At 71.5% G+C, this 56,926-nt stretch carries 49 protein-coding genes (2 of these 49 running past the window's edge); 17 read left to right on the top strand and 32 right to left on the bottom strand.

Annotated features, from left to right (window positions below; all coding sequences use genetic code 11):
- Together ACI2L3_RS26010 and ACI2L3_RS26015 are read left to right on the top strand one after the other, a co-directional pair.
- Positions 1–1,431: the 3' portion of a cytosine permease gene (locus tag ACI2L3_RS26010; protein WP_404754794.1), read on the top strand. It extends 18 nt beyond the left edge of the window; only the last 1,431 of its 1,449 coding nucleotides appear in the window; the start codon falls outside the window, past its left edge; its stop codon occupies positions 1,429–1,431.
- A 49-nt stretch (positions 1,432–1,480) separates the two neighbouring features.
- Complete coding sequence (locus tag ACI2L3_RS26015) at positions 1,481–1,690, top strand: hypothetical protein (RefSeq protein ID WP_404754795.1); 210 nt, start codon at positions 1,481–1,483, stop codon at positions 1,688–1,690.
- A gap of 31 nt (positions 1,691–1,721) precedes the next feature.
- Here ACI2L3_RS26015 and ACI2L3_RS26020 read toward each other — a convergent pair whose 3' ends face one another.
- Entirely contained in the window at positions 1,722–2,651 is a 930-nt protein-coding gene (locus ACI2L3_RS26020) for a zinc-binding dehydrogenase (protein WP_404754796.1), read from the bottom strand.
- Between the two features lie 142 nt (positions 2,652–2,793).
- Here ACI2L3_RS26020 and ACI2L3_RS26025 point away from each other — a divergent pair, with 142 nt between their 5' ends.
- Complete coding sequence (locus tag ACI2L3_RS26025) at positions 2,794–3,453, top strand: TetR family transcriptional regulator (RefSeq protein WP_404754797.1); 660 nt, start codon at positions 2,794–2,796, stop codon at positions 3,451–3,453.
- A gap of 537 nt (positions 3,454–3,990) precedes the next feature.
- Here the strand turns inward: ACI2L3_RS26025 and ACI2L3_RS26030 are convergent.
- Both ACI2L3_RS26030 and ACI2L3_RS26035 read right to left on the bottom strand, forming a co-directional pair.
- A complete protein-coding gene (locus tag ACI2L3_RS26030) occupies positions 3,991–5,082 on the bottom strand; it encodes a branched-chain amino acid aminotransferase (RefSeq protein WP_404754798.1) in 1,092 nt (363 codons plus the stop codon).
- A 257-nt stretch (positions 5,083–5,339) separates the two neighbouring features.
- Positions 5,340–6,389, bottom strand: a complete 1,050-nt coding sequence (locus ACI2L3_RS26035; protein ID WP_404754799.1) for a 3-isopropylmalate dehydrogenase — start codon at positions 6,387–6,389, stop codon at positions 5,340–5,342.
- Positions 6,390–6,529: 140 nt separating this feature from the next.
- Here ACI2L3_RS26035 and ACI2L3_RS26040 point away from each other — a divergent pair, with 140 nt between their 5' ends.
- On the top strand, positions 6,530–8,122 hold the full coding sequence (locus ACI2L3_RS26040) for a fibronectin type III domain-containing protein (protein WP_404754800.1): 1,593 nt from the start codon (positions 6,530–6,532) through the stop codon (positions 8,120–8,122).
- A gap of 10 nt (positions 8,123–8,132) precedes the next feature.
- Here ACI2L3_RS26040 and ACI2L3_RS26045 read toward each other — a convergent pair whose 3' ends face one another.
- Positions 8,133–8,261, bottom strand: a complete 129-nt coding sequence (locus ACI2L3_RS26045) for a hypothetical protein (protein WP_362999116.1) — start codon at positions 8,259–8,261, stop codon at positions 8,133–8,135.
- 203 nt (positions 8,262–8,464) lie between these two features.
- On the bottom strand, positions 8,465–9,397 hold the full coding sequence (locus tag ACI2L3_RS26050; RefSeq protein WP_404754899.1) for a LysR family transcriptional regulator: 933 nt from the start codon (positions 9,395–9,397) through the stop codon (positions 8,465–8,467).
- A 98-nt stretch (positions 9,398–9,495) separates the two neighbouring features.
- Here ACI2L3_RS26050 and ACI2L3_RS26055 point away from each other — a divergent pair, with 98 nt between their 5' ends.
- Complete coding sequence (locus ACI2L3_RS26055) at positions 9,496–10,503, top strand: NADP-dependent oxidoreductase (RefSeq protein ID WP_404754801.1); 1,008 nt, start codon at positions 9,496–9,498, stop codon at positions 10,501–10,503.
- Here ACI2L3_RS26055 and ACI2L3_RS26060 read toward each other — a convergent pair.
- Positions 10,500–11,045: a GNAT family N-acetyltransferase gene (locus tag ACI2L3_RS26060; RefSeq protein ID WP_404754900.1), complete on the bottom strand. Its 546-nt coding sequence runs from the start codon at positions 11,043–11,045 to the stop codon at positions 10,500–10,502. The genes ACI2L3_RS26055 and ACI2L3_RS26060 overlap by 4 nt on opposite strands.
- 59 nt (positions 11,046–11,104) lie before the next feature.
- Here ACI2L3_RS26060 and ACI2L3_RS26065 point away from each other — a divergent pair, with 59 nt between their 5' ends.
- The 5 genes from ACI2L3_RS26065 to bla all read left to right on the top strand — a co-directional run bounded on the left by ACI2L3_RS26065 (position 11,105) and on the right by bla (position 15,657).
- On the top strand, positions 11,105–11,710 hold the full coding sequence (locus tag ACI2L3_RS26065; RefSeq protein ID WP_404754802.1) for a CDP-alcohol phosphatidyltransferase family protein: 606 nt from the start codon (positions 11,105–11,107) through the stop codon (positions 11,708–11,710).
- A gap of 133 nt (positions 11,711–11,843) precedes the next feature.
- The gene (locus ACI2L3_RS26070; protein WP_404754803.1) at positions 11,844–12,707 is read left to right on the top strand and encodes a phosphatidate cytidylyltransferase; all 864 of its coding nucleotides are present in this window, start codon (positions 11,844–11,846) and stop codon (positions 12,705–12,707) included.
- Positions 12,707–13,921, top strand: coding sequence for a 1-acyl-sn-glycerol-3-phosphate acyltransferase (locus ACI2L3_RS26075; protein WP_404754804.1), 1,215 nt, complete (start codon positions 12,707–12,709; stop codon positions 13,919–13,921). Before ACI2L3_RS26070 ends, ACI2L3_RS26075 begins: the two co-directional genes overlap by 1 nt.
- 55 nt (positions 13,922–13,976) lie before the next feature.
- Positions 13,977–14,684, top strand: coding sequence for a nitroreductase family protein (locus tag ACI2L3_RS26080; RefSeq protein ID WP_404754805.1), 708 nt, complete (start codon positions 13,977–13,979; stop codon positions 14,682–14,684).
- 82 nt (positions 14,685–14,766) lie between these two features.
- A complete protein-coding gene (bla, locus tag ACI2L3_RS26085) occupies positions 14,767–15,657 on the top strand; it encodes a class A beta-lactamase (RefSeq protein ID WP_404754806.1) in 891 nt (296 codons plus the stop codon).
- A 94-nt stretch (positions 15,658–15,751) separates the two neighbouring features.
- On the opposite strand, the gene pruA is transcribed toward bla, so the two are convergent.
- Both pruA and ACI2L3_RS26095 read right to left on the bottom strand, forming a co-directional pair.
- A complete protein-coding gene (gene pruA, locus ACI2L3_RS26090) occupies positions 15,752–17,383 on the bottom strand; it encodes an L-glutamate gamma-semialdehyde dehydrogenase (RefSeq protein WP_404754807.1) in 1,632 nt (543 codons plus the stop codon).
- 40 nt (positions 17,384–17,423) lie between these two features.
- Positions 17,424–18,350 carry a proline dehydrogenase family protein gene (locus tag ACI2L3_RS26095; RefSeq protein ID WP_404754808.1) on the bottom strand — a complete coding sequence of 309 codons (927 nt, stop codon included), beginning with the start codon at positions 18,348–18,350 and terminating at the stop codon, positions 17,424–17,426.
- Between the two features lie 193 nt (positions 18,351–18,543).
- On the opposite strand from ACI2L3_RS26095, the gene ACI2L3_RS26100 reads away from it, so the two are divergent.
- Entirely contained in the window at positions 18,544–19,713 is a 1,170-nt protein-coding gene (locus tag ACI2L3_RS26100) for a PucR family transcriptional regulator (RefSeq protein WP_404754809.1), read from the top strand.
- 93 nt (positions 19,714–19,806) lie between these two features.
- A complete protein-coding gene (locus ACI2L3_RS26105; RefSeq protein ID WP_404754810.1) occupies positions 19,807–20,154 on the top strand; it encodes a hypothetical protein in 348 nt (115 codons plus the stop codon).
- A 69-nt stretch (positions 20,155–20,223) separates the two neighbouring features.
- Here the strand turns inward: ACI2L3_RS26105 and serA are convergent, their stop codons facing one another.
- From serA to ACI2L3_RS26135, 6 genes are all read right to left on the bottom strand, one after another.
- Positions 20,224–21,828, bottom strand: coding sequence for a phosphoglycerate dehydrogenase (gene serA / locus ACI2L3_RS26110; protein WP_404754811.1), 1,605 nt, complete (start codon positions 21,826–21,828; stop codon positions 20,224–20,226).
- 224 nt (positions 21,829–22,052) lie between these two features.
- Positions 22,053–23,054: a ketol-acid reductoisomerase gene (gene ilvC / locus ACI2L3_RS26115; protein ID WP_404754812.1), complete on the bottom strand. Its 1,002-nt coding sequence runs from the start codon at positions 23,052–23,054 to the stop codon at positions 22,053–22,055.
- 93 nt (positions 23,055–23,147) lie between these two features.
- Positions 23,148–23,675, bottom strand: coding sequence for an acetolactate synthase small subunit (gene ilvN, locus ACI2L3_RS26120; protein ID WP_030785263.1), 528 nt, complete (start codon positions 23,673–23,675; stop codon positions 23,148–23,150).
- Between the two features lie 29 nt (positions 23,676–23,704).
- A complete protein-coding gene (locus ACI2L3_RS26125) occupies positions 23,705–25,552 on the bottom strand; it encodes an acetolactate synthase large subunit (protein ID WP_404754813.1) in 1,848 nt (615 codons plus the stop codon).
- Between the two features lie 233 nt (positions 25,553–25,785).
- On the bottom strand, positions 25,786–29,031 hold the full coding sequence (locus tag ACI2L3_RS26130; protein WP_404754814.1) for a putative bifunctional diguanylate cyclase/phosphodiesterase: 3,246 nt from the start codon (positions 29,029–29,031) through the stop codon (positions 25,786–25,788).
- 206 nt (positions 29,032–29,237) lie between these two features.
- On the bottom strand, positions 29,238–30,191 hold the full coding sequence (locus ACI2L3_RS26135) for a 2-hydroxyacid dehydrogenase (protein WP_404754815.1): 954 nt from the start codon (positions 30,189–30,191) through the stop codon (positions 29,238–29,240).
- A 117-nt stretch (positions 30,192–30,308) separates the two neighbouring features.
- Between ACI2L3_RS26135 and ACI2L3_RS26140 the strand changes: the two genes are divergently transcribed.
- Both ACI2L3_RS26140 and ACI2L3_RS26145 read left to right on the top strand, forming a co-directional pair.
- Positions 30,309–31,337, top strand: coding sequence for an aldo/keto reductase (locus tag ACI2L3_RS26140; RefSeq protein WP_404754901.1), 1,029 nt, complete (start codon positions 30,309–30,311; stop codon positions 31,335–31,337).
- Positions 31,338–31,398: 61 nt separating this feature from the next.
- Positions 31,399–32,562 (top strand): PQQ-dependent sugar dehydrogenase, encoded by a 1,164-nt coding sequence (locus ACI2L3_RS26145; RefSeq protein ID WP_404754902.1) that lies wholly within the window; start codon positions 31,399–31,401, stop codon positions 32,560–32,562.
- A gap of 15 nt (positions 32,563–32,577) precedes the next feature.
- On the opposite strand, the gene ACI2L3_RS26150 is transcribed toward ACI2L3_RS26145, so the two are convergent.
- The 16 genes from ACI2L3_RS26150 to ACI2L3_RS26225 all read right to left on the bottom strand — a co-directional run bounded on the left by ACI2L3_RS26150 (position 32,578) and on the right by ACI2L3_RS26225 (position 53,422).
- On the bottom strand, positions 32,578–32,811 hold the full coding sequence (locus ACI2L3_RS26150; RefSeq protein WP_404754816.1) for a DUF6191 domain-containing protein: 234 nt from the start codon (positions 32,809–32,811) through the stop codon (positions 32,578–32,580).
- 80 nt (positions 32,812–32,891) lie between these two features.
- Entirely contained in the window at positions 32,892–36,020 is a 3,129-nt protein-coding gene (locus tag ACI2L3_RS26155; protein WP_404754817.1) for an AAA family ATPase, read from the bottom strand.
- Between the two features lie 67 nt (positions 36,021–36,087).
- Entirely contained in the window at positions 36,088–36,288 is a 201-nt protein-coding gene (locus ACI2L3_RS26160; protein WP_404754818.1) for a hypothetical protein, read from the bottom strand.
- A 221-nt stretch (positions 36,289–36,509) separates the two neighbouring features.
- Positions 36,510–37,181, bottom strand: coding sequence for a hypothetical protein (locus tag ACI2L3_RS26165; protein WP_404754819.1), 672 nt, complete (start codon positions 37,179–37,181; stop codon positions 36,510–36,512).
- Positions 37,182–37,216: 35 nt separating this feature from the next.
- Positions 37,217–37,807 (bottom strand): GNAT family N-acetyltransferase, encoded by a 591-nt coding sequence (locus tag ACI2L3_RS26170; RefSeq protein ID WP_404754820.1) that lies wholly within the window; start codon positions 37,805–37,807, stop codon positions 37,217–37,219.
- Positions 37,776–40,046: an MMPL family transporter gene (locus tag ACI2L3_RS26175; protein WP_404754821.1), complete on the bottom strand. Its 2,271-nt coding sequence runs from the start codon at positions 40,044–40,046 to the stop codon at positions 37,776–37,778. The genes ACI2L3_RS26170 and ACI2L3_RS26175 overlap by 32 nt, the downstream gene beginning before the upstream one ends.
- Positions 40,047–40,270: 224 nt before the next feature.
- The gene (locus ACI2L3_RS26180) at positions 40,271–42,406 is read right to left on the bottom strand and encodes a phosphocholine-specific phospholipase C (protein ID WP_404754822.1); all 2,136 of its coding nucleotides are present in this window, start codon (positions 42,404–42,406) and stop codon (positions 40,271–40,273) included.
- A gap of 236 nt (positions 42,407–42,642) precedes the next feature.
- Entirely contained in the window at positions 42,643–44,157 is a 1,515-nt protein-coding gene (gatB, locus tag ACI2L3_RS26185) for an Asp-tRNA(Asn)/Glu-tRNA(Gln) amidotransferase subunit GatB (RefSeq protein WP_404754823.1), read from the bottom strand.
- Between the two features lie 16 nt (positions 44,158–44,173).
- Positions 44,174–44,413 (bottom strand): hypothetical protein, encoded by a 240-nt coding sequence (locus tag ACI2L3_RS26190; protein ID WP_150216050.1) that lies wholly within the window; start codon positions 44,411–44,413, stop codon positions 44,174–44,176.
- Entirely contained in the window at positions 44,410–45,903 is a 1,494-nt protein-coding gene (gatA, locus tag ACI2L3_RS26195) for an Asp-tRNA(Asn)/Glu-tRNA(Gln) amidotransferase subunit GatA (protein ID WP_404754824.1), read from the bottom strand. Before gatA ends, ACI2L3_RS26190 begins: the two co-directional genes overlap by 4 nt.
- A 5-nt stretch (positions 45,904–45,908) precedes the next feature.
- Positions 45,909–46,205, bottom strand: a complete 297-nt coding sequence (gatC, locus tag ACI2L3_RS26200) for an Asp-tRNA(Asn)/Glu-tRNA(Gln) amidotransferase subunit GatC (RefSeq protein ID WP_362999093.1) — start codon at positions 46,203–46,205, stop codon at positions 45,909–45,911.
- Positions 46,206–46,304: 99 nt separating this feature from the next.
- Entirely contained in the window at positions 46,305–48,632 is a 2,328-nt protein-coding gene (locus ACI2L3_RS26205; RefSeq protein WP_404754825.1) for a putative bifunctional diguanylate cyclase/phosphodiesterase, read from the bottom strand.
- Between the two features lie 314 nt (positions 48,633–48,946).
- Positions 48,947–51,130, bottom strand: coding sequence for an NAD-dependent DNA ligase LigA (gene ligA, locus ACI2L3_RS26210; protein ID WP_404754826.1), 2,184 nt, complete (start codon positions 51,128–51,130; stop codon positions 48,947–48,949).
- Positions 51,131–51,160: 30 nt separating this feature from the next.
- Positions 51,161–52,174, bottom strand: a complete 1,014-nt coding sequence (locus tag ACI2L3_RS26215) for a methionine synthase (protein ID WP_404754827.1) — start codon at positions 52,172–52,174, stop codon at positions 51,161–51,163.
- On the bottom strand, positions 52,171–52,869 hold the full coding sequence (locus ACI2L3_RS26220) for an SDR family oxidoreductase (protein ID WP_404754828.1): 699 nt from the start codon (positions 52,867–52,869) through the stop codon (positions 52,171–52,173). Before ACI2L3_RS26220 ends, ACI2L3_RS26215 begins: the two co-directional genes overlap by 4 nt.
- Positions 52,870–52,876: 7 nt before the next feature.
- Positions 52,877–53,422, bottom strand: a complete 546-nt coding sequence (locus ACI2L3_RS26225; protein WP_404754829.1) for a TIGR00730 family Rossman fold protein — start codon at positions 53,420–53,422, stop codon at positions 52,877–52,879.
- 56 nt (positions 53,423–53,478) lie between these two features.
- On the opposite strand from ACI2L3_RS26225, the gene ACI2L3_RS26230 reads away from it, so the two are divergent.
- Positions 53,479–53,823 (top strand): DUF427 domain-containing protein, encoded by a 345-nt coding sequence (locus ACI2L3_RS26230; RefSeq protein WP_404754830.1) that lies wholly within the window; start codon positions 53,479–53,481, stop codon positions 53,821–53,823.
- Between the two features lie 6 nt (positions 53,824–53,829).
- Here ACI2L3_RS26230 and ACI2L3_RS26235 read toward each other — a convergent pair whose 3' ends face one another.
- Positions 53,830–54,810, bottom strand: a complete 981-nt coding sequence (locus ACI2L3_RS26235) for a GlxA family transcriptional regulator (protein WP_404754831.1) — start codon at positions 54,808–54,810, stop codon at positions 53,830–53,832.
- A 108-nt stretch (positions 54,811–54,918) separates the two neighbouring features.
- Here ACI2L3_RS26235 and ACI2L3_RS26240 point away from each other — a divergent pair, with 108 nt between their 5' ends.
- Entirely contained in the window at positions 54,919–55,854 is a 936-nt protein-coding gene (locus ACI2L3_RS26240; RefSeq protein ID WP_404754903.1) for an NADP-dependent oxidoreductase, read from the top strand.
- Between the two features lie 5 nt (positions 55,855–55,859).
- Here ACI2L3_RS26240 and ACI2L3_RS26245 read toward each other — a convergent pair whose 3' ends face one another.
- Positions 55,860–56,396, bottom strand: a complete 537-nt coding sequence (locus ACI2L3_RS26245; protein ID WP_404754832.1) for an ATP-binding protein — start codon at positions 56,394–56,396, stop codon at positions 55,860–55,862.
- A 273-nt stretch (positions 56,397–56,669) separates the two neighbouring features.
- Between ACI2L3_RS26245 and ACI2L3_RS26250 the strand changes: the two genes are divergently transcribed.
- Positions 56,670–56,926, top strand: the beginning of a protein-coding gene (locus tag ACI2L3_RS26250) for a Scr1 family TA system antitoxin-like transcriptional regulator (RefSeq protein WP_404754833.1). The gene runs 592 nt beyond the window's last position; 257 of the gene's 849 nt are visible here — the first part of the coding sequence; it begins with the start codon at positions 56,670–56,672; its stop codon lies off the right edge, out of view.

Here is a 56,926-nt window from a genome sequence, read left to right on the forward strand (position 1 = left end):
GGAGTCGACACCATCCCGGACGGGGAACGCACCAGCGGCCCCCGCGATCTCGTGTCGATCCTCATCGGCTCCAACCTCTGCCTGGGGGTGATCGTCTTCGGCTGGCTGCCGGTGTCGTTCGGCCTCGGCTGGTGGCAGTCGGTGAGCGCGGTGGTGGCGGGCACGGTGCTCGGCACGGCACTGACCGCGCCGCTCGCCCTCGTCTCCCTGCGTACCGGCACGAACCTCTCCACGTCCTCCGGCGCCCAGTTCGGTGTGCGCGGCCGCCTGGTCGGCTCGATCGTCGGCCTGCTGCTCTCCCTCGGCTACACCGCGCTGACCATCTGGATCGGCGGCGACGTGATGGTGGGCACCCTGCACCGCCTGCTCGGCCTGCCGGCCGGCGGCTTCTCGTACGCCGTCGTCTACACCCTGCTCGCCGCCGCCACCGTCATCGGCGCCGTCTTCGGCTACCGCGTACTGCTGCGGCTCTCCCGGGTCCTCGCCTTCGCCATGACGGCGCTGCTGATCCTCGGCGTCGTCGCCTACGCCCCCGACTTCACGACGTCGGCGCTGCCGGGCGCGGGCGGCTACCTCCTCGGCTCGTTCTGGCCGACGTGGCTGCTCGCGCTGGTCGCGGCGGGCCTCTCCGGCCCCATCGCCTTCATCACCCTGCTCGGCGACTACACGCGCTACGTCTCCCCGGCCCGGCACAGCTCCCGCGCGGTCCTCGGCGCGGCCTGGCTCGGCCTGCTCGCGGGGCTCCTGCTCCCCCAGCTCTTCGGCACGTTCACGGCGTACGCGGCGCGTGCCGCCCTCGACTACGCGGGCGGACTCGTCGACGCCTCGCCCACCTGGTACCTGGTGCCACTGCTGCTCGCCGCCTCCGCGGGCTCCGTCGGCAACGCGGGCCTGATGCTCTACTCCATGGGCCTCGACCTGGACGCGATCCTGCCCCGCGCGTCCCGCGCCCGCGCCACGTACACGGTCGCTGTCGTCGCCACGGCCTGTGTCTTCGCCGGCCACTACGCGTGGGAGGCGCAGGACGCGATGACGTCCTTCGTACTGCTCCTCACCGCCATCGGCACCCCGTGGGCGGTGATCACCCTGATCGGCTTCGCGCGCTGCCGCGGGCAGTACGACGCGGACGCCCTCCAGGTCTTCAACCGCCGCTCCAGGGGCGGCGTCTACTGGTACCACGCCGGCTGGAACGTACCGGCGACGACGGCCTGGGCACTGGGCGCGACGGTCGGCGTCCTCGCGGTCTCGCTCCCCTCGTACGAGGGGCCGCTGCTGTCCCTCACGGGGGGCGTCGACTGCAGCTTCCTGTTGTCGGGGGTGGTGGGCGGGGTGGTCTACCTGGCACTGACGGGGCGGACGGAGCGGAGCGCCGTGACCGGCAGCGTGCCGGAGACCGCACCGGCGGCCGCCTCCGTTGATCACGTAGCCTGAAACGGCCCGTGATCACGGGGAACATGACGGCAGTACGGGGAGTACGACCATGGAAGAACTCATAGGACTCGGCGTCCGCGCGGCCAAGGGCGCCGGAGCGGCGGTCCTCGGCGTCGTCGACGCCCTCACCAGCGGCCCGCTCACTCCGGTGGGTTCGAACGCCCCGAAGGCGGACGACGAGGACGAGGACGGCAAGGGCGAGAAGGCCGGGCAGGCCCAGGAGACCGGGCAGGCCCAGGAGACCGGGCAGGGTTCCTGACCGGAATCCCGCCCCTCCCCCCCCCTGGACCTCAGCCGATGTCCAGGACCGCCTTGCCGTGCAGGCGGCGGCCGAGCAGCTCCTCGGCCGCCTCGGGGAACTTCTCCCACGACCCCCGCCAGGACGTGCCGGGATCCAGCGCCCCCGTGGCCACCTGCCCCGCCAGCCAGGTCAGATCCCTGGCGAGACCGGTGCAGCCGAGCAGGTGGAAGCTGACGACGGAGCGGTCGTGCCGGCCCATGTCGCCGTAGAGGGTCCCGTACGGGAAGTGCTCGGCGTCACCGCCGGAGTGCCCGACGGACACGAGCGTGCCGTGCTGGCCCAACTGTTCGTAGGCCTCGACGAGTTGGCGGCCGCCGACCATGTCGACCACGCCGTCCACCGGCGCCCCGGCCGCCGAGGGCGTGGCGATCACCTCGTGCGCGCCGAGGGCCCTGAGCGCGGCGCCGCGCCCTTCGGGGTCGCCGGTCACCGCGACGACCTCCGCGCCGCCCCGCCGGGCCAGCTGCACCGCGTACCGTCCGACGCCCCCGGTGGCACCGGTGACCAGGACGCGCCTGCCGAGGATCGGGCCGATCCGGTCCAGGGCACGCAAGGCACTGGCGCCCGCGACCGGCAGCGTACTGACGGCTCCCATATCCGCGCCTTCGGGCACGACACCCATCAAGTCCGTGTCGACGGCGCGGAGTTCGGCCCAGCCGCCGTCGCCGCCCAGGGTCACCACCGGGGTCCCGGCCGCCGGGCCCGAGCCGTCGGCGGCGGCGCGCTCGACCACGCCGGCGGCGTCCCAGCCGAGCACCGCGCCTTCCGGCGCGCTTTCCAGGACGAAGCGGACCTCTCCGTAGTTGAGGGAGGTGGCGGCCGTTCGGACCAGGGCCTGGTGCGGTGCGGGCACGGGGTCGGGGGCCTCGCCGAGCCGCAGCCCTCCGGGGGCGGAACGGTCAACCAGCAGAGCGCGCATGGGAGTTGAACCTCTCGGGACAGGGCTGTGGGCAGGTGGCGAAGGGCATCCGACAGACGGCAACCCGACGCTCACGGCAATAGTGCCACTGAGTGGCAGAAGCCGCCAAGGGGCATTCGCGCCTCCGGGCTAGACTTCCGCCATGGCCTCCCTGGACTCCACGGACCTCGACCGGCTGCCCCTGCGGGAGCGCAAGAAGCTGCGGACGCGCCAGGCCCTCGTCGACACGGCCCTGGACCTCTTCACGGACCGGGGCTTCGACGGCGTCACGCTCGACGCGCTGTGCGATGCGGTGGATGTCTCCAAGCGGACGTTCTTCCGCACGTTCAGCAGCAAGGAAGACGTGGCGATGGCGCCGACGCAGGATTTGTGGGCGGCGTTCCTGGAGGAACTGGAGGAGGTCGAACCGGCCACGGGGCAGCCGCTGTTCGACGTACTGCGGGACGCGCTCCTCGCCGCGCTCGGGCGCATGCCCGCCGACGGCTGGGCCCATCGGATGCTGCTGAGCCGGCGCCTTGCGGCGCGGACTCCGTCCATGGACGCGCACGGGCTCGCCTTCTGTGACCGCACGAGCAGGGCGGCGCTGGTCGTGGCCCGGCGCCGGTTCGCCCTGCCGGGCGGGGGCGACCTGCGGCCCCGGCTGGCGGTCGATGTGCTGGTGGCGGCGTTCCACCGGGCGCTGGAGGCGTGGGCGCTGGAGTCCTGGGCCAAGGAGCCCGATCCGACGCGGGACCGCCTCGCGTCCCTCCTCCGCGAGGCCTGCGCCGCCCTCCCGACGGCCTTCACCCTCCCGGCCCGCTGACGGCCCGCCTCCTCCCACTTCGACGTGCGGCCCCGGGGCATCTGCGGCCCGGTGGTGGCTGGTCGCGCAGTTCCCCGCGCCCCTGACCCCACCTCCGGGCCCCGCCCCCCGGCCAGCGAAGCCACCCAGAGGAGAGACCCACCCCTGACGGCGAAGCCGTTCAGGGCTGCGGGCAACCACACCCCGTGGCGGCGAAGCCGTTCAGGGCCGCGAGGGAGCACACCCCCTGGCGGCGAAGCCGTTCAGGGCCGCGGGGGAACACACCCCTTGGCGGCGAAGCCGTTCAGGGCCGCGGGGGAACACACCCCTTGGCGGCGAAGCCGTTCAAGGGGCGCGGGGAACTGCGCGACCAGCCACACACCACCCGCAGCCGAAAGCAAAGACCCCACGGCGAAGCCGTCCAGGGGCGCGGGGAACTGCGCGATCAGCCACATGCGGCCCGCGGCCGGTAGCGGAGAGGACGAGAGCCCCCCGTCCCCGCCCCCGGCACGGGCCCGCCCCCGGCACGGGCCCGCCCACGTGGCGACGGTCAAGCCCTCAGCCGAGCCCGTGCATCCAGCCGTGCCGGTCCTCCGCCGTGCCACGCTGAATGTCGAGCAGCGCCTCACGGAGCCTCATCGTGACCTCCCCCGGCTCGCCCCCGCTCTGCTGCCACTCGCCCGAGTTGCACTTCACCGTGCCGACGGGCGTGATGACGGCCGCCGTGCCGCAGGCGAAGACCTCGGTGAGGGAGCCGTTCTCCGTGTCGGCCTTCCACTGGTCGATGGAGACGCGGCCCTCCTCCGGGACGTAGCCGAGGTCGCGGGCGACCGAGAGGAGCGAGTCGCGGGTGATGCCCTCCAGGATGGAGCCGGTCAGCGTGGGGGTGACGATCCTGTCGCCGTACACGAAGTACAGGTTCATGCCGCCCAGTTCCTCGACCCACTTGTGCTCGACGGCGTCGAGGTAGGCCACCTGGTCGCAGCCCTTCGCCGCGGCCTCGGCCTGCGCGAGCAGCGACGCGGCGTAGTTGCCGCCGGTCTTGGCGTCGCCCATGCCGCCGGGCACGGCCCGCACGCGGTCCTCGGAGAGCCAGATCGAGACGGGCTTCACGCCGCCGGGGAAGTAGGCGCCGGCGGGCGAGGCGATGACGACGAAGAGGTACTCGTTGGCGGGCTTCACGCCCAGGCCGACCTCCGTGGCGATCATGAAGGGGCGCAGGTAGAGGGACTCCTCACCGCCGTGCGCCGGAACCCACGCCTTGTCCTGCCCGACCAGCAGGTCGCACGCCTCGATGAACGTCTCGACCGGCAGCTCCGGCATCGCGAGGCGGCGGGCGGAGGCCTGGAAGCGGCGCGCGTTGGCGTCGGGGCGGAAGGTGGCCACCGAGCCGTCGGGCTGCCGGTAGGCCTTGAGGCCCTCGAAGATCTCCTGGGCGTAGTGCAGGACGTTCGTTGCCGGGTCGAGGGCGAGCGGGCCGTACGGCACGAGCTGACCGTCGTGCCAGCCCCGGCCCTCCGTCCACTTGATCGTCACCATGTGATCGGTGAAGTGGCGGCCGAACCCGGGATCGGCCAGGATCGCCTCCCGCTCGGCGGTGGCCAGCGGCGTCGAGGAGGGCTTGAGCTCGATGGTCGGCGTCGTCGTCATGAGTACTACGTCCTTCACGTGTGATGGTGACGGACCGCGCTCACATCCGGACGCCCAGTACTAGGACGTCCGACTTTCCCTGCTGCTTCCACGGCCCCACGTTCGATTATCGCTCGCGGGGTCCCGAGGGAGAAACGGCACGATTGCGGCCCGGGGGTCGATGGTGACACCCGGCGGTCGGATACGAGAAGCCGCCGGGTGCCTCTGGGGCCCGGCGGCTTCTGCGTGATCTGCTGTGTGATCTACGAGCTACCGGGTCAGCCCGCTACTCGTACGGCGAGCGCGTCGCCGATCTGCTCGGTGGTGCGGACCGTGTCCCCGCGCTCCGCGAGGTCGGCGGAGACGGCTTCCTCGATGCGGGCGGCCTCCGCCTCGTACCCGAGGTGGCGCAGCAGCAGCGCGACGGAGAGGACCGTCGCCGACGGGTCGGCCTTGCCCTGGCCCGCGATGTCCGGCGCCGAGCCGTGCACCGGCTCGAACATGGACGGGAACTCGCGGCTCGGGTTGATGTTCCCGGAGGCGGCGACGCCGATGCCGCCGGAGACGGCCGCGGCGAGGTCGGTGATGATGTCGCCGAAGAGGTTGTCGGTGACGATCACGTCGAAGCGGCCGGGGTCGGTGACGAGGTAGATCGTCGCGGCGTCGACGTGGATGTAGTCGGTGGTGACGTCCGGGAACTCCTTGGCCACCTGGTTGAAGACGTTGGTCCAGAGGTGCCCGGCGTACGCGAGGACGTTGTTCTTGTGGACCAGCGTCAGCTTCTTGCGGGGGCGGGCCTGCGCGCGGGCGAAGGCGTCACGGACCACGCGCTCCACACCGAAGGCCGTGTTGACGGAGACCTCGGTGGCGACCTCGTGCGGGGTACCGGTGCGGATCGAGCCGCCGTTGCCCGTGTAGGGGCCCTCGGTGCCCTCGCGGACGACGATGAAGTCGATCTCGGGCTGGCCGGCGAGCGGGGTGGCGACGCCGGGCAGCAGCTTCGAGGGCCGCAGGTTGACGTGGTGGTCGAAGAGGAACCGGAGCTTCAGCAGGAAGCCGCGCTCCAGGACGCCGGACGGGACCGAGGGGTCGCCGATCGCGCCGAGGAGGATCGCGTCGTGCTGCTTGAGGGCTTCCACGTCGGCGTCGGTGAGGGTCTCACCGGTGGCGTGGTACCGCCTCGCGCCGAAGTCGAATTCCGCCGTCTCGAGCTTCACATCCTGCGGAAGCACGGCGTTGAGGACCTTGAGCCCCTGGGCCACGACCTCTTGGCCGATGCCGTCTCCGGGGATGACTGCGAGATTGATGCTGCGAGAACTGGCCGACATACGAGCACCGTACTCTTCGTCCCAGGGGATGACATGCGGTGTCCGGCATGCGGACAGGCAACTGTTGCGGCACCTCGTGGTCGGGTTCTGTTCATCCCGGCGTATGGCGGGAGTTGGGCCCCGCTGGGAAGTTCCCTGGCATGGACACTCCCCACGTCGGCATTCCGGAGCGGCTCGCGGCCCGGCTGAGCATGCCCGAACAGCACGAGTACCTGCGCGGGAAGCTCTCCCGCCGCAGGGTGCTCGCCGGTTCGTTCGCGACGGCCGGGACGGTGGGCGGGGTGGGTCTGCTCGCCGGCAGTTCGGGCACGGCCAACGGCTCGGGTACGTCACCGGCGCACCCCGTGAGCGCGCCGCCCGCTCCGGTGCGGGTCGACGGCAGGCTGGTGGCGCCCTTCGGCAGGCACCTCGCCTTCGGCGCCGACCCGAAGACGCAGATGCGGGTCTCCTGGCAGGTGCCGTTCGCGGTCAAGTCCCCTTACATACGGGTGGGAACGCAGCCCTGGGAGCTGAGCAGGAAGATCGAGGCGGAGGTGCGCGACCTGCACACCCCGTCACTCTCGAAGAGGCTGCCCGCGGTCGAGCAGTACTACCTCCACGCGGCGCTCGACGGCCTCCTCCCCGGCACGACGTACTACTACGGCGTCGGCCACGACGGCTTCGACCCGGCATCGCCCGAACGGATGGCGACGATCGGCTCTTTCAGGACCGCGCCCGCCGGTCCTGAGAAGTTCGTCTTCACGGCCTTCGGCGACCAGGGCGTCAGCCACCACGCCCTCGCCAACGACCAGCTGATCCTGGGCCAGAACCCCGCCTTCCACCTGCACGCGGGCGACATCTGCTACGCGGACACCACCGGGCACGGCAAGGAGTCCGACACCTACGACGCGCGCGTGTGGGACACCTTCCTCGCCCAGACGGAGTCCGTCGCGAAGTCCGTGCCGTGGATGGTGACCACCGGCAACCACGACATGGAGGCGTGGTACTCACCGAACGGCTACGGCGGCCAGTACGCCCGCTGGTCGCTCCCGGAGAACGGCTTCGACCCGAGGAACGCGCCGGGCGTCTACTCCTTCACGTACGGGAACGTCGGCGTCGTCGCACTGGACGCCAACGACGTCTCGTACGAGATACCCGCCAACAGGGGCTACACCGACGGCCGGCAGACCGCCTGGCTAGACAAGCGCCTGCGCGAACTGCGCGCGGACGAGACCGTCGACTTCGTGGTGGTCTTCTTCCACCACTGCATGTACTCGACGTCGACGCACGCCTCCGACGGCGGGGTGCGCGACGCGTGGCTGGACCTGTTCACGAAGCACCAGGTGGACCTGGTCGTCAACGGCCACAACCACGTGTACGAACGCACGGACGCCATCAAGGGCGGCGAGGTCGGCAGGCCCGTGCCGGTCGGCGCGTCGACCGACCCGACGCGCGACGGCATCGTGTACGTCACCGCGGGCGGCGCGGGCAAGGACCTCTACGGCTTCGGTCCCGGGGTCAAGGACAGCTACGAGGGCAACGTCCACGACCGCGACAGCATCGTGAGCTTCCACTGGACGAAGTCACGCGTGCCGAACCCGGACACCGTGGAGTGGTCCCGGGTGCGGTACACCGGCTTCTCGTTCCTCGCGGTGGAGGTGACGGCGGGGGCGCGCCCGAAGCTGTCGGTCTCCGCGCTCGCCGAGAGCGGCGAGCGCGTCGACCACTTCGAGGTGGTGCGGGGGACTCGGTGACCCGGCGGGCTCAGTGGCCCGTCTCGCCGCCGTTGTCCCTGCGGTCGAGGGCTCGCTGGAGGGCGGCGGCGGCGTTCCTGCGCTCGGCGTCGCTGGTACGGGAGGTGTGACGGACTCGGCGGACGGTCGTCTCGGCCATGGGAGATCCACTCCTTGAGGGAAGGGTGTCATACGAGACGCCGGGCTGCGGGGAGCGCTGGAGCGGCAGGGTTCGCCTGCGTGCGGCTCCGGCTCGCTACCGCATTCGCTTGATCGAGCGAGACGTTCGGCTCCTACAAAGCTAAGGGAGAACGGAGCGTCTGTCTCCACAGTTACTCGGACTTCCTACTATCTGAGACGGCTTCACCCGCGTACCGCTCTCAGCTCGCGGATCAGCGCGCGTACGGCGAGGGAAGAGGCCAGCTCAGGGGTGGTGACGTAGCCGACCGAGCGCGTCGGGCGCTCCGTTCCGAGATCAGTGATCCGCACTGTGTCCGGTGCTCCGGTCAGGGAGAGGGCCGGCATGATCGCCATGCCGTGCCCCTTGCTCACCATCGAGAGCACTGCTCCGTCGTCCTCGGTCAGGACGGTCGCCGCGGGAATCCAGTCCTGCCGCCCCCACCACTCCCTCGTGTACGAGCCACAGTTCTCGTGCCAGTCCACCAGCGGCAGCGAGCGCGGATCGGGGTGTCCCGCAGGATGCACGAACGAGTACGCCTCTTCCAGGAGTACGTCACCGACAAGCCCGGCAGGCACCGGCGACGCACCCCCGAACGTCGCGATCCCCACGTCCGCACGCCCCTCGGCGACCTCCCCCGCCGTGCCCGCGCCAAGCTCCCGCACCACGCGGACCTCCGGCCTGATACCGGGGTGCGCGGCGGCGAGCCGGTCCAGGGCCGCCGGAAGCAGATGCAGCGCGGCGCTACGGAACGCGGCGATCCGCAGCGTCCCCTCCACGGCTCCGCCCGCCCCCCGCGCGGCACCCCGCGCCTCCGCGACGAGCGTGTCCAACAGCCGCAGCACCCGCCGGGCATGCGCGGCCGCGGCGGCCCCCGCAGGTGTCGGCGTGGCCCCCTTCCTGCCCCGCTCGAAGAGCACGACCCCGACCTTCCGTTCCGTTCCACGGATGGAGTGCGACACGGCGGACTGGGTAAGCCCCAGTTCCTGCGCCGCCGCCGAGAAGCCACGCGCCCTGTCGACGGCGACGAGAATGCGGAGCTCGTGCGGGGCGAGGTCGGCGGGAAGGGCGGCGGTGGCGCGGGCGGTCGCCGGGGGCCGGGTCGCGGGCGCGGTCAGGGGGCTCACCTGCTTCTATGAGGGACCCTCATGGTGCGGGCCGTTCCATGAGCGCAACCCACTGCCCCGCCCCCGCATTCCTGCCTACGGTCACCGACATGACCGAGACCGCACTCACCGTGCACCAGACGGCCCGCCCCCACGGCTTCCCCACCGCCGCCCACTTCGCCTTCGTGGAGTCCGCACTCCCCCGCCCCACCCCCGGCACCGCCCTCGTCGAGAACCTCTACTGGTCCGTCGACCCGTACCACCGCGAGATGATGGACGGCGACTTCGCTCTCGACGCCCCGCTGGAGGGCCGCACCATCGGCCGCGTCGTCGACTCCCGCGACCCCGCCCTTCCGGAGGGCGAGATCGTCTTCCACCGGCAGGGCTGGCGCACCCACTCCGTGGTGGCACCGGACGAGGTGCGCCGGCTGCCCGCCTTCGAGGGCGTGCCGCTCTCCGCGTATCTGGGCATCCTCGGCGGCACCGGCCTCACCGCGTACGTGGGCCTCACCCGCATCGCCGAACTCCGCGAGGGACAGGACCTGTTCGTCTCCGCGGCGGCGGGCGCCGTCGGCACGGCGGCAGGACGCCTCGCCCGGCTCATGGGCGCGGGACGCCTCGTCGGCAGCGCGGGCACGGCGGCGAAGGCGGCGTACCTGACCGAACACGTCGGCTACGACGAGGTCTTCGACTACCGCGCGGGACCGACCGCCGACCTCCTCGCCAAGGCGGCGCCCGACGGCATCGACCTGTACCTCGACAACGTGGGCGGCGAGCATCTGGAGGCCGCGATCTCCGCGCTGCGCCCGCACGGCCGGATCGTACGGATCGGCACGATCGCGCAGTACAACGCGACGGGCGCGCCGTACGCACTGCGCAACCTCCCCGACGTCGTCGAGAAGAGCCTGCGCATGGAGGGCTTCCTCGTCAGCGAATACGCGCACCTTCAGGAGGAGTTGTACGAGTTCGTGGTGCCGCATCTGCGGAGCGGGCGGGTGCGGCTCGACGAGACGGTGGTGGACGGGTTCGACCGGATCGTGGACGCCTTCCTGGGGATGCTGCGGGGCGAGAACCGGGGAAAGATGATCGTCCGCGCGGCCTCCGGCGACCGGGGTTAGAAGACATCCCCGTCACGCCAGTCGATGAGGAGCTCGTGCGCCGGATCGAGGTCCGCGCCCCAGAGCAGCGGGGGCTCCTCCTCCGGCATGTGGACGACGCCCGCCGGGCCGAGCGTGCCGACTGTGCCCTTCCACTCCCGCCAGCCGCGCGCGAGGTAGAGCCGCGCCCCCTCGTCGGACGCCGACAACGCCCCCAGCTCGTACGCCCCGTCGACGACCCGCTCCAGGGCGCCCATCACCTGCCCGCCAAGACCCTGCCGCTGCCGGTCGGGGCGGACGGCGACCGCTTCGACGTAACCGGCGCGCAGGGAACGGCCGTTGTGCAGGATCCGCCGCTGCACCACCGAGCCGTGCGCCAGCAGGGCGCCCGCCGCGTCGTGGACGAGAGCGTGGACGCCGCCGAGGCCGTGCTCCCAGTCGTGGTCGCTGAAGTCGCCGTCGAACGCCTCGTCCAGCAGGGCGCGCGCGGCACGCAGTTCGTCCGCCGTCAGGTCGCTGGTATGGGCCGTACGCAGGATGCTCACGTCCCCCACGGTACTCAGGACCCATCTGAGTACGCACTCCGATTCGCCCCCGCCCGGCCGGCGGCAGAGTCATTCCCATGAACGGCCTCTACGCTCTCAAGCCCTGGTACGCGGACACATTGTCCGGCGTGCGTGCCGCGCTCGTCCGGCGCGAGGTGTCGCCCGACACCCTCACGCTGGCGGGCGTCGTGTGCGCGGCGGGCGCCGCCGTCGCGCTCGCCGGGCTGCCCTTCGGGTTCTCGGCGCCGCTGGTGGCGGTGCTGCTCGCCGCACGCCTGGCCTTCGCCAACCTCGACGGCGCGCTGGCCCGCGACACCGGCCGCACGACGCGCAGAGGCGCGCTCCTCAACGAACTGGGCGACCGCGCGGCCGACTTGATCGTCCTCGCGGGCTTCCTGCCGCTGGCCCCGCTGTGGCTGGTGGCGACGGCGGGGCTCGCGGCGACCCTGCCGTCCTGGATCTCCCTCGCGGGCGCCGCGGCGGGCGCGCCCCGCCTCAACGGCGGCCCGGTCGGCAAGACGGAACGCTGCGCGCTGGTCGTCCTGGGGGCGGCGTCCGGCTGGACGACCCCGGTACTGGCGACACTCGCGGCCGGCTCCGCCCTGACGGCGGCCCTGCGCCTGACACGCCTCTGGCAAACCCTGTCCGACCCTGCGGGGGCCGACCTCGGCGGTGCCCGATGAGTGCGACGCCTCCCGGTCGACCTCGGCGGTGCCCGATGAACACGACGCCCACCCCCACCCAGGCGACCGACCACACCACCCACCCCCGGCCCGCGCCGAACCGCCCCCTCCCGACCGGCCCCGGCGGTGCCCGATGAGTGCGGCGGTCGTTGCCGGTGAGGTGGTGGGGCGGGCTCTGCCCGTCGTTGTCGGGGTGCTCGGGGCCGGTGGGGTCGCTGTCGCGGCGCTGCCCTCGCGGGTGAGGGCGCGGGACGAGCTGCGGAAGCGGTGGCGGAGCTGGGCGGTGGCCGCGCCCCTCTTTCTCGGGGCGTTCTTCGCCGGGCCTGCCGGGGCGTTCGTGCTGGCGGCCGGGCTCGGCGTGATCGCGGTCGGCGAGTACACGCGGATGGCCGCGCTGCCCCGGGGCGAGCGCGCGGTGCTCGCCGTTGCGGCGGTGGCCGTGCCGGGCGTCGCCTGGGCCGCGCCGCACGCCCTCGACCTGCGGGCGGCCGGGGCCCTGCTGATCGCCGCCGCTTCGGTGGCGCTCTTCTCCGGAGACGCCGCACACGGCTTCACGCGCGCGTGCCGCACGGTGTTCGGGCTCCTGTGGATCCCCGTCTCACTCAGCGGACTCGTCCTGCTGGGTGACACGGCGGTGGCCGTGGGCGTCGCCGTGGCTTTCGGTGACGTGGGCGCCTGGTGCGGCGGCACGGCACTCGGCCGCAAGGGACCGCTCGCCCGCGCGCTGTCCCCGCTGTCCCCCAACAAGACGTGGGCAGGCGTCGCGGGAGCCGCCGCCGCGACGGCCGCCGCGCTTGCCGCGGTCGGCGCGTTCTCCCCGGTCCTCTGGGCGACGGTGCTCGTCGGCTGCGTCCTCGGCGACCTCCTGGAGTCGATGGTCAAGCGCGAGGCGGACGTGAAGGACGCCGGGAGCTGGCTGCCGGGGTTCGGCGGCCTGCTCGACCGGATCGACTCGCTGCTGGTGGCGCTGTTGCTGACGATGGTGGTGACTCTGTGATGCCGGCCTCTCCCACCCACTCGCGGGAGCCAGTACTTGAGGGGCGCGCCTGCCGGGCCCGCGTGCCCGCACTCCTCCGCCGAGCCCTCTGGTGGACGCTCCTCACGCTCGCCGGCGGCATCGAGCGGCGCGGCCGCCTCCCGCGCGGCGGCTGCGTCGTCGTCGCCAACCACTCCTCGCACGCGGACACCGCCGCCCTGCTGGCCGCGCTGGATGCCCGGCACTCCCCCGCGATCGGCGCCGCCGCCGACTACTGGTTCGCCTCCCCGTGGCGGCGCCGGATCTGCAGCCGGCTCGCGGCGGGGTTCCCGGTGCGCCGCACCGGCGGCGGCATGGACGACCTCCTGTCCAGGGCGGACGGCCTGCGGGCGGGCCGTGCCGTGGTCCTCTTCCCCGAGGGCACCCGCGCACGGGACGGCGAGCTGGGGTCGTTCCACCGCGGCGCCCTGGTCCTCGCGGAGCACGCGGGCGTCCCGGTCGTGCCGGTCGCCATCGCGGGCACGGACCGCCTGCTGCCCAAGCACGGCAGGCTCCGCCCGGCCCTGGTCCGGGTCGCCGTCGGCGCGCCGCTGCCCGCGTCAGCGACCCCGGAGGAGGCCCGCGCCGCGGTGGCGGCGCTGCATCGCCGTACGACCGGGGAACCCTTGCCGGACTCCGCGGCGCGCAAGCGGGTCGCCGCCGTCGCCTGCTCCCGATGGGGCCTGGCGCTCGGCTTCCTCTGGGCGGGCGCGGAGGCGCTGAGCTGGCCGCTGATGCCGGAGCTGTTCCTCGCCGTCATGTGTGTCGCGGTGCCGCGCCGGGCCCTGAAGCTGTCGCTGGTGGCGCTCGCGGGCAGCCTCGCCGGCGGCCTCCTCGCCCTCCAACTCGCCGCGTCGGGCGTGCAGTTGCCGCAGCCGCTGACGACGGAACGGATGCGGGCCGAGGTGCGCGCGGAGCTCTCCGCCGAGTCGGCGGCGGCCGTCCGCCACCAGCCGTGGAACGGAATCCCCTTCAAGGTGTACGCACACGAGGCGGGCCGGGCCGGCATCGCCCCGTCCGACTGGCTGGCCCGCTCGGCCCTCTCGCGCGGCTCCCGCACCCTCACGGTCGGCCTCGCCTTCGGCGCCTTCGGGTTCCTCGCCCACCGGCTGCGCCGGCACTACGCCCTGTACCTGGCCCTGCTCGGCGCCGGTTTCACGGCAGGGCTCACCCTGATCGTGGCGGGATGGAGCTGACCGTGATTGGTCTGCACCATGGCGCGGACCCCGCGTCCCGGCGCAGAATCGGACCATGCCTGAGACCGAGCAGCAGCAAGCATGGACCCCGATCCACGGCGAGCCCTACCGCTCCGTTCCCTACCGGCCCGAGCGCATGCCCGAAGCCGAGTCCCTGGCGCAGGCCGCCGAGTTGAGGGCGCGGATGCGGGAGCGGCGGACCGTACGGCAGTTCGCGCCGGACCCCGTGCCCCCGCAGGTCGTGCGGGACGCCATCGCGTGCGCGGCGACGGCACCGTCCGGCGCGCACCAGCAGCCGTGGACGTTCGTCCTCGTCCAGGATCCCGACGTACGCCGCCGCATCCGCGAGGCCGCCGAGCACGAGGAGCAGATCTCGTACGACGGCCGGCTCGGCGAGGAGTGGCTCGCGGCCCTCCGCCCCCTCGGCACCGACGAGGTGAAGCCGCACCTGACGGACGCGCCCGCCCTGATCGTCGTCTTCCAGCAGCGGTACTGGCTGGGCGAGGACGGCACCAAGCACAAGCACTACTACGTCGACGAATCGGTCGGCATCGCGGTCGGGATGCTGCTGTCCGCGCTCCACCTGTCGGGCCTCGCCGCGCTGATCCACACGCCGAGCCCGATGCGGTTCCTGCAGCAGGTGCTGGGCCGCCCGGAGAACGAGAAGGCGTTCGCGGTGATCCCCGTCGGCTATCCGGCGCCGGACTGCCAGGTCCCCGACCTCGTACGGAAGTCGCTGGACCAAGTCCTCGTAGAGGTCTGAGGGTTGGGGCCTGAAGCCTGAGGCGGCGGTCCGAGGGGTCGGGCCTCGCCCGGCGCCGTACCGCCCCTGTACGGTCTGGATCATGAACTCAACTCCCTCCCGCAGGAACCTCCTTGGTGCCGCGGCCGTCGCTCCCGCGTTCCTCTCGGTGCCCGGCACCGCGCGCGCGACGGCCGCGCCCGACGCCCGGCGGCGGCTGCGCGAGCTCGAGAAGGGCTATCCGGGCCGCATCGGCCTGCACGCCCTGAACACCGGCACCGGCGCCACCCTCGGCTACCGCGCGGACGAGCGCTTCGCGATCGCCTCGACGTTCAAGGTGCTCGCCGCGGCGGCGATCCTGCGCAGGGCGCGCGAGGAGGAGCCCGGACTGCTCGACACGGTGATCCGGTACGGCCGCGACGACCTGGTCACCCACTCGCCGCGATGCGAGATGCACCTCGCGACGGGCATGACGGTCCGGGAGCTGTGCGACGCGACCGTCACGTACAGCGACAACGCGGCGGGCAACCTCCTGCTGCGGCGGCTCGGCGGCCCCTCCGGCATCACCCGCTTCGCCCGCTCCCTCGGCGACTCCCGCACCCGCCTCGACCGGTGGGAGCCCGACCTCAACACCAACATCCCGGGCGATCCGCGCGACACGACGACCCCCGCGTCCATGACCGCGAACCTGCGCAAGCTCGTCCTCGGCGACGCCCTCGACCCGCTCGACCGCGACCAGCTCGTCCGGTGGCTCGTGGAGAACACCACCGGTGACAAGCGGATCCGGGCCGGTCTTCCCGAGGGCTGGCGGGTCGGCGACAAGACCGGCTCCCCCGCGTACGGCGGGGTCAACGACGTCGCCGTGGCCTGGCCCCCGAAGGGCGGCGCCCCGCTGGTCATCTCCGTCTACACGACCCGCCTCGACCCGGACACCCCCGGTGAGGACCGCATCGCCGCCGACATGACCCGCATCGCCGTGGACACGCTCACCTGAGGGGACCGGGAAAACACACCGCCTCCGACCGGGGTGGGGCCCAGGTCGGAGGCGGGGTTCGGGGGCGGGCCGCCGGAGCGGCCCGCGGCGGGCGTCAGCCCATGTGCGGGTAGCCGTACTCGGTCGGCGGGACCAGCGTCTCCTTGATGGCGCGGGTCAGCGTCCACCGCTGGAGGTTCTGCGGGGCGCCGGCCTTGTCGTTGGTGCCGGAGGCGCGGCCGCCGCCGAAGGGCTGCTGGCCGACGACGGCGCCGGTCGACTTGTCGTTGATGTAGAAGTTGCCCGCGGCGTAGCGGAGCTTCTCCATCGTGTACGCGGCCGCCGCGCGGTCGTTGGCGATGACCGAGCCGGTGAGCGCGTAGTCCGAGACCGACTCCATCTGGGTCAGCATCTCGTCGTACTTGTCGTCCTCGTAGACGTGCACGGCGAGGATCGGGCCGAAGTACTCCGTCGTGAAGACCTCGTTGGCCGGGTCCGAGCACTCGACGACGGTCGGGCGCACGAAGTAGCCGACGGAGTCGTCGTAGGTGCCGCCCGCGACGATGGTGCAGGAGTCGTCCGCCTTGGCGCGGTCGATGGCCGCCTTGTTCTTGGCGAACGCGCGCTCGTCGATGACCGCGCCGATGAAGTTCGACAGGTCGGTGACGTCACCCATCTTGATGCCGTCGACCTCGGCCGCGAACTCCTCCTTGAAACCGGAGTTCCAGATGGAGGCGGGGATGTAGGCGCGCGACGAGGCGGAGCACTTCTGGCCCTGGAACTCGAAGGAGCCGCGGGTCAGCGCGGTCTTCAGGATCGCGCGGTCGGCGCTCGGGTGCGCGACGACGAAGTCCTTGCCGCCGGTCTCGCCGACCAGACGCGGGTAGGTGCGGTACTTGGCGATGTTCTCGCCGACCGTCTTCCACAGGTACTGGAAGGTCGGGGTCGAGCCGGTGAAGTGGATGCCGGCCAGGTCGCGGTGGTTGAGGGCGACCTCGGAGACGGCGATGCCGTCACCGGTGACGAGGTTGATGACGCCCTTGGGCAGGCCCGCCTCCTCCAGGAGCTGCATGAGCAGCACGGCGGCGTGCGTCTGCGTCGGGGACGGCTTCCACACGACCACGTTGCCCATCAGGGCCGGGGCGGTCGGGAGGTTGCCCGCGATGGCGGTGAAGTTGAACGGCGTGATCGCGTAGACGAAGCCCTCGAGCGGGCGGTGGTCCAGACGGTTCCAGACGCCGGTCGCGTTGGCCGGGGGCTGCTCGGCGAGCAGGTCACGGGCGTACTTCACGTTGAAGCGCCAGAAGTCGACGAGCTCACAGGGGGTGTCGATCTCGGCCTGCTGGGCGGTCTTCGACTGGCCGAGCATCGTGGAGGCGGCCAGCGTCTCGCGCCACGTCGTGGAGAGCAGCTCGGCGGCGCGCAGGATGATCGCGGCGCGGTCGTCGAAGGACATCGCGCGCCACGCCGGGGCGGCGGCGAGGGCGGCGTCGATCGCGTCCTGGGCGTCCTGCTGGGTGGCGCCGCGGCCGTGGCCGATGACGGCCTTGTGGTTGTGCGGCTGCACGACCTGGAAGGGCTCGCCGCCACCGAGGCGCTTGACGCCGCCGATGGTCATCGGCAGCTCGATGGGGTTCTCGGCGAGCTCCTTGAGCTTGGTCTCGAGGCGGGCGCGCTCCGGGGAGCCGGGGGCGTAGCCGTGCACCGGCTCGTTGACCGGCGCGGGGACCTGGGTCACAGCGTCCATGAGTTCCGTATCTCCTTAAGAGGGGTCGGGGGAAGGGAGCTCAGCCCTTGGTGAGGATGGAGCGGCCGAAGAAGAGGAGGTTCGCCGGCTTCTCCGCGAGACGGCGCATGAAATAGCCGTACCAGTCGGTGCCGTAAGCGGTGTACACACGCATCCGGTGGCCTTCCGCGGCGAGCCGCAGGTGCTCGTCGCTGCGGATGCCGTACAGCATCTGGAATTCGTACTCGTCCAGTTTGCGCCCCGCGCGCCGCGCGAGCTCCTGGGCGATGGAGATGAGGCGCGGGTCGTGGGACCCGATCATCGGGTACCCGTCGCCCTCCATCAGGGTACGCAGGATGCGGACGTAGGCCTTGTCGGTCTCCGCCTTGTCCTGGTAGGCGACCTCGGCGGGCTCCTTGTAGGCGCCCTTCACGATACGGACGCGGCTGCCGTTCGCGGCGAGGCGGCGGGCGTCGGCCTCGGTGCGGAAGAGGTAGGCCTGGATGACGCAGCCGGTCTGCGGGAAGTCCTTGCGCAGCTCGTCGTGGATGGCGAACATCGAGTCGAGGGTGGTGTGGTCCTCGGCGTCCAGGGTGACCGTGGTGCCGATGGCGGCGGCGGCCTCGACGACGGGGCGCACATTGGCGAGGGCGAGCTCGTGGCCGCCCTCCAGCGCCTGGCCGAACATCGACAGCTTCACGGACATCTCGGCCTTGGTGCCCAGGCCCAGGTCCTTCAGGCGCTCGATGAGCTCCAGATAGGCGTCGCGGGCGGCGTGGGACTGCTCGACGGTGGTGATGTCCTCGCCCACCACGTCGAGGGTGACCTCCAGGCCCTTGCCGGCGGCGTCGACGATGATCGGGACGACCTGGTCGACGGTCTCACCGGCGATGAACCGGGAGACGACCTGCTTGGTGCCGGGGGCCGCCGATACAAAACGGCGCATCTTGTCGCTGCGTGACGCGGCGAGGATCACGGGACCCAGCACGGGGCACCTCCACGGGTGTACGAAATCGAGGGCCATACCGACAAAACACTCCATGGAGGGAATGCGCCGGTACGGCACGGAGAACCACCGTGAAATTTAGGGATACACCGGATCGCGAACCATCGACAGCTGTCACGCATCCGTGCCCTGGATCTCAGACAGATGTCTGAAGAACGTCGCGGTCTGCGCGAGAATGGACAGCGTGAAGGGCGACTACCAAGAACTGGTCGACGAGATCTCGGCGCTGCTCGGCGCCCCCGCGACCCTGGAGAACCGGGATTTCGAGCTGATCGCCTTCGGCGCGCACGACGGCGGCGGCGACAGCGGCTTCGACGCGTCGGTCCTCGACCCGGTCAGGACCCGTTCGATCCTGACCCGCCGGTCCACGGCCGAGGTCCGCTCCTGGTTCGAGAGCTTCGGCATCACCCGCGCCACGGCCCCGGTCCGCATCCCGCCCACCCCGGAGGCGGGCGTCTACCGTGGCCGCGTCTGCCTTCCCGTACGGCACCGGGGCTTCGCCCTCGGATACGTCTGGCTGCTCGACGACGAGCCGGGGCCGACCGAGCAGCAGCTGACCGCCGCGATGGAGGTGGCGACCAGGATCGGCGCGCTCCTGGCCGACGAGGCGCAGGCGGGCGCCGACCTGACCAGGGAGTTCCGCGCGGTCCTGACGGCCGAGCGGGGCTGGCAGCGCGACATGGCGGTGGCCTCGCTGCGCACGGCGCTCGGCTCGCGCGGCGACGGCCTGCACGCGGTGGTGTGCGTGGCCCCGTGGCGCTCCGCGGACCCGGACGACGCCCCCGCCGCCCGTACGGTGCCGGGCGCGGCGGCGGTGTGCACGGTGCCGTGGGGCACGACCGCCCAGTCCCTGGCGGCGCTGGTCCGGCTGCGCTCGGCCGACGCGCTGTCGCCCGCGCACACGGCGGCGTCGCGCCTGCTGGAGTCGGCGCCGGGTGCCGCGGCCGGCATCGCGGGGGCCCGGCTCGGTCTGGAGGATCTTGGGGCCGCCTGGTGGGAGGCGTCGGGGGCGGCACGCGCGGCACTGGCCGAGCGGCGCTTCGGCCCCGTCGCGCAGTGGTCGGACGTCGGCCCGTACCGCCTGCTGACCGCGCTGCCCCCGGAGGCGGCGCACGACCCCGTGGGCCGCCAGCTCCTCTCCCCCACCCACCGCGAACTGGCCCGCACCGCCGAGGTGTACCTCGACTGCGCGGGCCAAGCGGGCCGCGCGGCCGCCGAGTTGGGCATCCACCGCCAGACCCTCTACTACCGCCTCTCGCGCGTGGAGCAGCTCACCGGCCTCGACCTGGACGACGGCGAGGACCGCCTGCTCCTGCACATGGTCCTGAAGTCGTCACGGCTGTAAGCGGCAGGTAACGAACGCCCGGTTCAGTGATCTTCGAGGGGTACGGTTTCTCCCGTCCGAAAATCACCCTCCACACGGGAGAACGAACACCCCATGAAGCTCAGGCTGTTGGCCTCCGCCGTCGCTGTCTCCGCCATCGCGCTCTCCGGCACAGTCCTCACCACGGGCTCCGCCGCGGCCGCCACGAGGCCGGACTGCTCCCGTGGCCTCACCAACGTCCCCGCCAAGGAGACGGTGAAGGTCCGCACCACGCCGAAGGTGAACGGCCACGCGGTCGGTCAGCTGAACAAGGGCCGCAAGGCGTTCCTCTGCAACGACGGCCAGTCCTTCACCGGCCAGTCGTACCGCCTCTGCGGCAAGACCAGCAACAAGTGGCTGTACGTCATGCCGAACAACGCCAACATCAAGGGTTACGTTCCGGCCACCTGCATCGACTGGTAACCCCTGCCCCACTGAACGCCGAACGGGCTGGAGCTCCATCTCTCCAGCCCGTCCGGCGTTTCGCGTTTGCTAGTCGGTGAGGTTCACCGCGCGAGCGGACTCCGCGCCGATCTCCTCCGCCAGCTCGTTCAGGACCGGCTGCGGCACCGTGTCGTCGACGGTCAGGACGGCGAGGGCCTCGCCGCCGACGTCGGCGCGGGCGACCTGCATGCCCGCGATGTTGATGCCCGCCTCGCCGAGGACCCGGCCGACGGTGCCGACGACGCCCGGACGGTCGGCGTACCGCAGGACGACCATGTGGTCGGCGAGCGCCAGGTCCACGTCGTACTCACCGATGGCGACGATCTTCTGGAGATGCTTGGGGCCGGCCAGCGTGCCGGAGACGGCGATCTCCTCGCCGCCGGAGAGCGTGCCGCGCACCGTGACCACGTTGCGGTGGTCGGGCGACTCGGAGCTCGTGGTGAGGCGGACCTCGACGCCGCGCTCCTGCGCGAACAGCGGCGCGTTCACATAGCTCACGGTCTCGTCGACGACGTCCTCGAACACGCCCTTCAGCGCGGAGAGTTCGAGCACCTTCACGTCGTGCTGGGTGATCTCGCCGTACACCTCGACGTCGAGGCGGGCCGCGACCTCGCCCGCGAGCGCGGTGAAGATCCGGCCGAGCTTCTCGGCGAGCGGCAGACCGGGGCGCACGTCCTCGGCGATGACACCGCCCTGCACGTTCACCGCGTCGGGCACGAGCTCACCGGCGAGGGCCAGGCGCACCGACTTGGCGACGGCGATGCCGGCCTTCTCCTGCGCCTCGTCCGTGGACGCGCCGAGGTGCGGGGTGCAGACGACCTGGTCGAACTGGAAGAGCGGGGAGTCCGTGCAGGGCTCCTTCGCGTACACGTCGAGGCCGGCGCCGGCGACGCGGCCCTCCTTGAGGGCGGAGTGCAGCGCCTCCTCGTCGACGATCCCGCCGCGCGCGGCGTTGACGATGCGGACGGTCGGCTTGACCTTGTGCAGCGCCTCGTCGCCGATGAGACCGAGGGTCTCGGGCGTCTTGGGCAGGTGCACGGTGATGAAGTCGGAGACCTCAAGGAGCTCGTCGAGCGAAAGGACCTTCACACCCATCTGCGCGGCGCGCGCGGGCTGCACGTACGGGTCGTAGGCGACGACCTTCATGCCGAAGGCGCTCATGCGCTGCGCGACGAGGGCACCGATGCGGCCTAGGCCGACGACGCCGAGGGTCTTCTCGGCGAGCTCGACGCCGGTGTACTTGGAGCGCTTCCACTCGCCGTTCTTCAGGGCGGAGTTGGCCTGGGGGATGTTGCGCGCGGTGGCGAGGAGCAGGCCGCAGGCGAGCTCGGCGGCCGTGACGATGTTCGACGTCGGGGCGTTGACGACCATCACGCCGGCCTTCGTGGCGGCGGACACGTCGACGTTGTCCAGGCCCACGCCCGCGCGGGCGACGACCTTCAGCTTCTTGGCGGCGGCGATGGCCTCGGCGTCGACCTTGGTCGCGGAGCGGACCAGGATCGCGTCGACATCGGCGATGGCGGGCAGCAGCTCGGCGCGGTCCGCGCCGTTGCACTGCCGGATCCCGAAGTCCGGGCCCAGCGCGTCGACGGTGGCGGGCGACAGCTCTTCAGCGATGAGTACGACGGGTTTGCCGGTGGCAGCAGTGCTCACGTGAGTCCTCACAAGTCCAATGCGGACGGCCGTCCCGACGGCCGCAGGCGGTGTCGCTTAGCCGCGTGGAAGACGCACGACGCTGTGGGCCCGACGCGAATGTTGAACAGAAGCATAGTGGCGCCGAACGGATCAGCATGCGCCTCTACGGAAGGATCACCCGTCCGTGGCTGGACAGGGTGGACAAGGGCCGGGGCTACGGCCCCGGCCCTCACCCGTACGACTTACGCGTCGTCGTCGTTGACCCAGCTCATGAGCTTGCGCAGCTCCTTGCCCGTGGTCTCCAGGAGGTGGTTCTCGTCCTGGGTCTTGTACTCGTTGTACTTCTTCAGGCCGCCGTGGTACTCGTCCATCCACTGCTTGGCGAACGTGCCGTCCTGGATCTCGGCGAGGACCTTCTTCATCTCGGCCTTGGTGGCATCCGTGATGATCCGCGGGCCGGTGATGTAGTCGCCCCACTCGGCGGTCTCGGAGACGGACCAGCGCATCTTCTCCAGGCCGCCCTCGTACATGAGGTCCACGATCAGCTTCAGCTCGTGGAGGCACTCGAAGTACGCGATCTCCGGCTGGTAACCGGCCTCGGTCAGCGTCTCGAAGCCCGCCTTGACCAGCGCGGCGGTGCCGCCGCAGAGCACGGCCTGCTCGCCGAACAGGTCGGTCTCGGTCTCCTCCGTGAAGGTCGTCTTGATGACGCCCGCACGCGTGCCGCCGATGCCCTTGGCGTACGACAGCGCCAGCTGGAAGCCGTTGCCGGTGGCGTCCTGCTCGACGGCCGCGATACACGGAACGCCGCGGCCCTCCTCGTACTGGCGGCGGACCAGGTGGCCCGGGCCCTTGGGCGCGACCATGCAGACGTCGACGCCCTCGGGGGCCTTGATGAAGCCGAAGCGGATGTTCAGGCCGTGGCCGAAGAACAGCGCGTCGCCGTCCTTGAGGTTGTCCTTGATGGACTCCTCGTAGACCTGCGCCTGGATCGGGTCCGGCACCAGGATCATGATGACGTCGGCCTCGGCCGCCGCCTCGGCGGGGGTGACGACGCGCAGGCCCTGCTCCTCGGCCTTGGCCTTGGACTTGGAGCCCTCGTGCAGACCGACGCGGACGTCGACACCCGAGTCACGGAGCGACAGCGCGTGGGCGTGGCCCTGGCTGCCGTAACCGATGACCGCGACCTTGCGGCCCTGGATGATGGACAGGTCGGCGTCGTCGTCGTAGAACAGCTCGGCCACTGGGAATCTCCTATGTGTGCTGGTGTTGCGTCCCACCGTACGGCGGGCGGGGGAAGGGAAGTCTGCCGGTCTCGCCATGCGGTCCGGTTCTCGCTACGCGCTCCGGTCGAGCGCCCGCAGGCTGCGGTCCGTGATGGAGCGGGAGCCGCGGCCGATCGCGATGGTGCCGGACTGCACGAGCTCCTTGATGCCGAAGGGCTCCAGCATCTTGAGCATGGCCTCCAGCTTGTCGCTGCTGCCGGTCGCCTCGATGGTGACGGCCTCCGGGGAGACGTCGACGGTCTTGGCGCGGAACAGCTGGACGATCTCGACGATCTGGGAGCGGGTCTCGTTGTCGGCGCGGACCTTCGCCAGGACGAGTTCGCGGGCCACCGCGGCGCCCGGCTCCAGTTCGACGATCTTCAGGACGTTGACGAGCTTGTTGAGCTGCTTGGTCACCTGTTCGAGCGGCAGGTCCTCGACGTTCACCACGATGGTGATGCGGGAGATGTCGGGGTGCTCGGTGACGCCCACGGCGAGCGAGTCGATGTTGAAGCCGCGGCGCGAGAACAGGGCGGTGATCCGGGCGAGGACGCCGGGCTTGTTCTCGACCAGGACGGAGAGCGTGTGTTTGGTGGACATGACGCGTGGTCTCTCTTTCGCTCTCGGTCTCAGTCGTCTTCGTTGTCGCCGAAGTCGGGGCGGACCCCGCGGGCGGCCATGACCTCGTCGTTCGAGGTGCCGGCGGCGACCATCGGCCAGACCTGGGCGTCCTCGTGGACGATGAAGTCGACGACGACGGGGCGGTCGTTGATGGCGTTGGCCTCGGCGATGACCTTGTCGAGGTCCTCGGGGCGCTCGCAGCGCAGCGCCACGCAGCCCATGGCCTCCGACAGCTTCACGAAGTCGGGGACGCGGGTGCCCTTGTTGGGGCCGATGTCCTCGGGACCGCTATGCAGGACGGTGTTGGAGTAACGCTGGTTGTAGAACAGGGTCTGCCACTGGCGGACCATCCCGAGGGCGCCGTTGTTGATGATGGCGACCTTGATCGGGATGTTGTTCAGGGCGCAGGTGGTGAGCTCCTGATTGGTCATCTGGAAGCAGCCGTCGCCGTCGATCGCCCAGACCGTGCGGTCGGGCCGGCCCGCCTTGGCGCCCATCGCGGCCGGGACCGCGTAGCCCATCGTCCCGGCGCCGCCGGAGTTGAGCCAGGTGGCGGGCTTCTCGTACTCGATGAAGTGCGCGGCCCACATCTGGTGCTGGCCGACACCCGCCGCGAAGATCGTGTCCTCCGGGGCGAGTTGGCCGACGCGCTCGATGACGTGCTGCGGGGAGAGCGAGCCGTCCTCGGGCTGGGTGTAGCCGAGGGGGTAGGTGTCGCGCCACCGGTTGAGGTCGGTCCACCAGGCGGTGTAGTCACCCGTGTGGCCCTCGGTGTGCTCGGCCTGGACCGCCTGGACGAGGTCGGCGATGACCTCGCGGGCGTCACCGACGATCGGCACGTCGGCGGCGCGGTTCTTGCCGATCTCGGCCGGGTCGATGTCGGCGTGCACGATCTTCGCGAACGGCGCGAAGCTGTCCAGCTTGCCGGTGACGCGGTCGTCGAAGCGGGCTCCGAGGGCGACGATCAGGTCGGCCTTCTGCAGCGCGGTGACGGCGGTGACCGCACCGTGCATGCCCGGCATTCCCACGTGCAGCGGGTGGCTGTCGGGGAATGCGCCGAGCGCCATCAGTGTGGTGGTGACGGGCGCTCCGGTGAGCTCTGCAAGGACCCTCAGCTCGGCGGTGGCCTGCGCCTTGATGACGCCGCCGCCGACGTAGAGGACCGGGCGCTTGGCCGCGGTGATGAGCTTGGCGGCCTCGCGGATCTGCTTGGCGTGCGGCTTGGTCACCGGGCGGTAGCCGGGCAGGTCCTGCTGCGGCGGCCAGGAGAACGTCGTCTGCGCCTGGAGGGCGTCCTTGGCGATGTCCACGAGGACGGGGCCCGGGCGGCCGGTGGAGGCGATGTGGAAGGCCTCGGCGATGGTGCGCGGGATGTCCTCGGCCTTGGTGACCAGGAAGTTGTGCTTGGTGATCGGCATCGTGATGCCGACGATGTCCGCCTCCTGGAAGGCGTCCGTGCCGATGGCCTTGGAGGCCACCTGGCCGGTGATCGCCACCATCGGGACGGAGTCCATGTGGGCGTCGGCGATCGGGGTGACCAGGTTGGTGGCGCCGGGGCCGCTGGTCGCCATGCAGACGCCGACCTTGCCGGTGGCCTGCGCGTACCCGGTGGCCGCGTGGCCCGCGCCCTGCTCGTGCCGCACCAGGACGTGCCGCACCCGGGTGGAGTCCATCATCGGGTCGTACGCCGGGAGGATGGCTCCGCCGGGGATGCCGAACACCGTGTCGGCCCCGACTTCCTCGAGAGAACGAATCAGGGACTGCGCACCCGTGACGTGCTCGACGGGGGCGGACTGGTGTCCTGAGGATCGGGGCCGCGGCTGCGGATGGTGGGCCCCGGTGGCCTGCTCGGTCATCGGCATTCTCTTCTCGAAGCTGAGGGTTTTTGCGGGGTGTTTGCGGGGGTTTGGCAGGTGCCAGTGCAACAAAAAACCCCTCGTGCCGTGAGGCAAGCGAGGGGAGCGCGCCGGGTGCGGTCGCTGGATTCCGGTGTTCGGACCGGTCAGTCCCAGCTTCAGCCGACGCGCTTTCCAAGTACGAGAATTCGGGTGCGCATGGCATTGACCCTCCCCCCGGCACGCATGGTGTGTCAAGTAGGTGGGACGGGGGTCTCATCATGTGAACGGGCGTAGGGCGAGGGGCCGCTCGCGTACGTGCCCGGGGAGCCGCTCGCGTACGTCCCCTGGGAACCGCCCGCGTACGTCCCCGCGGCGCCGCTCGCGTAGGGCCCGGAGGACCCTCCCGCGTACGCAGCCGGGGGTCCGCCCGCGTAGGCCGACGCCACGCCGCCGTACGTCCCCGGACGGCCGCCCGCGAGCACCGGCTCGGCCGGGCCGTGCGGCACCGGATACTCCCCGAGGGTGAGCGCCCGGCGCAGCCGGTACTCGTCGAGGGCCCCGGAGAACGCCGTCCCCTGCCCGTGCGTGCAGCCCATCGCGCGCAGGGCGACCACCTGCTCGGGCAGGTCCACGCCGTCGGCCACGGAGACGAGCCCCAGGTCGTTCGCGATGCGCAGCAGACCCGCGGTGATCTTGTGCAGCCGCGCGGACTCGACGACGCCCTCGATCAGCCCGCGGTCCAGCTTCAGGACATCGATGGGGAGCCGGCGCAGTGCGGTGATCGCCGCGTACCCGCTGCCGAAGCCGTCGAGCGCGATGCGTACGCCGAGCCTGCGCAGGGACGCCAGACGGCGCTCCAGGTCGTCCAGCGAGACCCGGGGGTCGCTGTCGGCGAGCTCGACGATGAGCGCGCCGGAGGGCAGGCCGTGCCGGGTCAGGAGCGCCTCGATGGAGCCCATGGGCATGGACCGGTCCAGCAGACGGCGCGCGCTCATCCGGACGGCGACGGGCACCGCGAGGCCGCTCCGGCCGCGCTCGGCGGCCTGCTCGACGGCCTCTTCCAGCATCCAGCGGCCCAGCTCGGCCGCCCGGCCGCCGTCCTCGCCCTTCTTCTCGGACACGCGCAGGAATTCGGCGGGCGTGAAGAGGATGCCCTGCGCCGAGCGCCAGCGGGCCTGGGCGGCGACCGACGTGATCCGGCCGTCGTCGAGCCGGACCACGGGCTGGTGCAGCAGGGCGAACTCGCCCTCGTGCAGCGCGGCGCGCAGCCGCGTGGCGAGCTGCGCCTTGCGGACGACGTCGGCCTGCATCTGGGGCGCGTACAGCTCGACGCGGTCCTTGCCCCCGGCCTTGGCGCGGTACATCGCCAGGTCGGCGTTGCGGAGCAGCTCCCCCGCGCCGATGCCCGGTTCGGCGAAGGCCACACCGATGGACGCCGCTACGCGCACGTCGTTCCCGTCGATGGCGTAGGGCTGGGACAGGGTGATTCTCAGCCGGTCGGCGAGCTCATAGATGTGCCGTTCTCTGGCGGCCTGGTCTCTTGTCCCGTCGCCGACGATGAGGGCCGCGAACTCATCGCCGCCGAGCCGGGAGGCGGTGTCGCCCGAACGCACCGCCTCCTGGAGTCTGCGCGCGGCCTGGATGAGGAGCTCGTCCCCGGCCTGGTGTCCGATGGTGTCGTTGACGGCCTTGAAGCCGTCGAGGTCGATGAAGAGCACGGCCGTGCCGCGGTCGGTCACTCTGCGGCCGGCCAGGGCCTGGCCCACGCGCCGGGTGAACAGGGCGCGGTTGGGCAGGTCGGTGAGCGGGTCGTGCTCGGCGTTGTGCTGCAACTGCGCCTGAAGCCGGACCCGTTCGGTGACGTCTCTGCTGTTGAAGATGAGGCCGCCCTGGTGGCGGTTGACGGTGGATTCCACGTTCAGCCAGTCGCCGTCGCCGGACTTGAAGCGGCACTCGATGCGGGTGGTGGGTTCCTCGACGGGGTTGGCTGCGAGGAATCTGCGGACCTCGTGGACGACCCGGCCCAGGTCTTCCGGGTGCATGAGCGAGGCCAGTTCGGAGCCGACGAGCTCTTCGGCGTCGCGGCCGTAGACCCCGGCGGCGGCCGGGCTCACGTAGCGCAGGATGCCGTTGGGCGCGGCGATCATGATGACGTCGCTGGAGCCCTGCACCAGGGACCTGAAGTGGTTCTCCTTCTGGGCCAGTTCCTGGGTGAGCGTGATGTTGTCCAGGAGCATGATGCCCTGGCGCACCACGAGCGCGAGCACCACGGTGCCGGCGGTGAAGAGCACGACGCGGTCGACACTGCGGCCGTTCAGCACGTTGTAGAGAATGCCCAACGTGCAGACGGCGGCGGCGAGATAGGGCGTGAGGGCGGCCAGCGATCCGGCGATCGGACGGGTCGCGGCGGCCCGTGGCTCCTCGGGGGCGCTGTCGTACTGCACGCGCGCGTGGCCCGTCCCGCGCCCGCCGTCCACGTGCCAGGGGGCGGCCCACGGGGCGTACGCGAGGAGCAGCGAGCCCGCGAACCAGCCCGCGTCGAGCAGCTGGCCCGAGCGGTAACTGGCGTGCAGCAGCGGCGAGGTGAACAGCGCGTCGCACATCACGGTCAGGGCGAGCGCGCCGATCGCGGTGTTCACCGCGGTGCGGTTGGCGGACGAGCGTCTGAAGTGCAGCGCCAGCACCATGCTGACCAGCGCGATGTCCAGGAGCGGGTAGGCGAGGGAGAGCGCGGCGTACGCGACGCTCTGCCCCTCGAACTGCGCGGTGTGCGCGAGGGCCAGGCTCCAGGAGAGCGTGAGGAGCGAGCCCCCGATCAGCCAGGAGTCGAGGGCCAGGCATCCCCACCCGGCCTTCGTCACCGGACGCTTGGCGAGCACGAGCAGTCCGATGATGGCGGGCGGGGCGAAGCAGAGGAAGAACAGGTCGGCGAGGCCCGGACTGGGGACGGGCCGCTCGAGCACGACCTCGTACCAGCCCCATACGCCGTTGCCACAGGCTGCCATCGCGGAGGAGAGCGCGAAGAGCAGCCATGCGGGTCGAAAGCGGCTGCGGCGGGTGCGGGAGTAGCGGAAGCAGGAGATCGCGGCGGCCGCCGCCGCGATGCTCAGCCCGAAGTCGCCCATGATCATGGCGAGTCGGTCCGATCCCCAGCCGAGCGCCGAACCCGCCGCGTACGCCCCGCAGACCAGCAGGAGCACCAGCTGGGAGACGAGTCCGCGGCCACCGGGCAGCGGGCGCCGGATCAGCGGCAACCTGGACGGCAGGGCCGCCACGCCCCCGTCGAGGACGGGGGTGGAGGTCGGGCGGGCACTCACCGGGCCGCCCTGGTCCGTGCCGCCCCGGGATCCGCCCGGCGCGCCCGCCGGGCGGGCCGGCAGGTGCGCTGGTGCGTGCGGCGACGGCCGCTCGTGCGGCTCCCGGCTCGCCTGCGTCTGCGGGCCGGTGTGCGCCAGAGTCGCCGGCTGCGGTCCCGCCGCGTCGGATCGTTCGCCCATAGGCCGTACATCGCCCGTCGCCCCCCTCGCAGTCTGATGTCTCGTCCCCGGCGCCGAACGGTCCACGGCGCATCCCCTGTCGGGACGATACACCAGACTCGTCACTCAGGGACATAGCTCCTCTACGCTCCGTGACTGTCGGAGGGAAAGCGAACACGGGGCGCACGCGGTCGGGCGCGGAGCGTACGCAAATCGCTCTCGGGCGATCAACTGGCCGTTGTCAGTACCACGTTGTCGAGGGGCAGTCCGGCGACGTACTTGGTCAGTTGCGCGGCCAGCAGGCGCTGGGCGCGGGGCCGGAACGCCGACGTGGAGCCGCCCACGTGCGGGCTGATGAGTACTCCTGGAGCGTGCCACAGGGGATGACCTGCGGGCAGCGGTTCCGGGTCGGTCACGTCGAGGGCGGCGGTGATGCGGCCGGAGTCCAGTTCGGCGACGAGCGCCTTGGTGTCGACGACGGGGCCCCGGGCGACGTTGACCAACAGCGCGCCGTCCTTCATGCGGGCCAGGAAGTCGGCTCCCACCAGGCCGCGCGTGGTTTCGGAGAGCGGTGTCGAGAGGATGACGACGTCCGCCTCCGGCAGCAGCGACGGCAGGTCGGCGAGCGGATGCACGGGACCGCGCTCCGTGGCACGGGCAGAGCGCGCGACGCGCGCCACCCGCGCGCATTCGAAGGGGGCGAGCCTGTCCTCGATGGCGGAACCGATCGCTCCGTAGCCCACTATGAGCACGGATTTGTCGGCGAGCGCGGGATAGAAACCGGACCGCCACTCCTCCTGCCGCTGCCCCTCCACGAAGCGCGGGATTCCCCGCAGCGAGGCGAGCGTCAGGGCCAGCGCGAGCTCGGCGGTGCTCGCCTCGTGCACCCCACGGGCATTGCACAGCCGCACACCGGGAGCCAGGAAACCGATGCCCGGCTCCACGTGGTCGATGCCCGCGGTCAGTGTCTGTACGACGCGTACGGACGTCATCGCGGACAAGGGGCGTACGGCGATCTCGGTGCCCTTCATATAAGGCACCACATAGAAGGCGCAGTCGGCCGGGTCGGCGGGGAACTCCGGGCCGCCGTCCCAGAACCGGTAGTTGAGGCCCGCCTCGGAAGCCTCGGGGATCCCCTGGATCTCGTGCGGTTCGAACGGGAGCCATACATCTGTCGTCATGACCAGGAGGCTAATCCGGGCCGGTGCGCGCTGCCCTCGGGAGGGCAGCGGTCGGGGCCGCGGCGACAGCGGATAGTTTGGATGATCTCCGAACCAGGAGCGGGAGGGTACGGCCAGGTGGAGCGCAGGACGATCGGCGCGGGGGCGCTCGAAGTGGGCGCCGTCGGACTCGGCTGCATGCCGATGAGCTGGGCGTACACCGGCTCGCGGCAGCGCGGTGACGCGTCGGTGCGCACCCTGCACGCGGCGTTGGACGCCGTCGGCGCGGCCAGGGGCGGCGGGGGGCTGCTGCTGGACACCGCCGACATGTACGGGCCCTTCACCAATGAGCTGTTGATCGGCAGGGTGCTGAAGGAGCGGCGCGCGGAGGCGTTCGTGTCGACGAAGTGCGGGCTGCTCGTGGGTGAGCAGCACATCGTCGCCAACGGCCGCCCCGGCTACGTGAAACGGGCCTGCGACGCGTCGTTGCGGCGGCTGCAGACGGAGACCATCGACCTCTACCAGCTGCACCGCGCCGACCCCGAGGTGCCCATCGAGGAGACGTGGGGCGCGATGGCCGACCTCGTCGCCGCGGGGAAGGTGCGGGCGCTGGGGCTGTGCGCGGTGGGGGCGCGTGCCCATCGGCGTGCGGCGCCGGGGCGGCCGGGGCCTGGGCTGCACGACGCGACGATCCGGCAGCTGGAGCGGGTGCAGCAGGTCTTTCCGGTGAGCGCGGTGCAGGCCGAGCTGTCGGTGTGGTCGCCGGAGGCGCTGGACACGCTGCTGCCGTGGTGTGTGGCCCGCGGGATAGGTGTCCTCGCTGCGATGCCGTTGGGGAATGGTTTCCTCACGGGCACGCTCAAGCCCGGCCAGGGTTTCGAGCCGGACGATCTGCGGGCCCGTCACCCGCGCTTCACCGCCGAGATGATGGCGGCCAACCAGCCGCTGGTGGTGGGGTTGCGCCGGGTGGCGGAGCGGCACGGGGCGACGCCGGCGCAGATCGCGCTGGCGTGGGTCCTCGCGCAGGGCCGGCACGTGGTGCCGATTCCGGGTGCCAAGCGGGAGCGCTGGGCGGTGGAGAACGCCGGGGCGGCCGCGGTGCGGCTGACGGAGGAGGACCTGGCGGAGATCGCGGCGCTGCCGGCCGCGCTGGGATCGTGGGACTGAGTTCGGGAACCTGCGGGGCGCGAGCGGTGTATGAACAGTAGAAGCGCTGCGTCGAAGGGACCTGATCGTGCAACGACCTGCTGTTACGGCCGTTCTGGCCGCTGTCTCCCTCGTGTTCGCGGCCGGATGCTCGTCCGGCGGCGATGAGCCGGACCATCCCGAGAGTCCACCGGAGCGGGAGACGTCGAGCCAGTCCCCCACCGGGAAGGCGGGCGCCGAGGCCCCACCGGAGAAGGGTTCCGCGAAGGTCACCCGCACTCTCGCCACGGGCCTCAAATCGCCCTGGGGCCTCGCGGCGCTGCCCGACGGCGACCTGCTGGTCTCCTCGCGCGACGAGGGGACGATCACCAGGATCGACGGGAAGACGGGCAAGAAGACGGAGCTCGGCTCGGTGCCGGGCGTCTCCCCCGGCGGCGAGGGCGGCCTGATGGGCCTCGCGCTCTCTCCTTCGTACGCATCGGACCATCTGGTGTACGCGTACTTCACGACGGAGTCCGACAACCGCATCGCCCGCATGCTGTACGACGAGAAGAAGCCCTCGGGCGAGCAGCTGGGCGCTCCGGACACGGTCTTCAAGGGCATCCCCAAGGGCATGATCCACAACGGCGGCCGGATCGCCTTCGGCCCGGACAAGATGCTGTACGCGGGCGCGGGGGAAACGGGTGAGACGGATCTCGCCCAGGACAAGAAGTCCCTGGGCGGCAAGATCCTCCGCCTCACTCCGGAGGGTGAGCCGGCCCCCGGCAATCCCTTCGGCGACTCCGCCGTCTATTCGTACGGTCACCGGAACGTGCAGGGCCTGGCCTGGGACGAGGAGAAGCGGCTCTGGGCCTCGGAGTTCGGCCAGGACACCTGGGACGAGCTGAACGAGATCAAGGCCGGCGGGAACTACGGCTGGCCGGAGGTCGAGGGCAAGGAGGGCAAGGAGGGGTTCCGGGACCCCGTCGCCCAGTGGAAGACCTCGGAGGCCTCACCCAGTGGCGTCGCCTATGCCGAGGGATCGGTCTGGATGGCGGGCCTGCGGGGCGAGCGGCTGTGGCGCATTCCGGTGCGGGGCGTGGCGGGCGATCCGGAGCCGCAGGCGTTCCTGAAGGGTGAGCACGGCCGGCTGCGCACGGTGCTCGCGGCGGGCGGCGACAAGCTGTGGGTGGTCACCAACGAGACGGACTCGCGGGGCACACCGGAGAAGGGGGACGACAAGATCTTGGAGGTGCAGGTGAAGTAAGAGCGGGCGAGCGGGTCAGCTGTCCGGCTCCGGCTCGTCGGGCGGGGGTATCTCCTCGGCGCTCGGCGCCTCGTCGGAGCGTGGCTCCGGGACGGGTGGGCGTACGACCACCTTGCCCGAGGACAGGTCGATCGGTCCGCGTCCCGGGTCGCCGTCGGCGAGGTCGACGCGGGTCATCTCCAGGCGCTTCTGTTCGTCGTCGGTGTGCTTGCGCCCCGGCGCGAACAGAGCCTCGATCGCGTTGAACACTGCGCCTCCCAGGAGCCGAGATCCTGCTGTCAAGCGTAAGCGAGGCCGCCGGAAACCGGCCGGAGACAGGAAAGCGCAGGTCAGCGCCGTGCGGTCGGCTCGTCACTGGTGGGGAACAGCCGGAGCCGGTGGGCGAGCGCGGCGGCCTCGCCGCGGCCGGTGACGGACAGCTTGGCGAGGATGTTGGAGACGTGGACGCTCGCCGTCTTCGGGGAGATGAAGAGTTCCTCGGCGATCTGGCGGTTGCTGCGGCCCGCCGCGACCAGTCGCAGGACGTCCCGCTCCCGGCTGGTCAGGCCCAGCGCCTCGGCGGGGTGGGCCGGGGCGGCGGGGGTGCGGACGGCTTCGGCGGGGTTCAGGGAGAGGCGGGCGCGCTGGGCGAGTCCGGTGATGGAGTCGGAGAGCGGCCGGGCGCCGAGCCGGTCGGCCACCTCTTTGGCCTGGCGCAGCAGTTGGGCGGCGCGGTCGCGGTCGGTGGTGTCCGAGGCGAGGAGGGATTCGGCCAGGCGCAGGCGGGCCTGGGCGAGGTCGTAGGGGCGGTCGAGGGGTTCGAGGGCGGTGACGACGGTGGTCCAGTGGGCGGGGCGGTCGCGGCCTTCGGCGCGCAGGAGTTCGGTGCGGGTCCATTCGTCGTGGGCGAGGGAGAGCGGGGTGGGGGTGGCGAGGGACTTGGTGACGGCCCGGATCCGGGCGAGGGCGGCGGGGCGGCCGGGTTCGGCGGCGGGCAGGCCGCGGGCGTCCGCCTCCATCGTGGCGGCGGCGAGGAGCAGGGGCCAGCCGTATTTGTAGGTGCCGACGGGGAGGCCGGTGGCGAGGCCGCGTTCGAGTTCGGCGCGGCCGTCGAGGATGCGGCCCTCGGCGGCGGCGAGGCCGAGGGCGATGCGGATGAGGACGAGGAGGTACTGGGGCTGTGGATCGTGGGTGCCGAGGTGCTGGTGGGCGGTGTGCATGTGGCGGGCGGCCGCGGCGTACTCACCGCGGTAGAGCGCCATGCGCGCGGATCGTTCGGAGGCGGATACGCGCGGTTTTGAGCTCTGGACGCAGCGCTGGGTCTCGGCGACGGCGTCGGCGGCCTCGTCCCAGCGGCCGAGGGAGATGAGTGACTCGGCGACGTTGGCCCAGACCCAGCCCTCGGTGTCCACCAGACCGTACTTGCGGCAGAAGTCGATGCCCTCCATCGCGACCCGCACGGCTTCGGCGGAGCGGCCGACGCCTTCGAGGGAGGAGGGGAGGTTGATGTGGACCCGGCTGAGGTTGGTGACCAGGGCGTCCCGGACGACGCGGTCCCTGACCTCGTACATCTCGGCGAGGCCCGCCTCGGGGTCGCCGGCCTCGACGAGGAGGGCGCCGCGGGTGAGGCGGGCATTGAGCTCGATGGTGTCGGCCTTGACCATGCGGGCGTACTCGACGGCGCGTTCGGCGGCGGCCAGGGTCTCGGGGCCCGGATCGTGCAGCATGCCCCAGGAGGCGCGGTGGACGAGGACGTCCGCGTGCACCTCGGAGGGCGGCAGGCCGCGCATCAGCTCCTCGGCCTTGGCGATCTCCGTCCAGCCGTCGCCGCGGCCGAGGGTGGAGACGAGACGGGAGCGGGCGACCCAGAACCAGGCGGAGCGGTGGGCATCGTTCTCGCCGTCGAGGAGTCGCAGGGCGCGCTTGGTGATTTTCAGGGCGCGGTCGCGTTCGCCGCAGAGGCGGCCGGCGACCGTGGCCTCGGCCATCAGGTCCAGATAGCGCAGGGGGGAGGTGACGTGGTCGTCGGCGCAGGCGCAGGCGGGGTAGCCCTCGACGTAGTCGGCGGGGCGGAGGTCTTCGCGGACGGACTCGGGGGCTTCGTCCCAGAGCTCCATCGCCCTCTCGAGCAGGCGGAGTTGCTCGGCGTAGGCGTACCGGCGGCGGGCCTCGACGGAGGCCTCGAGGACGGCGGGCAGGGCCTTGGCGGCGTCGTGCGCGTAGTACCAGTAGGTGGCGAGGCGGGCGGCGCGCTGGTCGGCGGAGACGAGCGTGGGGTCGGCCTCCAGGGCCTGGGCGAAGCGGCGGTTGATGCGGGAGCGCTCGCCGGGGAGCAGGTCGTCGCTGACGGCCTCGCGGACCAGGGAGTGGCGGAAGCGGTAGCCGTCGCCGTCCGGCGAGGCGAGCAGGATGTTGGCGCCGACGGCCGCCCGCAGTGCCTCGATGAGGTCGTCCTCGCAGAGCCCGGCGACCTCGGCGAGCAGTTCGTACTCGACGGTGGAGCCGCCCTCGGCGACGATCCGCGCCACCCGCTGGGTGTCCTCGGGCAGCTCCTCCACGCGGACGAGAAGCAGGTCACGCAGGGAGTCGGTCAGGCCCGCGCAGCTGCTGCCGTGGGAGGCGACGGCGAGCTCCTCGACGAAGAAGGCGTTGCCGTCGGAGCGGTCGAATATGTCGTCGACCAGGGGCTGTTCGGGTTCGGTGGCGAGTATGCCGGCCATCTGGCGGGCGACTTCGTCCTTGCTGAAGCGGCTCAGCTCGACGCGGCGCACGGTGCGGAGCCGGTCCAGTTCGGCGAGGAGGGGGCGCAGGGGGTGGCGGCGGTGGATGTCATCGGCGCGGTAGGTGGCGAGGAGGACGAGGCGGCCGCCGCGCAGGGTGCGGAAGAGATAGGCGAGGAGGTGGCGGGTGGAGGTGTCGGCCCAGTGCAGGTCTTCCAGGACGACGACGATGGCGCGGTCGCGGGAGAGGCGCTCCAGGAGGCGTGCGGTGAGTTCGAAGAGGCGGGCCGTGCCCTCGTCGGACCTGCCTCCGGGGGCTTGTCCGTGCGCGGTGTGCCCTTGTGCGGTGTGTCCGTGTGCGGCGGGGCTTGCCAGTTCGGGCAGCAGCCGGGCCAGCTCTTCCTCCTGGCCCTCGGCGGCGGCGGCCAGTTCGTCGGGGAGTTGGCGGCGCAGCGAGCGCAGTGCGGTCGAGAAGGGGGCGAAGGGGAGGCCGTCGGCGCCGATCTCCACGCAGCCGCCGACCGCGACGACGGCGCCGGACTTCTCGGCGGCCGCGGCGAATTCCTCGACGAGGCGGGTCTTGCCGACCCCCGCCTCACCCCCGAGCAGCAACGCCTGCGGCTCGCCCGGGCCGGGGCCCCCGGCTCCTTCGAGCGGGGTGCCCGTGGCGCGGGCGAGCGCTTCGTTCAGTACGCCGAGCTCATCGGACCTGCCGACGAACACCGGGCTCACGGACCTGGTCTGCACAGCCGCGAGCATCGCACAGTGCGGGGACGGCGCGGCACCCGATGTCCGAGGAGCGGGCACCGGCGCAGGCCCCGCCATGTCAGGCGGCCCGCGTGAAGCGGAGCTTCCGCCGTGTGGGGCGGCTCATCCAGAGCGTCGTACTCACCCGCCCCTCGGCTTCTTGGCGGGCCGAACGGCGGGCGGCGGCGCGGACCTTGCGGGCCTCGCCGAGCAGGCGCTGGTGGTCGGCCTCGCGGCTCAGCTCGGCGGCGCGCATCTGGTGCATCTCGTACTCGAACATCTCGTGCCCCTCGGGTTGTCGGTGGTATCGCCGATGTCGTTCTCCGCGATGTCTCCACTTTCGTCTCCCAGGGGGGTCGCCCACATCGGGCGGGTGCCGCATCTCCGGGGTGCCGAGGGCCTTAGGTACGACGAAGGGCGGGGCGGGGGCCTTAGCCCCTGCCCTGCCCCTGCCTTATGTACGCGGTTCGTTCCCTGTCCCGTGCGCGCGGGAGCGGTGGCTCAGGAAGGTGCGGACGGAATTCCGAGCAGCAGGTCGGAGTACTTGGCGATGGCGAGGATCAGTCCGATCACGCCGAGCGCGACGCCCGCCCACGCCACGGACTTGATCCACGGCGCCTGCTCCTTGCCGGGGGCGCCGAACGCGGGCCGCACCAGCACCAGGAAGCCGACGACCAGCGCGGAGAGCGCGAAGACGCCGGCGATCAGCGCGGTGGCCTGCCAGGAGTCGCCGTACATGGCCTGGAGCTGGTCGGAGACGCTCGCGGACTGCTTGGTCTCCAACTGCCCCATGATGTTCGAGCGCGCCCCGGCGATCGTGCCGAGCCAGCCTCCGGAGAGGCCGATCACGCCGAGCGCGGCGGACACGACGGCCGCGGCGCCCTGGCCGACACCGGCGGATCCCGCGGACGCGACGGGTGCGACGACCTCCGCGTCCACATCGTCGTCCGCGTCGTCGTCCGCGTCGTCGTCCGCGCCGTCGTTCTCGGCGGCGTTCTCGGTGGCGTTCGCCCCCGCCTCGGGGTTGGTGTCCTCGGGCCCGGCGGCGTCGGCCGCGTCGGACTTCGTGACGTCGACCGTCTCCGGCTTCCCGGCCCCGGTCACTTCGTCGGCCTCGGCCTCGGTCCCGGCCGCACCTTTGGCGCCGGCCGCGTCATCTGTCTTAGTACCCATGCCCCGCACCGTACGGACGGAGTCTGAGAGCTCCCTTAACGCGCGTCCGCCGCCAGTGCGTCCCGCGCCGCCTGTGCCTCCCGCGCCGCCCGCCACTCCGGGGCGAGGACGGACCAGACCTCCATGTCGTGCCGTATCCCCTGCCAGGGGAAGCTCTCCCGCAGCACGCCGTCCCTGGTGAACCCGAGCCGCTCGGCGGCCGCCTTGCTGCGGTCGTTGCGCGAGGAGACCAGCCACTCCACGCGATGCATGCCGCGCTGGTCCACGGCCCAGTCGATGAGGATCCGCGAGGCCTTGTTCACGAGGCCGCGCCCGGCGGCCGACGGCTCCAGCCACACACCGATCTCACAGCTGTCGACTCTCGTGTCGAAGATCCGGAAGAGGACACCGCCGACGAGCGTGCCGTCCAGCCAGATGCCGTAGAAGCGCCCGGTGTCGGCGGCCTGCTTGTCGGCGTACGTCTGGAGGTGCTTCCGCGCGGTCTCCAGGTCCGTCACGGTCGCGGTGAAGGGCACCCAAGGCCCTGCGTACTCCCGCGCCCGCCCGACGTGGTCGAGGAACTCCTGCGCCTGCCACGGCTCCAGCGGCCGCAGCTCAGCGCCCTCGGCCAGCGATATCGCGAACATCCCGCTCCTTCAGCCCGCTCCCGTCGACGTCGGCCTCGACGTCGTCCAGCTGTCCGGGGATCTTCGCAGGTTCGCCGCGCGAGTTCGAACGACATTCGGGCGGCTCGATGCTGATGCGCGGCAGGACGCGGTCCAGGCGGCGCGGCAGCCACCAGTTGGCGCCGCCGAGCATGTGCATCAGGGCCGGCACGAGCAGCGTACGCAGCACGAAGGCGTCGAGGGCGACGGCCGCCGCGAGCGCGATGCCGAACATCGCGATGACCCGGTCGCCGCTGAGGACGAAGGCGAGGAAGACCGAGATCATGATCACGGCGGCCGAGTTGATGACGCGGCTCGTCTCGGCGAGGCCGACGCGGACGGCCCGCCGGTTGTCGCCGGTCTCCAGCCACTCCTCGTACATCCGGCTGACCAGGAAGACCTGGTAGTCCATGGAGAGCCCGAAGAGGACGGACACCATGATCACCGGCAGGAAGGGCTCGATAGGACCGGCCCTGCCGAGCCCGAGCAGTTCGCTCCCCCAGCCCCACTGGAAGATCGCGACGACGACGCCGAAGGCGGAGGCGACCGCGGCGACGTTCATCGCGGCGGCCTTGAGGGGGATGCCGATGGACCGGAAGGCCAGCAGGAGCAGGACGCAGCCGAGGCCGATGACCACGCCGACGAAGAGCGGCAGCTTGCCGACGATGACCTCCGCGAAGTCGTCGTAGCTCGCGGTGACACCGCCCACCGACACGTCCAGGGAGCTCTCCGCCTCCACCTCTGGCAGGACGTCGTCGCGGAGCCGGTCGACGAGTGCGCTGGTCTTCTGGGACTGCGGCGCGGAGTCGGGGACGACGGTGAGGAAGGCGGCGCGGCCGTTGTCCCCGTAGGTCGCGGGGGACACGGAGGCGACGCCTTCGGTCGACCTCAGCGTCGTGGCGAGGTCGTCGACGGCCACCCGGTCGCCCGCTCCGTAGACCTCGCTGACGAGGGTCAGCGGACCGTTCACGCCGGGCCCGAAACCGGTGGCCAGGAGGTCGTACGCCTGCCGGGTGGTGGCCTTCGCCGGGTTGTTGCCCTGGTCGGAGGTGCCCAGGTGCAGGCCCAGGGTGGGCAGCGCGAGCACGGCCATCACGAGGACCGCGACGGCGCCGAGCAGCCGGGGGTGGCGCTCCACGAAGACGGCCCAGCGGGCGGCGAGGCCGGTCGGCAGCTCCGGTTCGGGTCCGTGTTCGGCGATCCGGCGGCGTTCGCGGCGGCTGAGGGCGCGCGGGCCGATCAAGCCGAGGAGGGCGGGCAGCAGGGTCACGGACGCGGCGACGGTGAGGACGACGGTCAGCGAGGCGGCGATCGCGACGCCGTTGAGGAAGCCGAGCCGCAGGATGAGCATGCCGAGCAGGGCGATGCAGACGGTGGCGCCCGCGAAGACGACGGCGCGCCCGGTGGTGGAGACCGCGCGCTCGGCGGCTTCGGCCACGGACAGGCCGCGTTTGAGGCCCTTGCGGTGCCGGGTGACGATGAAGAGGGCGTAGTCGATGCCGACGCCGAGCCCGATGAGGGTGCCGAGCATCGGCGCGAAGTCCGCGACGGTCATCACGTGGCCGAGCAGCACGATGCCCGCGTACGCGGTGCCGACGGACACCAGGGCGGTGGCGATGGGCAGGGCGGACGCGGCGAGCGAGCCGAAGGCGAGGAAGAGCACGACGGCGGCGACGGCCACCCCGACGATCTCGGCGACCTGGGCGCTCTTGGACTCGGTGAGCCCGATGGCGGTGCCGCCGAGCTCCACTTGCAGGCGGTCGGACGCGGCGGCCTTGGCGGTGTCGACGACGGCCTGCGCGTCGGCCTTGTCCATGTCGTCGGCCTGTTCGCGGAAGGTGACGGTGGCGTACGCCGTACGGCCGTCCGCGCTGACCCGGCTCGTGTCCTTGCCCTCGTACGGCCCGGTCACGGAGGCCACGGCGGGCAGGTCGGCGATCTTGTCGAGCGTGTCGGACATCGTCTGCTCGACGTCGGCGGCGCGGACCGAGGTGCCGGGGCCGGTGTGCCAGACGACGGTGTCGCTGTCACCGCCGAGCCCGTGGAAGTTCTCGTTCAGGAGCTGGGTCGCCCGGCCGGACTCGGTGCCCGGGACTTCGTAGTCGTTCGAGTACGCGGATCCCGCGACGGCGGCGGCCGAGGCGGCGCCGCCAAGAGCGAGGAGCCACAGGAGAACGACGACGAGTCGGTGCCTGACGCACCACCGTGCGAGTGCTGCCACGGACTGGCTCCCTGGATGGTTCTGTGGATCTTCATCGGGAGCAGTAGTCAACCAACTGGACAGCCCGCAAAGAACGCATGAGTGGCGACATGTGCGCCGCAGTCACTTTGACAGCCCTTGATGATCGTTGGTCCGTTTCGTGGCCATACTCACAAGAGCACAAGGCGTGCGCGGAGGCACCAGAGGCACCTCCGCGCACCCAGGCGGGCCGACGGTCCGGGCGGTCAGCCCGAGACGCTCGCCCGGCCGTTCTCGATGTGGCCCATGAGGCGGCGGCGGAAGCCGGGGGCGCCTGCGGCGGTCACCTCGACGTCGTACCAGCCGTGCTCGCCGGCGGTGTGCCAGGCGACGGTACGGCTGCTGCGCGCCCTGACGCGGACGGTCCGGGTGCGGCGCCTGATGTCGTCCTCGTCCACATAGCCGAGGGGCTTGACCGTGAAGACCAGGTCGTGGCGGCCGCGGTTGGCCAGGGTGAGGTGTATCTCGCGGCGGGTGATCGCGGAGGCGAGCCGCGCACCGCCGTCCGTGACGCCGCCCTTGCCGCCCTTGGCGTCCCTGCTTCCGGCGAACTCACGCCGGAAGCCGTTCGGCCCGGTGACGGTGAAGGCATACGCGTCCCCCGGCACCGGCACGCTCCAGGAGCCCTTGCGCGCGACGTCCTGGTGGAGCGGGACCGTGAACTCACCGGCGTACGGGTAGAGCGCGAAGTGCGCGCTGGAGCTGCCGCCGTTGCGCAGCCGCACCGTGAGCGTGCCGTCCTCGGCGGGCTTCACGTCGGCGTCCGGCTGGTAGGGCAGCGGGCGGGCGCGGCGGGTGCCCGGCTCCTGGACCGGCATGGACTGGTTCAGAGGCGGCTGCGGGGCCCAGCGGCCGCTGAACGCGGGGATGGCGCCGGGCTGCTCGACGTCGGGCATGCGGTGGCCGCGCCGGAAGTCGAAGGCGCCGGTGAGGTCGCCGGTGACCTTGCGGCGCCAGGCGCTGATGTTGGGCTCCCGCACCCCGGTCCACTTCTCCAGGAAGCGCACGACGGAGGTGTGGTCGAAGACTTCGGAGCAGACGTAACCGCCGACGGTCCACGGCGAGATGACGAGCATCGGCACGCGGGCGCCGAGGCCGGTCGGCTTCCCGTCCCAGCGCTCTTCCTTCTCCTCGGCGGAGTCGCCGCCGGGCACGGGCGGCGGGACGTGGTCGAAGAAGCCGTCGTTCTCGTCGTAGTTGATGAACACGGCGGTGCGGCGCCAGACCTCCGGATGGGAGGCGAGGGCGTCGAGCACCTTGTAGACGATGGTCGCGCTGTGGATGGGCGAGGAGACGCTGGGGTGCTCGGAGTCCACCGCGGAAGGCACCAGATAGGTGACTTTCGCGAGCTTGCCGGCCGCGACGTCCTTCGCGAACTCCTCGGCGAGCTTGCCGGTCGGCACGCGCCGCAGGCCGCGCTCGAACAGCGACCGCTCGCTCCTGGTGAGGGTCGCGACGCCGTTGTCCAGGGCGGCGAGCAGCCGCGCGCGCTCGGCCTCGTCCTTGGTGTCGCGCACCTTGGCGTAGAAGGCCTCCATGTAGGTCAGCCCGGTGCCTGCCGCGGTGAGGGCCTTGCGGGCGATGGCCTTGAAGGTGGTGAAGAACTCGATCTGGTTGTCGGTGAAGTTCTCCCACTCGGTGTACGTCCGCCAGCTCACGCCTGCCTTCTCCAGGCGCTCGGCGTACGTCCCCCAGCCGTAGCCGGGGTGCGTTCCCTCGGCGTACGCGTCGTTGCCGACGGCCCGCTTGCCGTTGGCCTCGTAGCCCGTCTTGCCGCTCCACAGGTGGTTGCGGTTGGGGCTGGTGGAGGTGTGGATGGAGGAGTGGTAGGCGTCGCAGACGGTGAAGGTGTCGGCGAGTTCGTAGTGCAGCGGGATGTCCTGGCGCGTGTAGTACGCCATGGTGGCCGCCGTCTTGGCGGTGATCCAGCCGTCCATCCAGCCGTCGTGCCAGGCCTTGGCGCCGCCGCTCCAGGAGTGGTCCAGGTCGCCGATGTACTGGAGGTCCTTCTTCTGCGCCTCGGCGGCCTCGCGGACGGGGAAGGGCAGGATCGTGCGCAGGGCGGCGGGCTGTTCGAAGACCGACTTGCCGCTGGGCAGCCGGATGGCGTTGCGGTCGCCGAAGCCGCGGACGCCGCGCAGGGACCCGAAGTAGTGGTCGAAGGATCGGTTCTCCTGCATGAGGATCACCACGTGCTCGATCTTGTCGAGACCGCCGTCCTTCGGCGGCTCCTGCGCGAGCGCCTCCTGCAGCGACGGCGGCAGGAAGGAGCCGACGGCGGCGGCGCCGAGCGCGCCGCCGCCGATCGCCATCAGGCGTCTGCGCGAAATCTCCGGAGTCACGTGCGACCTCCCAGTAGTCCTGGCCAACATCCAATGGTTCTCTGCTGATCCATTGACCTGTTCGGCGGGGACGCTAGTGACGTCCGGTTTCCTTGTGAAGGCTGCGGGACGAAGTCGGCGTGAACGTCCAAGAGTTCACCAGGACTTCCGGATGCGAGTCCAGGCCTTCCGGATACGAGTGAGGGGGCGGCGCCCCTGTCGGGTGCGCCGCCCCCTCACCGGGAGGAAGTCAGACCTCAGCCCTCGCTGACGCCCAGCTTCTCCAGGATGAGCTCCTTGACGCGGGCCGCGTCGGCCTGACCGCGGGTGGCCTTCATGACCGCGCCGACCAGCGCGCCCGCGGCCGCGACCTTGCCGCCACGGATCTTGTCCGCGACGCCGGGGTTGCCGGCGATGGCCTCGTCGACGGCGGCCGTCAGCGCGCCCTCGTCCGAGACGACCTTCAGGCCGCGCTTCTCGACGACCTCGTCCGGGGTGCCCTCGCCCTTCAGGACACCCTCGATGACCTGGCGGGCCAGCTTGTCGTTGAGGTCACCGGAGGCGACGAGCTCGGCCACCCTGGCGACGTACGCCGGGGTGATCGGGAGCTCCTCCAGAGCCACACCCGATTCGTTGGCGTTGCGGGACAGCTCGCCCATCCACCACTTGCGGGCCGACGCCGCGTCGGCGCCCGCCTCGATGGTGGCGACGATCGGCTCCACCGCGCCCGCGTTGAGGATCGACTGCATGTCGTGCTCGCTGATGCCCCACTCCTCGCGGAGGCGGTTGCGGCGCACGCGCGGCATCTCGGGCAGACCGGCCCGCAGTTCCTCGACCCACTCGCGGGACGGGGCCACGGGGACGAGGTCGGGCTCCGGGAAGTACCGGTAGTCCTCGGCGTTGTCCTTGATGCGGCCGGAGGTCGTGGAGCCGTCGTCCTCGTGGAAGTGCCGGGTCTCCTGCACGATGGTGCCGCCGGAGCTCAGGACCGCCGCGTGGCGCTGGATCTCGAAGCGCGCAGCGCGCTCCACGGACCGCAGCGAGTTGACGTTCTTCGTCTCGCTGCGGGTGCCGAACTCCTGCTGCCCCTTGGGGCGCAGCGAGAGGTTCACGTCGCAGCGCATCTGGCCCTTGTCCATGCGGGCCTCGGAGACGCCGAGCGCCTTGATGAGCTCGCGCAGCTCGGCGACGTACGCCTTGGCGACCTCGGGGGCGCGCTCGCCCGCGCCCTCGATCGGCTTGGTGACGATCTCGATGAGCGGGATGCCGGCGCGGTTGTAGTCCAGGAGGGAGTGCGAGGCGCCGTGGATGCGGCCCGTCGCGCCACCGACGTGCGTGGACTTGCCGGTGTCCTCCTCCATGTGGGCGCGCTCGATCTCCACGCGGAAGATTTCGCCGTCCTCCAGCTGGACGTCCAGATAGCCGTTGAAGGCGATCGGCTCGTCGTACTGCGAGGTCTGGAAGTTCTTCGGCATGTCCGGATAGAAGTAGTTCTTCCGGGCGAAGCGGCACCACTCGGCGATCTCGCAGTTCAGCGCGAGGCCGATCTTGATCGCGGACTCGACACCGATCTCGTTGACGACCGGCAGCGCGCCGGGCAGGCCGAGGCAGGTGGGGCAGGTCTGGCTGTTCGCGTCCTGCTTGAGCGCGGTCGAGCAGCCGCAGAACATCTTGGTCTTGGTGCCGAGCTCGACATGGACCTCGAGGCCCATGACGGGGTCGTACGTCGCGAGGGCTTCCTCGTACGACACCAGGTCAGTAGTGACAGTCACGGTGAAACTTTCCCTCTCAGCCCAGCAGGACGTCGTCGTCGCCGAGGCGCTTCAGCTCGCGCACGAGCAGGGCGACGCCGGTGACGATGGCGGCAGCGGAGACGACGGCGTCCACGAGACGGAGCGTGTCGTGGTCAGAGCGGGCCATCCTGGCCTGCTTGAGCACGCTGACCGCGCCGAAGGCGGTGGTGCCGATCGACAGGTACGTGCCGGTCTTGGACTTCTTGAAGCCCTTGGCCTTGTTCAGTGCACTCACAGCGACGGTGCCTCCTCAAGCAGCGGGTGTCCCCACTTTTCCACGAAGGCGGCCTCGACGGCAGCACCGACCTTGTACAGCCGGTCGTCCTTCATGGCGGGGGCGATGATCTGCAGTCCGACGGGCAGGCCGTCCTCCGGCGCGAGGCCGCAGGGCAGCGACATGGCGGCGTTGCCCGCCAGGTTGGTCGGGATGGTGCACAGGTCCGCGAGGTACATCGCCATCGGGTCGTCGGCGCGCTCGCCGATCGGGAAGGCGGTGGTCGGCGTCGTCGGGGAGACGATCACGTCGACCTGCTCGAAGGCCGCCTCGAACTCGCGGGTGATGAGCGTGCGGACCTTCTGGGCGCTGCCGTAGTACGCGTCGTAGTAGCCGGAGCTGAGCGCGTACGTACCGAGGATGACGCGGCGCTTGACCTCGTCGCCGAAGCCGGCCTCACGGGTGAGCGCGGTGACGTCCTCGGCGGACCTCGTGCCGTCGTCGCCGACGCGCAGGCCGTAGCGCATGGCGTCGAAGCGGGCGAGGTTCGAGGAGCACTCGGAGGGCGCGATCAGGTAGTACGCGGAGAGCGCCAGGTCGAACGTCGGGCAGTCCAGCTCGACGATCTCCGCGCCGAGCTCCTTGAGGAGCTCCACGGACTCGTCGAAGCGCTGGACGACACCGGCCTGATAGCCCTCGCCGCGGAACTGCTTGACGACGCCGACGCGCATGCCCTGGACCGAGCCGTTGCGCGCGGCCTCGACGACCGGCGGGACCGGGGCGTCGATGGACGTCGAGTCGAGCTCGTCGTGCCCGGCGATGACCTCGTGCAGCAGGGCCGCGTCGAGGACGGTGCGGGCGCAGGGGCCGCCCTGGTCGAGGCTGGAGCTGAACGCGACCATGCCGTAGCGGGAGACGCCGCCGTACGTCGGCTTGACGCCGACCGTGCCGGTGACGGCCGCGGGCTGGCGGATCGAGCCGCCGGTGTCGGTGCCCATGGCGAGCGGGCTCTCGTACGCGGCGAGGGCCGCGGAGGAGCCGCCGCCGGAGCCGCCCGGGATGCGGGTGAGGTCCCAGGGGTTGCCGGTGGGGCCGTACGCGCTGTTCTCGGTGGAGGACCCCATGGCGAACTCGTCCATGTTGGTCTTGCCGAGGATGACGACGTCGGCGGCCTTCAGGCGCTTGGTGACGGTCGCGTCGTACGGCGGGATCCAGCCTTCGAGGATCTTCGAGCCGACCGTGGTCGGCACGCCCTCGGTGGTGAAGATGTCCTTGAGCGCGATCGGGACGCCGGCCAGCGGGCCGAGCTGCTCGCCCCTGGCGCGCTTCTCGTCGACGGCGCGGGCCTGCGCGAGCGCGCCCTCACGGTCGACGTGCAGGAAGGCGTTGACCTTCTCGTCGACGGCTTCGATACGGGCCAGGTGGGCCTCGGTGACCTCGACCGCGGTGAGCTCGCCGGAGGCGATCCTCGACGCGATCTCGGCGGCGGTGAGCTTGATGATGTCCGTCATGATCTTCAGTCCTCCCCCAGGATCTGCGGCACCTTGAAACGCTGCTGCTCCTGGGCCGGGGCGCCAGAGAGCGCCTGCTCGGTGGTGAGCGACGGACGGACCTCGTCCGCGCGCATGACGTTCGTCAGCGGCAGCGGGTGCGAGGTCGGCGGTACGTCTTGGTCGGCGACCTCCGAGACGCGGGCGACCGCGCCGATGATGTCGTCGAGCTGTCCGGCGAAGTGGTCGAGCTCCTCGGCCTTCAGCTCCAGACGTGCAAGGCGGGCGAGGTGGGCGACCTCCTCGCGCGTGATGCCAGGCATGCGGCGATCCTCAGGGGTGAGTGTGCGGGTTGTGGCCCCAATCCTATGGGTCACTCCGCTCTGCCCGTTAAACGGTTTCCCCCGGCGGCTCAGCGGCGGTCACTGAACCGCGTGGCCCGAGGACTGCTCCAGGTCGGCGGCGGCCGCGGAGGCCGCTTCGGCGGCGACGTCGGCCGGGCGGCGCCAGCCGCGGGAGCCGCGGGCGCGGAGCCAGGCCGTGGTCTCCTCGGCGGGCATCGCCGCGGCGACCAGCCAGCCCTGGACCGCGTCGCAGCCGAGGTCCCGCAGCCGCTCCCAGGTCTCGTCGTCCTCGACGCCCTCGGCGACGACGAGCAGGCCGAGGGAGTGGGCGAGGTCCACCGTGCAGCGGACGATCTCCGCGTCCTCGTTGTCGATGGCGAGGCGGGCCACGAAGGAGCGGTCGATCTTCAGCTCGCTGACCGGGAGGCGGCGCAGGTGGACCAGGGAGGAGTAGCCCGTGCCGAAGTCGTCGAGGGACATCTTGACCCCGTGGCCGGTGAGCCCGGCCAGCGTGTCCGCGGCGCGCTGCGGGTCCTCCAGGAGGACGTGCTCGGTTATCTCCAGCTGGAGCGCACCCGGCGGGACCCCGTGCCGGGCGAGGCGGGCGGCGACCGCGCCCGCGAAGCCGGGGGTGTGGACGTCGCGCGGCGACACGTTCACCGCGACGGGGACCTTGAGCCCCATCGCCTGCCACTTGGCGACCTGGCCGAGCGCCGTCTCCAGGACGTACTCCGTCAGGTGCGGCATGAGGCCGGACGACTCGGCGATGGCGATGAACTCGTCGGGCGGCACCTTTCCGCGCTCCGGGTGCACCCACCGCACGAGCGCTTCGAGGCCGGCGACCTTGCCGTCGAAGCGGACCTTGGGCTGGTAGTGGAGCTCGACGTCGCCCGCGTCGAGCGCGCGGCGCAGGTCGCCCAACAGGCCGAGGCGGTCCGGGGTGTTGGAGTCCCGCTTGGACTCGTACACCTCGACGCCGGTGCGGTCCCGCTTCGCCTGGTACATCGCGACGTCGGCCCGGCGCAGCAGGCCCTCCGCGTCGAGCGCGTGGTCGGGGAAGACGGCGAGGCCCGCGCTGGCCTCCAGGACGAGGGTCAGGCCGTCCAGGTCGAGCGGTGAGCCGAGCGCGGCGACCAGCTGGCGCGCCACGCGCGTGGCCGACGTCGTGGAGTCGGCGACCGGGAGCAGGACGGCGAACTCGTCGCCGCCGAGTCGCGCGGCCTCCGCGCCGCGCGGCAGGGCGAGCCGCAGCCTGTCCGCGATCTGCAGCAGCAGCCGGTCGCCCGCGAGGTGGCCGAGGGTGTCGTTGACCGACCGGAAGCGGTCCATGTCGATGAGCATTAACGCGGAGCGTGCGCCGAGCCGCTCGGCGTCGTCGAGGGCCGTCCAGGTCCGTTCGAGCAGCCACTGCCGGTTGGGCAGTCCGGTGAGGGGGTCGCGCAGCTGCTCCTCCGCGCGGGCGCGGGCGATCCAGAGGGTGGAGTCGAGGGCGACCAGCGGGATGGCGAAGAGGGGCAGCAGGATCGGCAGGGAGATCGCCACCACGCAGATCAGCGGGGCGATGCCGAGCAGCGCGATGCCGAGGAGGCCCTGCCGGACGAGGGCGGTGCGGGTGACGGTGGGCAGGGCGCCGGTGCGCGGCGCGTGGACGTACCAGAGCAGGACGCGGGTGACGACGAGGTACGCGACGGCGACGAGGGCCACTTGGGGGGCGGTGTACAGGTCCCAGGTCTCGGGCAGCCAGGGCGCTTCGGCGCTGGGCGAGGTGCCGAAGGCGGCCAGGGCGAGGGCGCCGGCGCCGATGCCGAGGACGTCGACGGCGCCGTGCAGCAGGCCCTGCCGCCAGCGGTGCCTGCGCGCGACGCCGACCAGGACGACGACGGTGAGGCTGACCATGCCGGCGGGCACCCAGCCGTAGAGCAGGAGGACGGCGACGGTGAGCGCGCCGCCGGAGCCGGTGCCGCCCCACCAGCGGTCACGGCCGAGAGCGACCAGATGGGCGACGATGAGGCCGGTGAGGACGGCGAGGGACCAGCCGGCCGCGCCGGTGGGGAAGAGCGCGTGTCTGCCCGTGACGGCCTGGAAGAAGCCGGTGCCGAGGAACACGGCGGCCGCGGCGGCGACCATGACGGGCAGCAGCGGCCAGGGGTCGCGGGTGTCCTGCGCGGCCGGGTCGGCCGCGCAGGAGACGACGGACTCGGTGCGGTCCGGGGCCGCGGTCCAGGCCCGCTCGCGTGGTTCGACGGCGGTGCTCAGGGCCGCGGATCCGGAGCGGGCGGCCGCTCCGACCGCGGCGCCCGGGTCGGTGGCCGGCTCTGCTCGGCGGCCTCGCAACCAGGCTCCCGGCGCGCGCAACAGGCGCGCGCGCAGCCGTGAGTCCGGGGCGGCGCTCTCGGTCGGTTCCATTCCCGTCCCTCTCACAGCCGGCGGTGCCCACGCCACGCGGACTCGGCCCACGAGTCGGCCGCGTCCGAAAAACCGTCCCCGTGCTCCGCGGGGGCGGGGAGACGCGGTCTCCCGAACCCTTGCCGAACAGGGGATGCCCCCTTCCGAGCTCTTGATGAGCAGGTGATACCCCGTTCGCAGCGGGGCACGGCAGGCGCACACCTCAACAGTAGGCCGCAGAAGGCTTCCACGGGCAGCGGTCGGCTACGGTTGCCCGAATGCGACCCGGCCACCCGTATGCCTCTGGTATGCGCCGAACGGGTGGCCTTCAACCGCTACTCCTCGGTCGGAAGCGCGACTTCCCGCGCCGCGTCAGGTCCTTGTTCGAGCAGGACGGCGAAACCTTCCTCGTTGAGAACCGGAACCTTCACCTGCATGGCCTTGTCGTACTTCGAACCCGGGTTGTCGCCGACGACCACGAATGAGGTCTTCTTCGAAACGGAACCGGTCACCTTTGCCCCCCGGCTCTGCAGCGCCTCTTTCGCGCCATCCCGGGTGTGGTGCTCCAGCGTGCCGGTGACGACCACGGTGAGGCCCGCGAGCGGGCGCGGCCCCTCGTCCTCGCCGCTCGACTCCTCCTCCATGCGCACGCCGGCGGCCCGCCACTTGCGCAGGATCTCCCGGTGCCACTCCTCGGCGAACCACTGTTTGAGGGAGGCCGCGATGGTCGGGCCGACGCCCTCCGTCGTGGCGAGCTCCTCCTCGGTGGCCTGTTCGATGCGGTCGATGGAGCGGAACTCCCGGGCCAGCGCCTCGGCGGCCACCGGGCCGACGTGCCGGATCGAGAGGCCGGTGAGGACGCGGGCGAGCGGGCGCTCCTTGGCCGCCGCGATGTTCTCCAGCATGGCGAGGGTGTTCTTCTTCGCCTCGCCCTTCTGGTTGGCGAAGAAGGTGACGACCTTCTCCTCGCCCGTCTTGGGGTCGCGCTTGGGCAGGCCGGAATCCTGGTCGAGCACGTACGACTTGATGGGCAGCAGCTCCTCGACCTTCAGGTCGAAGATGTCGCCCTCGTCGAGGATCGGCGGCTCGGCGGGCTCCAGGGGTCTGGTGAGCGCGGCCGCGGCGACGTACCCGAAGTTCTCGATGTCCAGGCTCTTGCGGCCCGCGAGGTAGAAGAGGCGCTCGCGCAACTGGGCGGGGCACGACTGGGCGTTGGGACAGCGGAGGTCGATGTCGCCCTCCTTCATGGGGCGCAGCGCCGTGCCGCACTCGGGGCACTCGGCGGGCATCACGAACTCCCGCTCGCTGCCGTCCCGCAGGTCCACGACGGGGCCGAGGATCTCCGGGATGACGTCACCGGCCTTGCGGATCACGACGGTGTCGCCGATGAAGACGCCCTTCTTCTTCACCACGTCCTGGTTGTGCAGGGTCGCGAACTCGACCTCGGAACCGGCGACGGTGACGGGCTCCACCTGGGCGTACGGCGTGACGCGGCCGGTGCGGCCGACACCGACGCGGATGTTGATGAGCTTGGTGTTGACCTCCTCCGGCGCGTACTTCCAGGCGATGGCCCAGCGCGGGGCGCGCGAGGTGGAGCCGAGGCGGCCCTGGAGGGGGATCTCGTCGAGCTTGACGACGACGCCGTCGATCTCGTGCTCCACAGAGTGCCGGTGCTCTCCGAAGTACGCGATGAACTCGCGCACGCCGTCGAGGCCTTCGACCACCTTGTTGTGCTTGGCGGTGGGCAGGCCCCACTCCCGCAGCAGGTCGTAGGCGTGGCTGAGGCAGTCGATGTCGAAGCCCTCGCGGGCGCCGATGCCGTGCACCACCATGTGCAGCGGTCGGGTCGCGGTGACGCGCGGGTCCTTCTGGCGCAGTGAACCCGCCGCCGCGTTGCGCGGGTTGGCGAAGGGCTTGTCGCCGGCCTCCACCAGGCGGGCGTTCAGCTCCTCGAACTTCTCCATGGGGAAGAAGACCTCGCCGCGGATCTCCACGAGGGCGGGGACGCGGTCGCCCTCGAGGCGCTGGGGGATGTCCGCGATCGTGCGGACGTTCGGCGTGATGTCCTCGCCGGTGCGGCCGTCGCCGCGGGTGGCGGCGCGGGTCAGCTTCCCGTCCTCGTACGTGAGGTTGACCGCGAGGCCGTCGACCTTCAGCTCGCACAGGAGGTGGAAGTCCGGAGTGCCGGCCTCCTTGGCGACGCGGTCGGCCCAGGCGGCGAGCTCCTCGTCGTCGAACGCGTTGTCCAGGGAGAGCATGCGCTCGCGGTGCTCGACGGCGGTGAACTCCGTCTCGTACGAACCGGAGACCTTCTGGGTCGGCGAATCCGGCGTCCGGAGCTCGGGATGCTCGTCCTCCAGGGCCTGGAGGGAGCGCAGGAGCTTGTCGAACTCGGCATCGCTGACGACCGGTTGGTCCTTCACGTAGTACCGGAAGCGGTGCTCCTCGATCTGCTCGGCCAGCTGGGCATGCTGATCCCGTGCCTCGGCGGGCACAGAGCCTTGCTGTTCGACAGCCACCGTTTCGTCCTCCCGTTACGTCATACCCAATTACTCAGGGTTGTCCGCGAGCGATCGCGCCGCTCTGACGCAGTGGGCGAGCACCTCGCGTGCGTACGCGGGAGAAGACCCCGCGAGTCCGCACGACGGAGTGACCACGACCGACTCCGCGAGCGATCCCGGATCCAGCCCCAGCCTGCGCCAGAACGTCCTGACACCCATGACGCTACCGGCAGGGTCTGACAATCGGCCGTCCACGCCCGGCACGACACCGGCGAAGAGCTTCGTGCCGCCCTCGACCGCCTCACCGATCGCCTCGTCGTCACGCTCGGTGAGCAGCGAGAAGTCGAACGAGATCGCGTCGGCCCCGGCGCGGCGGAGCAGCGCGAAGGGCACGTCGGGCGCGCAGGAGTGGACGACCGCGGCTCCGTCGCCCCGGACGGCGAGGACGTCCCGCAGCGTGCTCTCGACGACCTGCCGGTCCACGGCGCGGTGCGTGCGGTACTCGCTGGCGGTCTTCACCTGTCCGCGCAGCACGGCGATGAGCGAGGGCTCGTCGAGCTGCAGGATCAGCTGTGCGCCGGGCACCCTGCGGCGCACGTCCGCGAGGTGCTCGCGCAGGCCTTCGGCGAGGGATCCGGCGAGGTCGCGGCAGGCGCCGGGGTCGGAGAGCGCGGCCTCGCCGTTCCGCAGCTCCAGGGCGGCGGCGAGCGTCCAGGGACCGACGGCCTGGACCTTCAGCGGGCCCTGGTACCCCTGGGTGAACTCCTCCAGGGCGTCGAGGTCCTCGCCGAGCCAGGCCCTCGCGCGGCGCGTGTCCCTGCCGGGGCGGTCGCCAATGCGCCAGCCGCTGGGCTCCACGCGCGCGTACAGGTCGACGAGCATTCCTGCGGTGCGGCCGATCATGTCGGCGCCGGGGCCGCGCGCGGGCAGCTCGGCGAGGTGCGGGATGCCCTGTTCGGCGCCTTCGAAGCTGCCGGTCACGGTCTTCGCGGTCTCGCGGGCGTCCCCGCCGGGCATGGATCCGATGCCGGTGGCGGGGCCCCAGGTGAAGGTCTCGCTCATCGTCCCGGCCGTACCGTCAGGTCGTTGACCTCCGCGTCGCGCGGCAGGTCCAGGGCCATGACGATCGTCGTGGCGACCGACTCGGGGTCGATGAAGCGCGACGGGTCGTACTCCTTGCCCTCCTGCTGGTGGACCTTGACCTGCATGGCGCTCGCCGTGCGGCCGGGGTAGACGGAGGTGACCCGGACGCCGTTGCCGTGCTCCTCCTGGCGCAGCGAGTCGGCGAGGGCCTTCAGGCCGTGCTTGGAGGCCGCGTACGCGGACCAGTCGGCGTGGGCGTTGAGGCCGGCGCCCGAGTTGACGAAGACGACGTGTCCCTGGGCGGCCCGGAGCTGGGGCAGGAAGTGGCGGGTCAGTTCGGCGGGGGCGATGAGGTTGACGTTGAGCTGGTGCCGCCACGACTTGGGGGTGAGCTCGCCGACCGGGCCGAGGTCGACGACGCCCGCGATGTGCAGCAGCGAGTCCACGCGCGAGGGCAGCGACTGGTGGCCGAAGGCCCAGGACAGCTTGTCGGGGTCGGAGAGGTCTCCGACGAGGGTGCTCGCGCCGGGGAACTCGGCGGCGAGCTCCTTGGCGCGGCCCGCGTCGCGCGCGTGCAGGACGAGGTCGTCGCCGCGTGCGTGGAGGCGGCGGGCGACGGCAGCGCCGATGCCGGAGCCCGCCCCGGTGATCACATGTGTAGCCATACCCGCCATGCTCGCATCACCGGGTGCCCTGTGATTCCTCCAGGTACGCCAGGGCGCCCACCGGCTCCTCCGCGAAGAACACCAGGTCGGTCAGGGGAACGGGCAGGAAACCCTCGTCCTCCATGCGGCGGAACTGCTCCTTGAGGCCGTCGTAGAACCCGGCGGAGTTCAGCAGGACCACCGGCTTGGTGTGCTTGCCGTGCTTCTTCAGTTCCAGGATCTCGGTGGCCTCGTCGAGCGTGCCGGTGCCGCCCACCATGATCACGATCGCGTCGGCCTTCTCCAGGAGGAGCGCCTTGCGCTCGGCGAGGTCGCGCGCGATCACCATCTCGTGCGGCTCGACGACCTGCCGGGCCTTGGCCGCGAGGAAATCGACGGAGACGCCGACGAGCCGCCCGCCCGCCTCGTGCACGCCGTCCGCCACGACCTTCATCAGACCGCTCTCGGAGCCGCCCCACACCAGCGTGTGGCCGCCCTTGCCGAGCAGTTCGGCGAATTCGCGGGCCGGGCGGGTGTAGCGGTCGTCGAGGTCGGCGGCGGAGAGGAAGACGCAGATGTTCATGCGCCCACGGTACGTTCCGTCCCTGTAGGCACTCGTCTCGTCGAGGAGGGCATCTCATGTCCGAGGGACACCGGATCACCGTCGAGCAGGGCACGGACCACGTGCGCGTGGTGAGTGACGGGCAGGTCGTGGCGGAGAGCAGCCGCCCCCTGCTGCTGCGCGAGACGGGCTACCCCGTACGCCACTACCTCCCCCCGGAGGACGTGCGCACCGACCTGCTGACCCCGTCGGAGACCCACACGTACTGCCCGTTCAAGGGCACGGCCGCCTACTGGTCGCTGCCGGGCGCGCCGGACACGGTGTGGGCGTACCCGGAGCCGAAACCGGCGGTGGCCCAGATCAAGGACCACTTCTGCTTCTACGAAGCAGAAGTCACGGAAGCAGAGGTCACGGAAGCGTAGGTCAGGTCACGACGCAGCCGTGAACGTCCGCCGGTAGGCGGCCGGCGAGACGCCGAGCACGGCACGCATGTGCTGGCGCAGGGAGTTGCCGGTGCCGAACCCGGCCCGGTGGGCCACCACGTCCACGGGCAGATCGGTGGACTCCAGGAGCTGCCGGGCGAGTTCGATGCGCTGGGCGGTGAGCCAGCGGCCGGGCGGCATGCCGGTCTCTTCCTGGAAGCGGCGGGTGAAGGTCCGCAGGCTCATGCGCGCGTGGGCGGCGAGTTCGCCCAGGGGCAGCGGCTCCTGGAGCCGTTCGAGGGCCCACGCGCGCGTGGCGGCCGTCGTCGCGAGCGTGGGCTCCGGGACGGGCCGCTCGATGTACTGCGCCTGCCCGCCGTCCCGCCAGGGCGGTACGACGCACACGCGGGCGACGTGGTTGGCGACGGCGGCGCCGTGGTCGCGGCGCACCAGGTGGAGGCAGAGGTCGATGCCGGCGGCGACGCCCGCCGCGGTGAGGACGTCGCCGTCGTCCACGAAGAGCACGTCCGCGTCGACCTTGATCCTGGGGAAGGACCGCTGGAAGTCGTCGGCGACATGCCAGTGCGTCGTCGCGGGGCGCCCGTCGAGGACGCCGGTGGCGGCGAGGACGTACGAGGCGTTGCAGAAGGAGACGATCCGGGTGCCGGGCCTGATCCGGTCGAGGGCGGCGACCACGCCCTCCGGCAGTTCGTCGCCCTCCATGCCCCGGTCGAAGCGGCGGGTCGGCGGGATCACCACGGTGTCCGCCCGCTCCACGGCCTCCGGACCGTGCTCCACCGACACCGTGAACCCGGAGTCCGTCCGCACCGGGCGCCCGTCCACCGTGCACACCACGACGTCGTAGAGCGGCCTGCGTCCGGCGTCCTCGGCGACGCCGAAGATCCGGGACGGGATGCCCAGCTCGAAGGCGTACACGCCGTCCAGGGCGAGGACCGCCACCCGATGCCGTCTGTCTCCGGAACCCATGGCCGAATCCTGTCACATGATGACCAAACTGCCAGCACTGCCGTCGACCGCACCGCAGCACGCTTGATCCCGCAAGCCGTTCTCGAAGAAAGCGGAAGACCCATGAAGATGCGTGCTGTCAGCCCCCTGACCTGGGGAGCCCCCGAGAATCTCGTCCCGGTGGAGGTCGACCGCCCCGAGCCGGGACTCACCGAGATCCTGGTCCGGGTGCACGCGGCGGGCGTCAACCCCGTCGACTGGAAGACCCGCGCGGAGGGCGCCTTCGGCTCCTGGGGCGACACCCCGATCCTCGGCTACGACGTATCGGGCGTCGTCGAGGAAGTGGGCCCCGGAGTGACCCTCTACCGGCCCGGCGACGAGGTGTTCGGCATGCCCCGCTTCCCCGAACAGACCGGTGGATACGCCGAGTTCGTCGCGGCACCCGCCCGCCGCTTCGCCCCCAAGCCCGCGGGCATCTCCCACGTCGAGGCCGCCGCACTCCCCCTCGCCGCGCTCACCGCCTGGCAGGGCCTGATCGAGACGGCCGGACTGCGCGCCGGGCAGCGGGTGCTGATCCACGCGGCGGCGGGCGGCGTGGGCCACCTCGCCGTGCAGATCGCCAAGGCGCGAGGGGCGTATGTGATCGGAACGGCCCGCGAGGAGAAGCACGACTTCCTGCGCGGCCTCGGCGCGGACGAAGTCGTCGACTACGCGCGCGTGGACTTCACCGAGGCGGTGCGCGACGTGGACGTGGTCCTCGACGGCGTGGGCGGCGAGTACGGGGCACGGTCCCTGGAGATCGTCCGTCCCGGCGGCCACCTGGTGACGCTGCCCGACCCGGGCGGCCTCCCGGACCCGGCACGGGCGGCGGAGCTCGGCGTGCACACGGGCTGGACGATCGTCGAGCCGGACCGCCTGGGCCTCCTGGAGATCTCCCGCCTGGTGGAGGAGGGGAAGCTCCGCGTCGAGATCGACACGGTCGTCCCCCTGGAGGACGCGGCGAAGGCCCACGCGCGCGGTGAACTGGGCCGCACCCAGGGCAAGATCGTCCTCCGGGTCGCCTGATTGCTTCAGACGCTCTGGGGTGCCGCCCCGGGGCGCCCCGCCTGGCAGTGGTTCAGCTCGAACCACATGCTCTTGCCGCCCGGTCCGTACGGGCCCTCCCCTATGGCGCACCCGCCCCAGCGGTCGGCCACGGCGTCGAGGATCACCAGCCCCCGGCCACTGTCCGCGTGGACGCTCACGGGTGGAGGCGGGGCGAGCGAGGGCAGGTCGGGGCTCATGTCCCACACGCTGACGCGCAGTACGGGGCAGAGCCAGTGGAGGCGTACGGAGGCGGGGCCCTTGGTGTGCCGCACGGAGTTGGTGGCCAGTTCGGTGGCCAACAGCTCGGCGCGGTCCGCGAGTTCGGTGAGGTGGTGGGCGGTGAGGACCGCGCGGAGGGTGAGGCGGGCGACTCCTGGGCCGCGGGGGTCGCAGGGGAAGTGGAGTTCGTAGACCCAGGGGTCAGTGAAGGGGAGAGCAGCAGGGTGCGGATCGCTTGCGCCTGCCGAGGCGGCGAGGGCGGGAAACGGCTCATCGGGTTGCACATCAAGGGATGAACTCACGCGGCACCTCCATTGGTGCGGGGCGCTCCGGGGAGCGTGGGGACGTGAAGGTCGGCCGTGGGTTCCGGGGCCCGCGGTGAGCGGTGTGCCTGCCGGTATGGCCGTACCGGTGCGCTTCCGCTGCGCGCGGGGCCGGGGCAGTGGCCTCGGTCACACCATAAGCCCGATGATTTAACCCGTGCCATCATCTCCACTGGAACGGGTGCATTTTTCTTGCCGGATGGACTCACGGCACTGACATCGGCACACTGTGCGCGAGCAAGGAGGGCCCCGATGGCACAAAGCACTCCCTCGATCCGGCAACGCCGTTTCGGCCTGGAGCTACGGCGACTGCGTGAGGCAGCGGGCATGTCAGCACCGGCGGCTGCGAGTTCGCTGGGCACAGACCGAACGAACATCTCCAACATCGAGGCAGGCCGCTACGGCATCAGCGAGGAACGCCTTCGCAGACTGGCCAGCATCTACGAGTGCAACGACGCGGCCCTGATCGAGACGCTGGCCTCAATGACAGGCGGCCGCAAAGCAGGTTG

The sequence above is a fragment of the Streptomyces sp. NPDC029674 genome (genome assembly GCF_044903205.1).
Lineage (GTDB): Bacteria > Actinomycetota > Actinomycetes > Streptomycetales > Streptomycetaceae > Streptomyces.

Coding starts and splice junctions, on each gene's coding strand:
- ACI2L3_RS26205 (WP_404754825.1), bottom strand. CDS start 48,632: ATGGAACCGACCGAGAGCGCCGCCCCGGACTCACGGCTGCGCGCGCGC.
- bla (WP_404754806.1), top strand. CDS start 14,767: ATGAACTCAACTCCCTCCCGCAGGAACCTCCTTGGTGCCGCGGCCGTC.
- ACI2L3_RS26160 (WP_404754818.1), bottom strand. CDS start 36,288: ATGTTCGAGTACGAGATGCACCAGATGCGCGCCGCCGAGCTGAGCCGC.
- ACI2L3_RS26065 (WP_404754802.1), top strand. CDS start 11,105: ATGAACGGCCTCTACGCTCTCAAGCCCTGGTACGCGGACACATTGTCC.
- ACI2L3_RS26155 (WP_404754817.1), bottom strand. CDS start 36,020: ATGCTCGCGGCTGTGCAGACCAGGTCCGTGAGCCCGGTGTTCGTCGGC.
- ACI2L3_RS26025 (WP_404754797.1), top strand. CDS start 2,794: ATGGCCTCCCTGGACTCCACGGACCTCGACCGGCTGCCCCTGCGGGAG.
- ACI2L3_RS26070 (WP_404754803.1), top strand. CDS start 11,844: ATGAGTGCGGCGGTCGTTGCCGGTGAGGTGGTGGGGCGGGCTCTGCCC.
- ACI2L3_RS26100 (WP_404754809.1), top strand. CDS start 18,544: ATGGACAGCGTGAAGGGCGACTACCAAGAACTGGTCGACGAGATCTCG.
- ACI2L3_RS26015 (WP_404754795.1), top strand. CDS start 1,481: ATGGAAGAACTCATAGGACTCGGCGTCCGCGCGGCCAAGGGCGCCGGA.
- ACI2L3_RS26130 (WP_404754814.1), bottom strand. CDS start 29,031: ATGGGCGAACGATCCGACGCGGCGGGACCGCAGCCGGCGACTCTGGCG.
- ACI2L3_RS26235 (WP_404754831.1), bottom strand. CDS start 54,810: ATGGGTTCCGGAGACAGACGGCATCGGGTGGCGGTCCTCGCCCTGGAC.
- ACI2L3_RS26020 (WP_404754796.1), bottom strand. CDS start 2,651: ATGCGCGCTCTGCTGGTTGACCGTTCCGCCCCCGGAGGGCTGCGGCTC.
- ACI2L3_RS26040 (WP_404754800.1), top strand. CDS start 6,530: ATGGACACTCCCCACGTCGGCATTCCGGAGCGGCTCGCGGCCCGGCTG.
- ACI2L3_RS26125 (WP_404754813.1), bottom strand. CDS start 25,552: ATGACCGAGCAGGCCACCGGGGCCCACCATCCGCAGCCGCGGCCCCGA.
- ACI2L3_RS26045 (WP_362999116.1), bottom strand. CDS start 8,261: ATGGCCGAGACGACCGTCCGCCGAGTCCGTCACACCTCCCGTACCAGC.
- ACI2L3_RS26220 (WP_404754828.1), bottom strand. CDS start 52,869: ATGGCGGGTATGGCTACACATGTGATCACCGGGGCGGGCTCCGGCATC.
- ACI2L3_RS26165 (WP_404754819.1), bottom strand. CDS start 37,181: ATGGGTACTAAGACAGATGACGCGGCCGGCGCCAAAGGTGCGGCCGGG.
- ACI2L3_RS26240 (WP_404754903.1), top strand. CDS start 54,919: ATGCGTGCTGTCAGCCCCCTGACCTGGGGAGCCCCCGAGAATCTCGTC.
- ACI2L3_RS26170 (WP_404754820.1), bottom strand. CDS start 37,807: ATGTTCGCGATATCGCTGGCCGAGGGCGCTGAGCTGCGGCCGCTGGAG.
- pruA (WP_404754807.1), bottom strand. CDS start 17,383: ATGGACGCTGTGACCCAGGTCCCCGCGCCGGTCAACGAGCCGGTGCAC.
- gatA (WP_404754824.1), bottom strand. CDS start 45,903: ATGACGGACATCATCAAGCTCACCGCCGCCGAGATCGCGTCGAGGATC.
- ACI2L3_RS26105 (WP_404754810.1), top strand. CDS start 19,807: ATGAAGCTCAGGCTGTTGGCCTCCGCCGTCGCTGTCTCCGCCATCGCG.
- ACI2L3_RS26225 (WP_404754829.1), bottom strand. CDS start 53,422: ATGAACATCTGCGTCTTCCTCTCCGCCGCCGACCTCGACGACCGCTAC.
- ACI2L3_RS26135 (WP_404754815.1), bottom strand. CDS start 30,191: ATGACGACAGATGTATGGCTCCCGTTCGAACCGCACGAGATCCAGGGG.
- ACI2L3_RS26230 (WP_404754830.1), top strand. CDS start 53,479: ATGTCCGAGGGACACCGGATCACCGTCGAGCAGGGCACGGACCACGTG.
- ACI2L3_RS26080 (WP_404754805.1), top strand. CDS start 13,977: ATGCCTGAGACCGAGCAGCAGCAAGCATGGACCCCGATCCACGGCGAG.
- ACI2L3_RS26030 (WP_404754798.1), bottom strand. CDS start 5,082: ATGACGACGACGCCGACCATCGAGCTCAAGCCCTCCTCGACGCCGCTG.
- ACI2L3_RS26075 (WP_404754804.1), top strand. CDS start 12,707: ATGCCGGCCTCTCCCACCCACTCGCGGGAGCCAGTACTTGAGGGGCGC.
- ACI2L3_RS26035 (WP_404754799.1), bottom strand. CDS start 6,389: ATGTCGGCCAGTTCTCGCAGCATCAATCTCGCAGTCATCCCCGGAGAC.
- ACI2L3_RS26055 (WP_404754801.1), top strand. CDS start 9,496: ATGACCGAGACCGCACTCACCGTGCACCAGACGGCCCGCCCCCACGGC.
- ACI2L3_RS26215 (WP_404754827.1), bottom strand. CDS start 52,174: ATGAGCGAGACCTTCACCTGGGGCCCCGCCACCGGCATCGGATCCATG.
- gatC (WP_362999093.1), bottom strand. CDS start 46,205: ATGCCTGGCATCACGCGCGAGGAGGTCGCCCACCTCGCCCGCCTTGCA.
- ilvN (WP_030785263.1), bottom strand. CDS start 23,675: ATGTCCACCAAACACACGCTCTCCGTCCTGGTCGAGAACAAGCCCGGC.